This is a genomic window from Oceanobacillus sp. NCCP-135 (assembly GCF_059698015.1).
The window spans coordinates 1-57,671 of sequence record NZ_BAAKSZ010000017.1 but is presented as its reverse complement, the minus strand read 5'-3'; the positions used below and the strand labels follow the sequence as shown (position 1 = coordinate 57,671).

General features: G+C 38.3%; 60 protein-coding genes, 1 pseudogene and 1 riboswitch (1 of these 62 running past the window's edge). Of the genes and pseudogenes, 45 read left to right on the top strand and 16 right to left on the bottom strand.

Annotated elements, in window-relative coordinates; all coding sequences use genetic code 11:
• Both rfbB and rfbA read right to left on the bottom strand, forming a co-directional pair.
• Window positions 1-138 carry the 5' portion of a dTDP-glucose 4,6-dehydratase gene (rfbB, locus tag AC6HVZ_RS12825; protein WP_497558562.1) on the bottom strand. It extends 897 nt beyond the left edge of the window, so only the first 138 of its 1,035 coding nucleotides appear in the window; it begins with the start codon at window positions 136-138; the stop codon falls past the left edge of the window.
• The gene (gene rfbA, locus AC6HVZ_RS12820; protein ID WP_497558561.1) at window positions 131-1,063 is read right to left on the bottom strand and encodes a glucose-1-phosphate thymidylyltransferase RfbA; all 933 of its coding nucleotides are present in this window, start codon (window positions 1,061-1,063) and stop codon (window positions 131-133) included. The genes rfbB and rfbA overlap by 8 nt, the downstream gene beginning before the upstream one ends.
• Window positions 1,064-1,129: 66 nt before the next feature.
• Here rfbA and AC6HVZ_RS12815 point away from each other — a divergent pair, with 66 nt between their 5' ends.
• Together AC6HVZ_RS12815 and AC6HVZ_RS12810 are read left to right on the top strand one after the other, a co-directional pair.
• Window positions 1,130-1,405: a hypothetical protein gene (locus tag AC6HVZ_RS12815; protein WP_497558560.1), complete on the top strand. Its 276-nt coding sequence runs from the start codon at window positions 1,130-1,132 to the stop codon at window positions 1,403-1,405.
• A gap of 16 nt (window positions 1,406-1,421) precedes the next feature.
• The gene (locus AC6HVZ_RS12810; protein WP_497558559.1) at window positions 1,422-1,688 is read left to right on the top strand and encodes a hypothetical protein; all 267 of its coding nucleotides are present in this window, start codon (window positions 1,422-1,424) and stop codon (window positions 1,686-1,688) included.
• A gap of 200 nt (window positions 1,689-1,888) precedes the next feature.
• Here AC6HVZ_RS12810 and AC6HVZ_RS12805 read toward each other — a convergent pair whose 3' ends face one another.
• Window positions 1,889-3,043, bottom strand: a complete 1,155-nt coding sequence (locus tag AC6HVZ_RS12805) for an acyl-CoA dehydrogenase family protein (RefSeq protein ID WP_497558586.1) — start codon at window positions 3,041-3,043, stop codon at window positions 1,889-1,891.
• 918 nt (window positions 3,044-3,961) lie between these two features.
• Here AC6HVZ_RS12805 and AC6HVZ_RS12800 point away from each other — a divergent pair.
• The 13 genes from AC6HVZ_RS12800 (at window position 3,962) to AC6HVZ_RS12740 (ending at window position 18,941) form a co-directional block, all read left to right on the top strand.
• Window positions 3,962-4,996, top strand: coding sequence for an ABC transporter ATP-binding protein (locus tag AC6HVZ_RS12800; protein ID WP_497558558.1), 1,035 nt, complete (start codon window positions 3,962-3,964; stop codon window positions 4,994-4,996).
• Window positions 4,993-6,012, top strand: coding sequence for an ABC transporter ATP-binding protein (locus AC6HVZ_RS12795; RefSeq protein ID WP_497558557.1), 1,020 nt, complete (start codon window positions 4,993-4,995; stop codon window positions 6,010-6,012). Before AC6HVZ_RS12800 ends, AC6HVZ_RS12795 begins: the two co-directional genes overlap by 4 nt.
• 24 nt (window positions 6,013-6,036) lie before the next feature.
• Window positions 6,037-7,806, top strand: coding sequence for an oligopeptide ABC transporter substrate-binding protein (gene opp4A, locus AC6HVZ_RS12790; RefSeq protein ID WP_497558556.1), 1,770 nt, complete (start codon window positions 6,037-6,039; stop codon window positions 7,804-7,806).
• A gap of 35 nt (window positions 7,807-7,841) precedes the next feature.
• A complete protein-coding gene (gene opp4B / locus AC6HVZ_RS12785) occupies window positions 7,842-8,804 on the top strand; it encodes an oligopeptide ABC transporter permease (protein WP_497558555.1) in 963 nt (320 codons plus the stop codon).
• 13 nt (window positions 8,805-8,817) lie between these two features.
• Window positions 8,818-9,732: an oligopeptide ABC transporter permease gene (gene opp4C, locus AC6HVZ_RS12780; RefSeq protein WP_497558554.1), complete on the top strand. Its 915-nt coding sequence runs from the start codon at window positions 8,818-8,820 to the stop codon at window positions 9,730-9,732.
• Window positions 9,733-10,008: 276 nt separating this feature from the next.
• Window positions 10,009-11,226, top strand: a complete 1,218-nt coding sequence (locus tag AC6HVZ_RS12775) for an MFS transporter (RefSeq protein ID WP_497558553.1) — start codon at window positions 10,009-10,011, stop codon at window positions 11,224-11,226.
• Window positions 11,227-11,467: 241 nt separating this feature from the next.
• Entirely contained in the window at window positions 11,468-12,325 is an 858-nt protein-coding gene (locus AC6HVZ_RS12770; protein WP_497558552.1) for a chemotaxis protein, read from the top strand.
• A 29-nt stretch (window positions 12,326-12,354) separates the two neighbouring features.
• Window positions 12,355-13,035 (top strand): ribose-5-phosphate isomerase RpiA, encoded by a 681-nt coding sequence (gene rpiA / locus AC6HVZ_RS12765; RefSeq protein ID WP_497558551.1) that lies wholly within the window; start codon window positions 12,355-12,357, stop codon window positions 13,033-13,035.
• Between the two features lie 148 nt (window positions 13,036-13,183).
• Window positions 13,184-14,254: a CdaR family transcriptional regulator gene (locus AC6HVZ_RS12760; RefSeq protein WP_497558550.1), complete on the top strand. Its 1,071-nt coding sequence runs from the start codon at window positions 13,184-13,186 to the stop codon at window positions 14,252-14,254.
• Window positions 14,255-14,381: 127 nt separating this feature from the next.
• Complete coding sequence (locus tag AC6HVZ_RS12755; protein ID WP_497558549.1) at window positions 14,382-15,503, top strand: glycerate kinase; 1,122 nt, start codon at window positions 14,382-14,384, stop codon at window positions 15,501-15,503.
• A gap of 15 nt (window positions 15,504-15,518) precedes the next feature.
• On the top strand, window positions 15,519-16,880 hold the full coding sequence (locus tag AC6HVZ_RS12750) for a GntP family permease (protein WP_497558548.1): 1,362 nt from the start codon (window positions 15,519-15,521) through the stop codon (window positions 16,878-16,880).
• A gap of 1,000 nt (window positions 16,881-17,880) precedes the next feature.
• Window positions 17,881-18,324 (top strand): carboxymuconolactone decarboxylase family protein, encoded by a 444-nt coding sequence (locus AC6HVZ_RS12745; protein ID WP_497558547.1) that lies wholly within the window; start codon window positions 17,881-17,883, stop codon window positions 18,322-18,324.
• Window positions 18,325-18,662: 338 nt separating this feature from the next.
• Window positions 18,663-18,941 (top strand): YciI family protein, encoded by a 279-nt coding sequence (locus AC6HVZ_RS12740; protein WP_497558546.1) that lies wholly within the window; start codon window positions 18,663-18,665, stop codon window positions 18,939-18,941.
• A gap of 124 nt (window positions 18,942-19,065) precedes the next feature.
• Here the strand turns inward: AC6HVZ_RS12740 and AC6HVZ_RS12735 are convergent, their stop codons facing one another.
• On the bottom strand, window positions 19,066-19,230 hold the full coding sequence (locus AC6HVZ_RS12735) for a hypothetical protein (protein WP_497558545.1): 165 nt from the start codon (window positions 19,228-19,230) through the stop codon (window positions 19,066-19,068).
• Window positions 19,231-19,300: 70 nt separating this feature from the next.
• Between AC6HVZ_RS12735 and AC6HVZ_RS12730 the strand changes: the two genes are divergently transcribed.
• Entirely contained in the window at window positions 19,301-20,086 is a 786-nt protein-coding gene (locus tag AC6HVZ_RS12730; RefSeq protein ID WP_497558544.1) for a beta-carotene 15,15'-monooxygenase, read from the top strand.
• 174 nt (window positions 20,087-20,260) lie between these two features.
• Complete coding sequence (locus AC6HVZ_RS12725) at window positions 20,261-20,341, top strand: putative holin-like toxin (protein WP_497558585.1); 81 nt, start codon at window positions 20,261-20,263, stop codon at window positions 20,339-20,341.
• Between the two features lie 342 nt (window positions 20,342-20,683).
• Here AC6HVZ_RS12725 and AC6HVZ_RS12720 read toward each other — a convergent pair whose 3' ends face one another.
• Together AC6HVZ_RS12720 and AC6HVZ_RS12715 are read right to left on the bottom strand one after the other, a co-directional pair.
• A complete protein-coding gene (locus AC6HVZ_RS12720) occupies window positions 20,684-20,998 on the bottom strand; it encodes a hypothetical protein (RefSeq protein WP_497558543.1) in 315 nt (104 codons plus the stop codon).
• Window positions 20,999-21,031: 33 nt separating this feature from the next.
• On the bottom strand, window positions 21,032-21,829 hold the full coding sequence (locus AC6HVZ_RS12715; protein ID WP_497558542.1) for a transposase: 798 nt from the start codon (window positions 21,827-21,829) through the stop codon (window positions 21,032-21,034).
• Window positions 21,830-22,201: 372 nt separating this feature from the next.
• Between AC6HVZ_RS12715 and AC6HVZ_RS12710 the strand changes: the two genes are divergently transcribed.
• From AC6HVZ_RS12710 to AC6HVZ_RS12630, 17 genes are all read left to right on the top strand, one after another.
• Entirely contained in the window at window positions 22,202-22,381 is a 180-nt protein-coding gene (locus AC6HVZ_RS12710) for a hypothetical protein (RefSeq protein WP_497558541.1), read from the top strand.
• Window positions 22,382-22,489: 108 nt separating this feature from the next.
• Window positions 22,490-23,743, top strand: coding sequence for a formaldehyde dehydrogenase, glutathione-independent (gene fdhA, locus AC6HVZ_RS12705; RefSeq protein WP_497558540.1), 1,254 nt, complete (start codon window positions 22,490-22,492; stop codon window positions 23,741-23,743).
• Between the two features lie 265 nt (window positions 23,744-24,008).
• Window positions 24,009-24,839 (top strand): MIP/aquaporin family protein, encoded by an 831-nt coding sequence (locus AC6HVZ_RS12700; RefSeq protein WP_497558539.1) that lies wholly within the window; start codon window positions 24,009-24,011, stop codon window positions 24,837-24,839.
• Between the two features lie 11 nt (window positions 24,840-24,850).
• Window positions 24,851-26,344, top strand: coding sequence for a glycerol kinase GlpK (gene glpK / locus AC6HVZ_RS12695; protein WP_497558538.1), 1,494 nt, complete (start codon window positions 24,851-24,853; stop codon window positions 26,342-26,344).
• A 165-nt stretch (window positions 26,345-26,509) separates the two neighbouring features.
• Window positions 26,510-27,505, top strand: a complete 996-nt coding sequence (dhaK, locus tag AC6HVZ_RS12690) for a dihydroxyacetone kinase subunit DhaK (protein WP_497558584.1) — start codon at window positions 26,510-26,512, stop codon at window positions 27,503-27,505.
• 18 nt (window positions 27,506-27,523) lie between these two features.
• Window positions 27,524-28,144 carry a dihydroxyacetone kinase subunit DhaL gene (gene dhaL / locus AC6HVZ_RS12685; protein WP_497558537.1) on the top strand — a complete coding sequence of 207 codons (621 nt, stop codon included), beginning with the start codon at window positions 27,524-27,526 and terminating at the stop codon, window positions 28,142-28,144.
• Window positions 28,145-28,147: 3 nt separating this feature from the next.
• A complete protein-coding gene (gene dhaM, locus AC6HVZ_RS12680) occupies window positions 28,148-28,519 on the top strand; it encodes a dihydroxyacetone kinase phosphoryl donor subunit DhaM (RefSeq protein WP_497558536.1) in 372 nt (123 codons plus the stop codon).
• Window positions 28,520-28,594: 75 nt separating this feature from the next.
• A riboswitch (PreQ1 riboswitch) is annotated at window positions 28,595-28,641 on the top strand.
• 475 nt (window positions 28,642-29,116) lie between these two features.
• Window positions 29,117-29,605, top strand: coding sequence for a preQ(1) synthase (queF, locus tag AC6HVZ_RS12675; protein ID WP_497558535.1), 489 nt, complete (start codon window positions 29,117-29,119; stop codon window positions 29,603-29,605).
• A 59-nt stretch (window positions 29,606-29,664) separates the two neighbouring features.
• Complete coding sequence (locus tag AC6HVZ_RS12670; RefSeq protein ID WP_497558534.1) at window positions 29,665-30,303, top strand: queuosine precursor transporter; 639 nt, start codon at window positions 29,665-29,667, stop codon at window positions 30,301-30,303.
• A gap of 338 nt (window positions 30,304-30,641) precedes the next feature.
• Entirely contained in the window at window positions 30,642-31,595 is a 954-nt protein-coding gene (locus tag AC6HVZ_RS12665; RefSeq protein WP_497558533.1) for a threonine ammonia-lyase, read from the top strand.
• A 53-nt stretch (window positions 31,596-31,648) separates the two neighbouring features.
• A complete protein-coding gene (locus tag AC6HVZ_RS12660; protein ID WP_497558532.1) occupies window positions 31,649-33,256 on the top strand; it encodes an ATP-binding protein in 1,608 nt (535 codons plus the stop codon).
• Complete coding sequence (locus AC6HVZ_RS12655; protein ID WP_497558531.1) at window positions 33,249-33,923, top strand: response regulator; 675 nt, start codon at window positions 33,249-33,251, stop codon at window positions 33,921-33,923. The genes AC6HVZ_RS12660 and AC6HVZ_RS12655 overlap by 8 nt, the downstream gene beginning before the upstream one ends.
• 604 nt (window positions 33,924-34,527) lie before the next feature.
• Window positions 34,528-34,758: a hypothetical protein gene (locus AC6HVZ_RS12650; RefSeq protein WP_497558530.1), complete on the top strand. Its 231-nt coding sequence runs from the start codon at window positions 34,528-34,530 to the stop codon at window positions 34,756-34,758.
• Between the two features lie 45 nt (window positions 34,759-34,803).
• A complete protein-coding gene (locus tag AC6HVZ_RS12645; protein ID WP_497558529.1) occupies window positions 34,804-35,832 on the top strand; it encodes a tripartite tricarboxylate transporter substrate binding protein in 1,029 nt (342 codons plus the stop codon).
• 93 nt (window positions 35,833-35,925) lie between these two features.
• Window positions 35,926-36,384 (top strand): tripartite tricarboxylate transporter TctB family protein, encoded by a 459-nt coding sequence (locus AC6HVZ_RS12640; RefSeq protein ID WP_497558528.1) that lies wholly within the window; start codon window positions 35,926-35,928, stop codon window positions 36,382-36,384.
• A 14-nt stretch (window positions 36,385-36,398) separates the two neighbouring features.
• Window positions 36,399-37,883 (top strand): tripartite tricarboxylate transporter permease, encoded by a 1,485-nt coding sequence (locus AC6HVZ_RS12635; RefSeq protein WP_497558527.1) that lies wholly within the window; start codon window positions 36,399-36,401, stop codon window positions 37,881-37,883.
• 6 nt (window positions 37,884-37,889) lie between these two features.
• Entirely contained in the window at window positions 37,890-39,305 is a 1,416-nt protein-coding gene (locus AC6HVZ_RS12630; RefSeq protein ID WP_497558526.1) for an SLC13 family permease, read from the top strand.
• Between the two features lie 48 nt (window positions 39,306-39,353).
• Here the strand turns inward: AC6HVZ_RS12630 and AC6HVZ_RS12625 are convergent, their stop codons facing one another.
• Window positions 39,354-39,803, bottom strand: a complete 450-nt coding sequence (locus tag AC6HVZ_RS12625; RefSeq protein WP_497558525.1) for an Lrp/AsnC family transcriptional regulator — start codon at window positions 39,801-39,803, stop codon at window positions 39,354-39,356.
• A 182-nt stretch (window positions 39,804-39,985) separates the two neighbouring features.
• On the opposite strand from AC6HVZ_RS12625, the gene ggt reads away from it, so the two are divergent.
• The 5 genes from ggt to AC6HVZ_RS12600 all read left to right on the top strand — a co-directional run bounded on the left by ggt (window position 39,986) and on the right by AC6HVZ_RS12600 (window position 43,496).
• Window positions 39,986-41,599: a gamma-glutamyltransferase gene (gene ggt / locus AC6HVZ_RS12620; RefSeq protein ID WP_497558524.1), complete on the top strand. Its 1,614-nt coding sequence runs from the start codon at window positions 39,986-39,988 to the stop codon at window positions 41,597-41,599.
• A 33-nt stretch (window positions 41,600-41,632) separates the two neighbouring features.
• Window positions 41,633-42,208: a chromate transporter gene (locus AC6HVZ_RS12615; RefSeq protein ID WP_497558523.1), complete on the top strand. Its 576-nt coding sequence runs from the start codon at window positions 41,633-41,635 to the stop codon at window positions 42,206-42,208.
• Window positions 42,208-42,735: a chromate transporter gene (locus AC6HVZ_RS12610; protein ID WP_497558522.1), complete on the top strand. Its 528-nt coding sequence runs from the start codon at window positions 42,208-42,210 to the stop codon at window positions 42,733-42,735. The genes AC6HVZ_RS12615 and AC6HVZ_RS12610 overlap by 1 nt, the downstream gene beginning before the upstream one ends.
• On the top strand, window positions 42,716-43,246 hold the full coding sequence (locus tag AC6HVZ_RS12605; protein ID WP_497558521.1) for a hypothetical protein: 531 nt from the start codon (window positions 42,716-42,718) through the stop codon (window positions 43,244-43,246). The genes AC6HVZ_RS12610 and AC6HVZ_RS12605 overlap by 20 nt, the downstream gene beginning before the upstream one ends.
• Before the next feature lie 76 nt (window positions 43,247-43,322).
• Window positions 43,323-43,496: a hypothetical protein gene (locus tag AC6HVZ_RS12600; RefSeq protein ID WP_497558520.1), complete on the top strand. Its 174-nt coding sequence runs from the start codon at window positions 43,323-43,325 to the stop codon at window positions 43,494-43,496.
• 77 nt (window positions 43,497-43,573) lie between these two features.
• Here AC6HVZ_RS12600 and AC6HVZ_RS12595 read toward each other — a convergent pair whose 3' ends face one another.
• Together AC6HVZ_RS12595 and AC6HVZ_RS12590 are read right to left on the bottom strand one after the other, a co-directional pair.
• Window positions 43,574-44,359 (bottom strand): HAD family hydrolase, encoded by a 786-nt coding sequence (locus tag AC6HVZ_RS12595; protein ID WP_497558519.1) that lies wholly within the window; start codon window positions 44,357-44,359, stop codon window positions 43,574-43,576.
• 99 nt (window positions 44,360-44,458) lie between these two features.
• Entirely contained in the window at window positions 44,459-46,156 is a 1,698-nt protein-coding gene (locus tag AC6HVZ_RS12590; protein ID WP_497558518.1) for a M3 family oligoendopeptidase, read from the bottom strand.
• A gap of 123 nt (window positions 46,157-46,279) precedes the next feature.
• Here AC6HVZ_RS12590 and AC6HVZ_RS12585 point away from each other — a divergent pair, with 123 nt between their 5' ends.
• A complete protein-coding gene (locus AC6HVZ_RS12585) occupies window positions 46,280-46,507 on the top strand; it encodes a DUF2164 domain-containing protein (RefSeq protein ID WP_497558517.1) in 228 nt (75 codons plus the stop codon).
• Between the two features lie 12 nt (window positions 46,508-46,519).
• Window positions 46,520-46,714: a YwbE family protein gene (locus AC6HVZ_RS12580; RefSeq protein ID WP_497558516.1), complete on the top strand. Its 195-nt coding sequence runs from the start codon at window positions 46,520-46,522 to the stop codon at window positions 46,712-46,714.
• 529 nt (window positions 46,715-47,243) lie between these two features.
• Here the strand turns inward: AC6HVZ_RS12580 and AC6HVZ_RS12575 are convergent.
• Window positions 47,244-48,446, bottom strand: coding sequence for a dicarboxylate/amino acid:cation symporter (locus AC6HVZ_RS12575; protein WP_497558515.1), 1,203 nt, complete (start codon window positions 48,444-48,446; stop codon window positions 47,244-47,246).
• A 217-nt stretch (window positions 48,447-48,663) separates the two neighbouring features.
• Here AC6HVZ_RS12575 and AC6HVZ_RS12570 point away from each other — a divergent pair, with 217 nt between their 5' ends.
• Complete coding sequence (locus AC6HVZ_RS12570) at window positions 48,664-48,951, top strand: hypothetical protein (protein WP_497558514.1); 288 nt, start codon at window positions 48,664-48,666, stop codon at window positions 48,949-48,951.
• Between the two features lie 214 nt (window positions 48,952-49,165).
• On the opposite strand, the gene AC6HVZ_RS12565 is transcribed toward AC6HVZ_RS12570, so the two are convergent.
• The 5 genes from AC6HVZ_RS12565 to AC6HVZ_RS12545 form a co-directional block, all read right to left on the bottom strand.
• Entirely contained in the window at window positions 49,166-50,014 is an 849-nt protein-coding gene (locus AC6HVZ_RS12565; RefSeq protein WP_497558513.1) for a CvfB family protein, read from the bottom strand.
• 860 nt (window positions 50,015-50,874) lie between these two features.
• On the bottom strand, window positions 50,875-51,537 hold the full coding sequence (locus AC6HVZ_RS12560; RefSeq protein ID WP_497558512.1) for an ABC-2 transporter permease: 663 nt from the start codon (window positions 51,535-51,537) through the stop codon (window positions 50,875-50,877).
• Between the two features lie 13 nt (window positions 51,538-51,550).
• On the bottom strand, window positions 51,551-52,189 hold the full coding sequence (locus tag AC6HVZ_RS12555) for an ABC-2 transporter permease (protein ID WP_497558511.1): 639 nt from the start codon (window positions 52,187-52,189) through the stop codon (window positions 51,551-51,553).
• A 3-nt stretch (window positions 52,190-52,192) separates the two neighbouring features.
• Window positions 52,193-53,044 (bottom strand): ABC transporter ATP-binding protein, encoded by an 852-nt coding sequence (locus tag AC6HVZ_RS12550; protein WP_497558510.1) that lies wholly within the window; start codon window positions 53,042-53,044, stop codon window positions 52,193-52,195.
• Between the two features lies 1 nt (window position 53,045).
• Entirely contained in the window at window positions 53,046-53,423 is a 378-nt protein-coding gene (locus AC6HVZ_RS12545; RefSeq protein ID WP_497558509.1) for a GntR family transcriptional regulator, read from the bottom strand.
• Between the two features lie 203 nt (window positions 53,424-53,626).
• On the opposite strand from AC6HVZ_RS12545, the gene AC6HVZ_RS12540 reads away from it, so the two are divergent.
• Entirely contained in the window at window positions 53,627-54,523 is an 897-nt protein-coding gene (locus AC6HVZ_RS12540) for an AEC family transporter (RefSeq protein WP_497558508.1), read from the top strand.
• A gap of 227 nt (window positions 54,524-54,750) precedes the next feature.
• Window positions 54,751-55,542: an SDR family oxidoreductase gene (locus AC6HVZ_RS12535; RefSeq protein ID WP_497558507.1), complete on the top strand. Its 792-nt coding sequence runs from the start codon at window positions 54,751-54,753 to the stop codon at window positions 55,540-55,542.
• Here AC6HVZ_RS12535 and ytaF read toward each other — a convergent pair.
• Entirely contained in the window at window positions 55,537-56,145 is a 609-nt protein-coding gene (gene ytaF, locus AC6HVZ_RS12530) for a sporulation membrane protein YtaF (protein WP_497558506.1), read from the bottom strand. The two genes, AC6HVZ_RS12535 and ytaF, sit on opposite strands and share 6 nt — an antisense overlap.
• 293 nt (window positions 56,146-56,438) lie before the next feature.
• Between ytaF and topB the strand changes: the two are divergent.
• Window positions 56,439-57,605 (top strand): annotated as a pseudogene (gene topB, locus AC6HVZ_RS12525) (DNA topoisomerase III); the annotation flags it as partial.
• Window positions 57,606-57,671: the final 66 nt, after the last annotated feature.

The following is a 57,671-nucleotide window of genomic DNA, read 5'->3' as shown; positions in this document are numbered from 1 at the left end:
TTTTGAGCCTGCATAAGTGAGTTTGTCGATATTTAACAACTGTCTATTCGGATATTTTTTCAGGAAATAATGGATGAAATTCGAGCCGATAAATCCTGCTCCACCTGTTATGAGTAAAGTTGGCTTTTGTTTATTCATTTCCCGCCAGCCCCAACATCGGATTTCGGTCGATCGACTCCCAGTATTGCTCTGAATGTTCCCGTTCGGCGATATCCATTAAATACTTTCCATAATCATTTTTTTCCATGGATTTACCTTTTTTGTATAACATGTCTCTTGATATATATCCTAAATAGAAGGCAATTTCCTCTAAGCAGGCAAGCTTGAAGCCCTGTCTTTGCTGGGTGATTTTTACAAACTCCGACGCTTCGAATAATGATTCATGTGTCCCTGCATCCATCCAGGCGAATCCTCTTCCTAATAATTCGACGTTCAGCTGACCGATTTTTAAATATTCCCTGTTCAGATCAGTGATTTCCAGCTCACCTCTGGCTGAAGGCTTAAGCTTTTTAGCCATTCTGACAGCTTTATGATCGTAAATATATAGACCTGTCACGGCAAAATCAGATCTTGGCTGTTCTGGTTTTTCTTCAAGTGAAATTACTTTTTGATGATGATCAAATTCCACCACACCAAACCTGCTGGCATCTTTCACCCGATAACCGAAAATAGTTGCATGTTTATGATTTTTAATAGCATTGCGAAGTAGTGTTGTAAAACCCTGACCATAAAAAATATTATCACCAAGCATTAATGTAACATCATCCTTTCCAATAAAATCTTCTGCTAATGTTAATGCTTCCGGAATGCCATTTGGATTATTTTGTTCACAGTATTTAAGTGAGATGCCAAGCGATTGTCCGTCGCCCAGCAGGTCTTCAAAACGTGATTTATCTTCTGGTGTACTAATAATCATAATCTCTTTGATCCCACCAAGCATCAGCACCGAAAGTGGGTAATAAATCATCGGCTTATCAAAAACCGCAAGTAAATGCTTATTAATACTATCCGTGCTCGGAGAAAGTCTCGTACCACTGCCCCCAGCTAGAATAATTCCTTTCATGTTTATCCACTCCTAGGGCGGTCACTGGAACCGCTCGAATTTTGTCGAATCAGAATTTATTCGCTTATGCGCATAGTAAAGTCTATTTATCAGTACCTTTTTTATGAAATTGTTAATCTTACATTTGTATTTCAAATATGTTTCGGAGTTGCGTTATTTGGAGTGGAATTTGAAAGCCTAAAAGAAATTATCGAAGGGAAGCTATTAAAAGCTAGTGCAATGCAGGTTATGCACGTGTCACCACATGGGCAGATTTTAGTTTTTAATCGACCAGAGCGGTGGGGTATCAGTTGGAGCGGTACGGATATCTCCCGGAGAGCAAAGATATCGCCCGGAGAATGAAAATATCACCCGGAGAATGAAAATATCGCCTGGAGAACGAGGAATATCGCCCGGAGCGGAGAAATATCGCCGGGAGAACGAATATATCGCCTGGAGAACGAGGAATATCGCCCGGAGCGGAGAAATATCGCCCGGAGCGGAGAAATATCGCCGGGAGCGGAGAAATATCGCCTGGAGAACGAATATATCGCCGGGAGCGGAGAAATATCGCCCGGAGCCCGAGAATATCGCCGGGAGAGCGAGGAATATCGCCCGGAGCGAGAATATATCGCCGGGAGAATGAGGAATATCGCCCGGAGCGAGAATATATCGCCCGGAGCCCGAGAATATCGCCCGGAGCCCGAGGGGTATCGTCCGGAAAACAAATATATCACCCGGAGAACTCCGACATCCCTCCAAGTCAAACGTCAGCGGCGGGACATAAATACCCCGAACCATTATCCAGTCCGGGGTACAGTATTAATCTATTTTTTAATCAAACTATCAACCTCTATTATCTATACTCTTTTGTGCAAGTTGCATTGTTGTCATGTCATCCATCGGTGGATTATGCAAGCCAGCACGAACATCACGGTAATAGCGCTGAAGTGGATTTTTTCTTGATAAACTCCGTGCGCCTACAACACGCATTGCTAGATCTACGACATCCACTGCTTTATTAACAACAGATAATTTTACTGCACCGAGCTCTGTCTTCATTGTTTGACGTATTTTCTTATTACTTTTATCCCATTTCCTTGCAACTGAATACAAAAAGTGCTCACTTTCCATTAGGAGAAGCTCCATTTCGCCTAATTTCTGCTTTACATTAGGCAGTTCCGAAATAGTGCCGTTAATGCTATTTGGTGAATAGCTTGTTGCAAAATCTACCGCATACTCTTGAGCAGCTCTAGCTATTCCTAAATAACAAGCTGGTATATGAAGCAGCCATCCTGCAGCAGGTTTATTTCCGAAAGTAATGTATTCTACTAAGTCATCCTTATCCACATGCACATTTTTTAAAACTAGGTCATGGCTGCCTGTGGCCCGCATGGCAATTGAGTCCCATGTTTCATCAATTTCTACGCCAGCTCGTTCTCGCTTAATCAGAAAATTACCTACCTGTTCTGTTCCTTCAATCGAGGCACTTACAACAAAATAATCAAGAATGGGAGCGGGAGTGGTAAACGTTTTTCTGCCATTAATTACCCATCCATCCTTGTCCTGTGTTGCATAAGTTTCAGGTTTTCCACCGCGTGTGGGACTTCCTGTCGCTGGTTCGGATGCAGCATTATTTAATAGTGCGCCTTTTTCCACAACATCAGTAGCGAACGCTTCGTATTTTTCATCAGACCATATGCGATTTTCACCAAGATGCTTCGTGATCCCCATATGCCAACCAATAGCTAGTGCAGTGGATCCATCTGATTTTGCGATCGTTTCCTGCATTCTCAATATTTCATATAAAGAGATACCCAAACCACCATATTCTACTGGAACGGTTAAAGAAGGGTAGCCAACTGAAATTAAATCTTTAAAATTAGCAAATGGAAAAGAACCTTCCTCATCATGTTTTTTTGCTCTATCAGTAAAAGGGTTTACTGTTTTTTCTACTAATGTAATCCTTTCTTCTGTGGATTGAAGATCTATAAGATTAATTGTTATTCCTCCTCATATTAATTCTGATGATAACAGTCGGATTTATATCTTTCATTATTTCACTCCAATAGGAAAAAATTAATTGTAAACAGGATAGCTTTCATTTTTTTAAAAAAACTGTCATTATACTAAGCCTAAATACCCGCTGAAACCAATTGAATAATACATAGAAAAATCAATCATTTCCTCAAATTTGAAGCCATTTTCCTAGATTTTAGTAGGCTGAAAAAATCAGAAAACGACAATTACTAGAAAATAGTACCTATGAAATAATTGAAAAACTATTGCTTTTTTAAAATTCTTCACTTATAATCACTTATAAATATTAAGTTAATTTTACAAATAGATTTCAGAAAATACAAAATGGTAACATCCTAGAAATTCTGTATTTAATTAGGCAGTTGGAATATGATAACCCTATGAAATTGGTGAGCAAAAAGTATAACTAACTAGAAGCCATCATCAGCGTTCGCTGTGTTTTAAATTTTCGGAAGAATAGGAAGAGAGCTTATTCTGAAATTATTATAGTAGCCAGATATCTTAATAAAAGATATTCATATTTATTATTTGAACTTAATTGTCTGAATGTTTTTCTGAATAATTATTTGCGCAGACAAACGGAGGAAGCTGAGAAAACTAAAAAAGTCGGGATTTAATCTAAGAAAGTTGAGATAAGTCAGTGATTCATATATTATCTTTGAATTATTTACCATTCTATCTCAACTATAGGCCTTTATCTTTCAACTTTAGATCAACATTTATCAATTCTGACTATAATTAAAATTGTTTGATTTTATATAATTTTATTAAAATAAATAAATATTGAATAAATCTATTATATACTTCTTATTCTTTTTTTAATTGTTATTAACGAAATTTTTTCAATATTATATCTTAATAAAAGGGGGAGAAAGACTATTGATATGTAATCAGCAAGAAAACGATCTTCTCAAGATAAAAAATTTACACACTGGATTTATCATTGATGGTGAATTACATAATGCGGTTGCAGATGTTAGTTTTGAAATTAAACCAAAAGAAGTGGTTTGTGTAGTAGGGGAATCAGGTTGCGGAAAAAGTGTTATGTCCTTATCTATTATGAAATTATTACCAAAGCTTAATTCAAAGATAGCAGCAGGAGAAATAGTATTTAATGAGGAAGATTTGACGAAGAAAACGGATAAAGAAATGAATAAAATACGCGGAAAAGATATTGCTATGATATTCCAAGAACCGATGACAGCTTTAAATCCTGTATTTACAATTGGTTCTCAATTGCAAGAAGTATTATTCAACCATTTAGATATTTCAAAGAAGGAAGCTCGGAAAAAAGCTATCGAATTACTGAGACAAGTTAATATATCTCGACCAGATCAGATAATTGATGAATATCCACATCAATTATCCGGTGGTATGCGTCAACGTGTGATGATCGCAATAGCAATTGCCCTACATCCTAAACTTTTAATTGCTGATGAACCAACAACTGCACTTGATGTTACGGTGCAAGCACAAATATTAGAATTGATGAAAGACATACGGGATAAAGAGGACATGGCAATTATGCTTATAACACATGATTTAGGTGTTGTAGCTGAAATGGCTGATAGGGTTATTGTAATGTATGCAGGTCAAATTGTAGAAACTTCCAATGTAGTTGATTTATTCACTAAATCAAAACATCCATACACGGAGGCACTTTTAGGTAGTATCCCCCGTATGGAGGAAAAAGTTAAAAAATTATATACGATTAGTGGTGTTGTCCCATCGTTGGAAAATATGCCAAAAGTTGGCTGTCGTTTTGCTGATAGATGTCCAAAAGCATTTGCTGACTGCACGAAAGTAACACCGAAACTTGCAGAGGTTGCTAATGGGCATTCTGCTAGATGTCTCCTTTATGATACATGCTACCCAGAGGAAGCTGCGAAAGAAAAGGAGGAAGTTAAACTATGAGTCAGCAAACGATCATAGCAGAAAACCAACATAAAACTAGTGAAAAAGAAACGTTGTTGGAAATTAGAAATTTAAAAAAATATTATCCTGTTACAGCTGGTTTTTTTAAACGAAAAGTTGGTGATGTGAAGGCAGTTGATGACATATCCTTAACGCTAAAAAAAGGAGAAACATTTGGTTTAGTTGGGGAGTCTGGGTGTGGTAAATCCACTGCTGGAAGAACTATTTTACGCTTAATGGATCCAACTGATGGACAAATTATTTTTGATGGGGAAGATATTACGAAATTGAGTGGATCAAAGTTAAGAAAAGCACGACAGAACTTTCAAATGGTATTTCAAGATCCATACGCATCGTTAAATTCAAAAATGATGGTTGGTCATTTAGTAGATGAACCAATCCGAAACTTTAGTAATAAATCACATGAAGAACTAAAAGAAGAAGTAAAAGCATTACTAAAACGTGTTGGTCTTCGTGAGGATGATTATTATAAATATCCACATGAGTTCTCAGGTGGCCAAAGACAACGTATTGGTATTGCCAGAGCATTGGCTTTAAATCCGAAATTGATAGTTGCTGATGAACCGGTAAGTGCATTGGATGTGTCGATTCAATCACAAGTACTAAATTTATTAAAAGATTTACAGGATGAATTCGATTTAACCTATTTGTTTATTGCGCATGACTTGAGTGTTGTTAAACATATGAGTGATCGAATTGGCGTTATGTACTTAGGAAATTTGGTTGAGATAGGAAATAACGATTCTCTATATAGTGAACCATTGCATCCGTATACACAAGCACTAACATCTGCAATCCCTGATCCTAATCCACTTAATAAAAAAGAGCGGATTATTTTGAAAGGAGATGTACCGAGTCCACAGAATCCGCCATCAGGCTGCGTGTTTCATACAAGGTGTCCAGTGGCGATGGCAAAGTGTAGTGAGATTGTACCTCAATTGAAGGAGGTGAGGCCAAATCATAATGTCGCATGTCTTTTATATGAAGATAATTAATACAAAAACGAAGGGGGAAAAACATTGAATAAGAAAATTTGGTTTTTATTAGTATTGTTACTCTCGTTTTCACTCGTATTGGCTGCTTGTGCTGATAGTGGATCAGATGATGGTGGTGATAGTGATGCAGATGCTACAGAAAATGATGGCGCAGAAGATGATGACGCAGAGAATGAAGCTGATTCAGATGAAGGGGAAGCTACAGGGGAACCTGATGTAAATGGTACGCTAACATATGCTGTAGACCAGGCACCTGAAGGGCTATTCATCGATGGTTTTGCTGGAAGTGCTATTGATAGTCAAATAATTGCCTTTATTTCCGATGGTTTGGTTAAAGTAAATGATGACTTGGAATACGAGCCTCATCTTGCAAGTTGGGAAACAGAGGATAATAAAGTTTTTACTTTTAAACTAGAAGAAGGCGTAAAATGGCATAATGGAGAAGAGCTAACAATGGAAGACTGGCAATTTGCAATTGAGGTACTTGCTCATGCTGATTATGAGGGTCCACGATATAATTATGTCAGTGAAATCGAAGGAGCAGAGGAGTACCGCGCAGGTGAAGCAGATACTGTTACAGGTTTCGAGCTTGTCGATGATTATAATGCAGTCATTACATTTAAAGAAGCAAGAGTAAATAACTTAGAAAACCTATGGACAACTCCAATGCCTAAGAAAGAATTAGAAGGAATTGAAGTAGCTGATTTAATGGAATCTCCTGAAGTTCGAGAAAATGCTGTAGGTCTTGGACCATTTAAAGTAAAAGAAATCGTTCAAGGGGAATATGTTAGTCTGGAACGTTTTGATGATTATTGGCAAGGAGAACCTAAATTAGCAGAAGTATTAATTCAAGTAATCGATCCTTCACTAACGTTAGGAGCGCTTCAAAATGGCGAGATAGATATTATGGAAGTTCGTCCTGATGACATTCCTGAGTTAGAGAATTTAGATCATATTAACGTAGTAGAACAAGAAGGACTTGGATATTCTTATGTTGGTTTCCGATTTGGTAGCTATGATGATGAAGCCAGAACTGCAGTAGATGATTACGATAAATATGATAGCAAGGAATTGCGTCAAGCCATGTTTTATGCACTCGATCGTGAAGCGATTGTAAATTCATATCTTGGTGGAAAGGCAAATATTGTGAATACGCCAATTCCTTCCGTACATTGGATTGCTGCAGATGAATCAGAGCTAACTCAATATAACTATGATCCGGATAAAGCAGCAGAATTGCTTGATGAGGCAGGATATGTGGATACAAATGACGATGGATTCAGAGAAGATCCAAATGGAGATGAATTTGTCATAAAGTTTGGACACTATGCAGGTCCTGCAGCATTTGAAGGACGTTCTCAAGCAATTATGCAAAACTGGAACGATGTTGGATTGAAAACAGAACTGGCAACAGGACAATTGATAGAATTCAATACGTACAATGAAATGAAAGACAATGACGACGAGAACATTCAAGTATTCTTTGGTGCATGGAGTGTGGGTACAGATCCAGACCCATCTGGATTATGGCATAGTACTTCTGAATGGAACTATGGACGCTGGTTAAATGAAGAATCAGATGCCCTTCTGGAGGATGGATTAAGTGAAGCATCATTTGATCAGGATTACCGTGCTAATGTGTATGTTGAATGGCAAAAACTATATAACGAAGAACTTCCAGGACTACCACTTTGGGAAAATGTTGACTTATATGGTATAAATGATCGGTTAAACGATGTTGGTATTTATGCAGGTGGTTTAAAAGATTATCATGAATGGTATGTCTCAGAGTAAATTAGCACTTAAACTGTAGATAAGGAGAAATGAACATGCTAACATATGCTTTACGCAGAATACTATCAATGATTCCTATGCTCATCCTTATCTCCGTAATTGTATTTTCCCTGGCTAAACTAATGCCAGGGGACCCTTTTGGGGGAGAAATTGACCCAAATAACACAAGTCCGGAATATATTGAAGAAATGAGAGAAAAGCTCGGATACAATGATCCGATACCTGTGCAATATCAAAGATGGGTCACTAACTTTGTACAAGGAGATTTGGGAAAATCAACAACATATAAAAAGCCGGTTATAGATGTAGTTATCGAACGGTTACCAAATACGCTGTTTCTTGCTCTTTCCGCATTATTTATTACATATGTACTAGCATTTATTATGGGAATGTATTCTGGTAGAAGACCATACACGGTTGGAGATAATTTAATAGCAACATTTAATTACACTGGTATAGCTATACCACAATATATAATTGCAATCGTTGCAATATACTTTTTTGCATTTCAGTTAGGTTGGCTACCATCTCATGGATCTATAACTCCAGGACTTGAAAAGGGTACATTGGAGTTTTGGAGCGATAGGATTTATCATGTAATAATGCCTGCAATTACATTAGGCTTGTTTTCTACAGCGTCTTATACACAGTTTTTACGTAATGATATTGTTCAAAATAGCCAACAAGATTATGTACGAAGTGCAAGAGCAAGGGGAACTAAAGAATCTATTATCTATAATAAGCATATTCTAAGAAACTCGATTATACCTCTTGTAACATTTTTTGGATTCGACTTAGCAACATTAATTGGAGGCGCAATTATAACTGAAACAATTTTTACATATCCGGGTATTGGTATGTTATTTGTTGATTCAGTTACTACAAGAGATTATCCCGTGGTCATGACCTTAACCTTGCTGTTTTCCTTATTGACTTTAGTGGGTAACCTAGTTTCCGATTTATTATACGGGGTCGTTGATCCTAGAATTCGTTATTAAGGGGGAGTTGTTAATGGAACCAGCAGTAAACACGTCCACAGAGGTAGGCAGCCAACGAAAATTTGATTCCACTTGGACAATAGCCCGGAAGAAATTTAAGAAAAGAAAACTAGCAATGATAAGCTTATTCTTTCTTGTTTTTATGATAATCATATCATTTTTGGCGCCATATATTACATCTGAGGATATTACAAGAGTTAATTTAACAGGGATAAATTTGGAGCCTTCCAGTGACCATTGGCTGGGTACAGACCGTAATGGCAGGGATGTATATACAAGAACATTATATGGAGGACAAGTCTCTCTTACCATTGGTTTACTATCCATGTTTTTCGTAACATTGATTGGATCTTTCTTCGGTTCAGTTGCAGGATTTTATGGAGGTTGGATTGACAATCTTTTAATGCGTTTTACGGATTTTATACTAACACTTCCGTTTATGGTTTTTGCGATTGTGTTGAACGCAATTATGCTCCAATACGAAGTAGTAACCAGTATGTGGAGTTTAATTATTGTTTTCAGCCTATTGGGCTGGGGTGGCGTAGCACGTATCGTTCGAAGTAAAATTCTTGCAGAGAAAGAAAATGAATATGTTCTTGCAGCCACTTCAATTGGGTGTAAACCATCCAAAGTTATTATTAAGCATTTGTTTCCAAATGTTATGACAACTGTTATTGTCCAAGCTACCCTGCTACTTGCAGCATACATAGTTGCAGAAGCAGGATTGAGCTTTATTGGGCTTGGTATACCGCCTGAAGTACCAAGTTGGGGTAATATGTTAATGGAAGCAAGACAAACTGATGTCTTGCAAAATAAACTGTGGATTTGGGTCCCACCCGCAGTATGTATCACATTGACCATTTTGGCGATAAACTTTGTTGGTGAAGGTTTAAAGGATGCTTTTGATCCTAAAACGACTAAAAGATAAAGATTTTAATATTGTAAATTAAACCCGAATAATGGACAGCCATTTTTCGGGTTTTTATAGTACATAAAACAGCAAATTTAATATTATAAACTAAAAACGATCAAGTTAAAATAGAAGTCGTGTAATTTTGTTTACTATTTTAAATATTAAGAAGCCGATCTATGGAAAAGATAATTTATCAAACAATATCCGATGTAAAGAAAGGAAAGTTTGCAATGTAAAATAGAATAATGAACCAAATAAAACTTCGCAAACATTAACCGAGGTGTAAACATGTTGTTTAAGGAAAAAAACTTTCTTATTTTATGGTTGGGTCAACTTGTTTCTATTTTTGGAGGAAGGTTCAGTGAACTTGTTGTACCATGGATGGTTCTTCAAATAACTAATTCACCAATTAAGGCTGCAGTTGTAGCGATAAGTACGCAAATCGCCCCACTATTATTTTCCCTTCCAGCAGGTGTTTGGATTGAAAACAAATCCAAGAAAGAGGTTGCAAAGTATTCTGAATTACTACGCACGGTGACTATGTTCATGCTTGTCATCATTATTTGTCTGGATCAATTCAATGTATGGACGATTTCAACTATATTGTTTCTAACTGGTACAGCCAGTTTGTTTAATAGAATTTCAATTAGCTCATTGCTACCTGGTATTGCTGGTCGCAAGCGCCTTGTGGAAGCCCATAATTATATGGAAGCTGCTGATGCGGTTAGTACACTAATTGGTCCCTTATTGGCTGGCTTCGTTTTAACTGCCATCGGTGCTGCAGCCACGCTAGGAATTGGCGCTTTTTCATTTTTACTTTCCTTTATTAGTATTAGCTTTTTAATCGTTGTCCAGAAAGAACCGTTACAAAGCAAACGTGAATTAAATCCAAAAAGTTCTTTCAAACAGGGATTACATGGAGTTAAGTTATTATTCTCATCAAAGCTACAACGCTTTATCACATTGAATCATTCCATTCTTAACTTTTCAACGCATGCAATAAGTTTACTTGTCATTATCTATGCGCAACAAGAATTGGAATTATCTGCCGCACAAACAGGATTTCTTTTAGCTGGAGCTGGTGCAGGAAATATTGTTGGGATATTTTTAATGAATCGGCTAAAAGATGTGCATTGGAATAAACTCTATGGATCTATCTTGTTGGTTTCTGGATCTGGGGTTGTCCTTGTTGTGCTTTCTTCAAACCTGTGGTGGGCGTTCCTTGGAATGTTTCTGTTTGATGGTGCTCTATCAATGGCTTTTGTTGTTAATGGTGCAGCAAGGCAAACAGTGACATCTGATCCATTTCTGGCGCGTGTAAGCAGTGGAGGAATCTTACTTACAGGAATTGTGGTTATAGTAGCTAATGGGTATGCAGGATTTGGAGCTGAATTAATTAATCCTGTATCAGCTCTATTATTTTGCGCTCTTGTTTTGTTGCTCAATAGTGTTATTTCATTTATGTATAAAAATATAAAAAAATCAATCTCCTCTTTTGGCGTAGAGTGAATAGAAAAATGGGGGATGTCATTGCAATAAAGAGGCTGTCAATTTAGTGAACCCTATCAATATCTAAAGAGAATAATAGTTGAAAACCTTCGAAGACTATCATAAAAACAATCATAGTAATTTTAGATGAGAGATTTTTTTATTTTTATATCACATTTAGGTACTTTATATCTTATAAACAATGCGATCTTTATGTAATATATAGATAACAACGTTACTAAAATTCCTTAGGAGGTTGGTTATGTCACAAAAAATTGCAGTTGCAGTTGTTCATGGCGCAGGTACTCCAGATGAAAACTTTGCTGATGAAATAATAAAACGTATTGCTACAAGATTTGCTAGAAAACTGTCCATAAAAAATGCAACAGAGGAATTAGTATTCGAATCGGTATTTTGGTCATCGATATTCGAACCTGCACAAAAGGAATTATGGAATAATTTACAAGCAACATCTAATCTTCGTTTTTCTAGGTTGAGGAGGTTTGTTATTGAGTTTTTGGCTGATGCTATAGCATATCAACCTACAGTTTTAGGGAATCAAAATTATGATAAAGTCCATTCCTTTATTGCAAACTCCATAAATAAATTAAGATGTAAAGCTGGGCCACATGCTCCGCTTTGCGTTATCAGTCATAGCTTAGGATCGATTGTTGCCAGTAACTATTTCTATGATTTGCAATATAGGCGTGAAAATAGGGGTGTGGAAACAGTAAAGTGTACAAGCGATTCCCCTATTGAACAATGTGAAACACTAACATTATTCTATTCAATGGGTAGTCCGATGGCATTATGGTCATTACGCTATATTGATTTTGGCTCCCCGATCACAGTCCCATCACCAATGCTAAATAAATTTTACCCGACTATTCAAGGAGAATGGCTTAATTTTTATGATAAAGATGATGTACTTGCATACCCATTAAAAGGAGTTAATGCTGCATACCACAAGGCAGTCACGAGGGATGTAGCAGTAAATGTCGGCGGAATAGTAACGAGTTGGAATCCGCTATCACATAATCAATATGATAAAGACGATGAGGTGATGAGGCTGATTGTAGATGGTTTAGTGCGGACATGGAAAACCATTAATGGCCAATAAGCAAACCAATTCTAGGAAAGGAAGAGCATATGCTGAACGAAAAGGATAGACTAAAGAAATTAGTCGGTGAAGAATCGGTAAATTACATTAAAGATGGTATGAAGATAGGGCTGGGGTCGGGATCAACTGTATACTGGATGATTAATCAGCTTGGAGAACTAGTGAAAGAAGGCTTGACTATTGAAGGGATCCCTTCTTCCGTTCAAACAAAGAAATGGGCAGAACAATTCGGGGTACCGCTTACTGATTTTTCCCAAGTTAAACGGCTTGATCTGACCATTGATGGTGCTGATGAAGTAGATGAAAATTATCAGCTTATGAAAGGTGGTGGGGGCGCACTTTTTCGGGAAAAAGTAATAGCTGCAGCTGCAAAAGAATTGATTATTATCGTGGATCAAACGAAAATGGTTACACAGTTAGGGGAATATCCGTTACCAGTAGAAGTCTTGCCATTTGGTTGGCAAATCACAGCGGATCTTATTTCCAAGTTAGGCTGTGTTCCTCAATTGCGAAAAATAGAGGACAAGCCCTTTGTATCTGATAATGGGAATTATATACTGGATTGTCCTTTTCAACAGATATCCAATCCGGATACACTAAATGGAGCATTAAAAAGAATTGTCGGTGTTGTAGAAACCGGTTTGTTTATCGGAATGACGGATAAAGTTATCGTTGGGGATAACGGGCAAGTAAGAACGATAGATGTCTAAGGGATATTTTTGAAAATCCCTCCTCCGATAATCGAGCAAGTAAAAACGATAAATGTCTATGGAGTAACAATTTATATCGGTTTCTCCCAAGCGCACCTGAAAGACCTGTAATAATGGGGTGAAAGATGGAGTTAAAAGGGGGAATACAATGCAGATTACTAGTGAATTGGGACAGGAAATCATTAAACGGCTTGCCGAGTATATCGATGTTGATATGAATATAATGAATCTTGACGGTAGAATTGTTGCAAGCACAAATCCTCTCAGAGTTAACGAGATTCATAGTGGAGCCATTGAAGTAATTAAAACTAATACAAAGTTATTTTTGAAGGAAACTAATATACAGCATTATCCTGGTACAATGCCTGGTGCAAATCTTCCAATCATGCACCAGGAGAAAATATCCGGAGTAGTAGGAGTGAGTGGGAAACCTGAAGAGATTATCAGAATTACGGGATTAATTCGTGTTTCCGTTGAAATTATTTTGGAACAACTATATATTCAAAGACAAGCATATTTTAAAGAAATACAGTGGAATAACTTCCTGCAACAGCTGCTTCATCCAAGTGGGTATAATGAGAAAAAACTAGAAGAGGAAGCCATATACAACTTAAAAATAAACACAGCTGCACCTTGGCGTGTGATTGTGATTAGTGGAGTGAATGTTCTGGAAAAAATAGAAACTGTACAAGGCCGAATAACTGCGCTCCATAAAAATGTTCTGTTTGTATTGCCATTTCAAGAACAGATAGTCATTACAGTCTCCATAACCAATGAGGAAGTCGAGAAACTTATCGAGCGAATCAAGCTAAAGGAGCTGATAATTGGGGTAGGAGAGTCAGGATTTGGGCTGAAAGGGATTAGACAATCGTATAATCAGGCAAAACAAGCATTATCTTTTAATAAAGGAGCATCAGCCGTTACTTATAGTGACAATTGGAAAATTAAACGATTAACTACCTCCATTTCTGATGAGGAATATCAACATATTTGCCTGCATTTTGAAAATCTGCTTCATAACATGGAAAAAACCTATATTGAAACAGTTGACACCTATTTAGATAATAATTTCTCCATAAAAGAAACAGCGAATTCCCTGCATATACATCGCAATACACTTCATTATCGTTTAGATCAAATGAAAGAAAAGACAGGGTTGGATCCACGTGTTTTTCAAGATGCCTTTATTTTGAAAATAATTAGAAGCAGGCAATTATGACTGTGCAAATGCACAAATTATTTTGATTACCTTCAGAGAAATTTCATTTATTTCTCCAATTGTAAACGCTATCAAAATGCTGTTAAATGATAATAAGACCTACGAGAAGCGTACAAAGGAGTACATTATGAGAATTGTCGTCACACCAGATTCATTTAAAGGAAGCCTGACTTCTATCCAGGCAGCTGAAACAATTAAAAAAGCAATTAAAGAAGTGCTTCCCACATCACAGATTGTTTTAAAGCCAATGGCTGATGGCGGTGAGGGGACGCTCGAGGCTATGCTTAAAGCAACGAAGGGCGAGCGGATCCCGATAGCATGTACAGGGTCACTTGGAGAAAAACTTGACACAAGCTATGCCATTGTTGATAAGCAGACAGCCATCATTGAATGTGCAAGCATTGCGGGATTAGTTCAAGTTCCACAAAAGAAGCGGAATCCGGATTTTACTACTTCTTATGGGATCGGTGAAGTCATCATCGATGCATTAGATAGGGGGTGCACTGATTTTGTGCTTGGTCTAGGCGGAAGCTCCACCAATGATGGTGGGCTTGGAATGCTGCAGGCACTAGGCATGAAAGCAATTGATACAGATGGTAAACAGGTTGGGATTTTTGGGAAGGACCTGAAACAGGTGCAGAAGGTAAGTTTTTCAAAAATGGATGCAAGAATAGCAAAAGCATCCATAAAGATTGCATGTGATGTGGATAATCCACTTTGTGGTGCAAGGGGGGCAACAGCTGTTTACGGACCACAAAAAGGGGCTACAGATGAGCAAATCGAGCAATATGATCAGTATTTGGACGATTATGGTGATTTAATAGAAGCAGAAATTAACGAGTCATTAAAAGATATTCCAGGATCTGGTGCTGCAGGTGGACTTGGTTTTGCCATGCTGGCACTTGGTGCAAATCTTGTTTCAGGGGCAGAGCTTTTAGCTAAGGCGATCAAGGTTGAGGAAGCAATTCGGCAAGCCGACCTTGTTATTACAGGGGAAGGCCAAAGTGATGAACAGACACTATACGGGAAAGCACCAGGTTATATTGCTTTACTAGCGAAAAAGTATCATGTGCCAGTTGTTCTAATTTCAGGAAGTCTTGATGGAGATTTAGATGTTTTAAGGGAGAGATTTTCAGGCTGTTTTTCTATTGTGAATAAGCCACTATCGCTTCATGTATGTATGGAAAATGCAGAGAAGTTGCTTTATGAACAGACAAAGCAGGTTATTCATTTGATTAGTTCAATTTAAAAAGGGGTTGAGAAAGTGGAAGGTTTCGGTCTTATATTATTAATTATTGTTGGTGTATTGTTTGTTATTTTTGCAACTGCCAAGTTAAAATTACATCCGTTTTTATCCTTAATTATCGCAGCATTTGGTATTGGAATTCTTGCTGGACTGCCACTGTCAGAAGTAGTCGAGGCTGTTAATGGTGGGTTCGGCGGGCTAATGACAAGCATTGGTCTTGTCATTGTTTTCGGGACAATTATCGGTGTAATTTTAGAAAAGTCAGGGGCAGCACTAAGAATGGCAGAAGTTGTACTGAGAATTGTTGGGGAAAAGCGTCCACAAATGGCTATGAGTCTAATTGGAGCAATTGTTAGTATCCCTGTATTCTGTGATTCTGGATATATTATCTTATCTTCCTTAAAGAAAGCATTAGCTAAAAAGGCTAAGGTAGCTGTAGCATCAATGGCTGTTGCGTTATCTACCGGGTTATTTGCTACACATACACTGGTGCCACCAACACCTGGGCCGATAGCAGCTGCGGGTAATATAGGGGCAGAAGATTACCTTGGAACAATTATTCTGATCGGTATAATCGTAGCAATCCCTGCGATCATTGCAGGTTATATTTGGGCAGTTAAAGTTGGGACAACTATTAAAGTAGAAGGTGAAGATCAGGATGACGCAGCATATGACTATGATGAGATTGTAAGAGAATTTGGGGAAATGCCTTCTGCAGTAAAATCTTTCGCACCAATTGTTGTGCCAATATTATTAATTGGTTTTAGTTCGGTAATTACATTCGCAGGCTGGTCGGGGACGTTTTTTGATATCTTATTATTTTTGGGATCACCAGTTGTTGCGTTATTAATTGGCGTACTACTGGCTTTCCTATTACTACCGAAATATGATGAAGAAACATTGTCTGATTGGATAGGGGTTGGCTTAAAAGAAGCTGCACCTATTCTACTAATCACTGGGGCTGGTGGAGCATTTGGCAGAGTAATCAGTACTACTCCTGTAGCTGACTTCATTCAAGGTTTCGGGGATAATGCATTTTTCACCGGAGCAATGTTCTTGTTGATTCCATTCCTAATTGCTGCAGCTCTGAAATCAGCACAGGGGTCTTCAACGGCAGCACTTGTCATAACATCAACATTAGTGGCACCACTTCTTGTTGAGCTGGGTATTAATGGTGCAGTACCATTGGCATTAGTAGTAATGTCAATAGGTGCCGGTGCAATGGTAGTATCCCATGTAAATGACAGTTATTTCTGGGTTGTAAAAGAATTTAGTGGCATGTCGGTAACACAAGCATATAAAGCGCAAACAGCCGCTACTCTCTTGCAAGGTGTTACTGCCATTGCAGTTACATTTGTATTGTGGGTTATATTGGTTTAATAGAAAGAAAGATTCAGTCAAATCGACACTGAGAAAAAGAGCAATATCTAATTATTCTAAGACGTTCCCTTTTAAGGTACAAAAACTAAAATAGCAGTCTAAACAATACTCAAAATCACAGAGCAATTCGCATATGAATTTGTTCTGTGATTTTTCCTTTATATTGGGATTTAAAGGTTTAAAACTTCAACCTATGAGAATATTATGGAGGAAATATATATTCAATATAAAAGAGACGTCGGATTAAAGCAACTTGATGAAGGGAAGTATCATACGCATGATCAAGTAAAGAAGCGTATAAGTAAGTGGTTTTAAATGAGCTGTTGTCTGCAGATGCTAATGTAAAAGATCTCATTCTCCATTTAATAAACGCTCATAATGTTTTTAGCCTGTAAAATATCTAGATTGTTCCAATGTTGAAGTCCCATAAGATATGGCAGCTGGTTTAGTTTCGACGACAAAATAAGGTAACTTTTTGGAAGTGGTGGAATATGTAAAATACCAATCAGCAATATGTTTATCATAAAATATTTCGCAACCCCATATATAAACCGTGTACTTTGTCAGATTGAAGGGGAAAGTAAGCTGGCCATGCTTGAACACCTGAGGCATGTTCAAAAAAAGTAGGGAGTTAGTGACGAATGGCATTGGTTGAGAGAAAGAAAAGGGAAATTAAGAAAAGTTGTATATAGTTGAGAGAAAAAAGCGGTAAGTTGAGAGATAATTGTATAAAGTTGAGAGAAAAAACGATAAGGCGAGAGATAACCTCCTATGATTCGATGATCTCTCAATTTCCACTCAGTTTCGCTCAACTTTCTACCTGTAGCTTTGAAAAAAAGTCTGATCATTTTAAATAAAGTCCGATAATTTTAAAATATGTTTGATACAATTAATGTGATGAATTGTTCCAGAATCGGGCCAGATTGTAGAGCAAATCATTATGTATAGATTTCTTGTAAGGATATAATAATCTTATACTAAATCAAAGGAGTTTTGCTTTATGAGTCAAAGAGTTTCTTACTATGAAATTGCACCTGATGGTATGAAAATTATGATGGATATGGAAAAATACACGAAAACGACAGCAATTGAACGAAAACTTCGTGAGCTTATTAAAATTCGTATTTCTCAAATTAATGGCTGTGCATTTTGTTTGAATATGCACACAGCAGATGCACGAAAAATGGGTGAAACAGAACAAAGAATATACTGTGTTAGTGCATGGGGAGAGTGTGATTTTTATACAGAAGCAGAAAAAGCAGCCTTAGAGTTGGCGGAGCATATAACATTAATCCCGACAAAACGTGTTCCAGATGAACTTTATCAACGAGTGCGTGAACATTACGATGAGAAACAGTATGTTGACCTTGCTCTGATAATCAATCAAATTAATAGTTGGAACAGACTTTCTATTTCAATGGGAAACATAGCAACTGAAAAGTAATTACTCTAAATCGCACTTTCAATATTCAACAAAAGGGCGCTTTTGCGGAGGAACATAGGTAGAAAATGATCAAACATTTTTATAAAAATGTATATTAATTCATAGGAAAAGAATCGATTTTGATCAATATCTCTTCAAAAAGGATTCTTTTTATTTTACCTAAAATGGGGTTATAACGGGATATTTTTGATCAAACTTTATTTTTGAGCTACACTACCTATATCTCTCAAGCTGAACGGTATATCTCTCAACTTCTGGCAAAATACACACCACATCCCTAATCACCCAACAACAAATTCATATATAATAGAAATAGATGACAAGAAAGGAAGGATATAATGAAATATTTTTCAGTATTTTTACCGATGTTGGATGAAGAAAAAAGTAAGCAGTACCGACCAGATCACCTAAAGTATGTAGAGCAAAGAGGCAATGAAGGGAAAATATTTGCTAAAGGTCCTTTTGTTGATGATGCTGGTGGCCTTGTTATTTATAAAGGAGAAAATTTAATAGAAGTAGAGGAAATCGTAATGAAGGATCCTTATATCATCCATGGTGCCAGAGGATTTGAAATCCATGAATGGAATATGGCGGTTATCGAAACAGAATTGTTTTAAGTTTAAAAGCTAGATACAAAACATGCCGAAAGATTATGAGATTACCGATATAAGATAATTAATTAGCACTTTTATTAAAATGTAGGGGGTGAGACTTTATTGTATTAAAAAAGAACTTTCTTCGTCATGGCTGGCTTGTTCTCTTACTGCTTGTATTAGGTTCAAATGCTGCATTGTACCATACAACGTTTGGGATCAACGCAATAACTGAGAGTACAAATGGTGTCGTCATCGGGTCAATGGTTGATTTAGGATTGGTCTCGCCGATTTTACTTATTGCATGGCTCAAAAAATGGAACTGGAAATTTTTCATCATGACAATGGCTGCAGGACTTATACTCGTGCGCTTCCTTATCCCTATGGAATACTTAGCACCATTTGAAGCGGTAACATGGATCGGTTTTGGGATTGAAGGTTTTCTTGTTTTACTGGAAATTTTGCTACTTGTAACCCTATTTAAATATCTGCCGGGAATTATCCGTTCGGTAAAGCGAAGTTCACTGCCGGTAATTTTCTCTTTTTCCGATGCAGTTCATGAAAAAGTGAATGATGTTCCAATCATTCGGGTCATTTGTTCCGAAATGTTGGTGTTTTACTATGCGTTTGCCAGCTATAGGAAAAAGCCAATAATAAATAATCATACTTTTACCTTGCATCACAAGTCGAGTCTAGTCGCCCTTCAATTGATGCTGATCCATGCAATAATTTTTGAAACAATTGGGATTCATTGGTGGTTACATGACAAATCGCTTATCCTGTCGGTGATTTTATTAATTTTGAACATCTATTCGGTAATTCTATTCGTTGCAGACATCCAGGCAGTACGGTTAAATCCGATAAGGGTAACAGGTGACCGGATGTATCTATCGCTCGGTCTCATGAAACGAATGAAAATCAGCTGGACTGAAATCGATGAAGTGATTGAAGAACCAGAGATTTTACAGCAAAAACCTTCCAAAGATACGATTGAATTTATTGCACGAGATTTTGAACAAGTACAGCCGGAAGTGATATTAAAGTTAAAGCATCCAGTTGAGGCAACGCTATTCATGGGAATGAAAAAGAAATTTAATCAAGTAGCCATTCGGGTGGATGATCCGGAGCGATTTAAACGTGTGTTGAAGGAGAGGGTGTGTAGAGATTAGTTTGGGAATGGTATAATCAAAATGAAAACTGAAATATCTTTAGAGGCAGCAAGTTGTTTTTGTTTTTAAAAAAGTAGGAAAACTCAATATTATTTGCTATAATATAGTTGTACAATATGGCTTTCGTGGGTGCGGTCTCACTCCCTGACTTTACAGGATGGGAGGTGATGCCATATGACAGTATTTGAATCTCTTGTTCTGATGATTTCATTTGGAACATTGATTATTGTATTACTGTCAGAACGCAAGAAATAACCACCCATGCGCCTGACCAGCATAGTGGGTGGTTATTATTACCATAAAAACTGTGTGAGTCGCCCCCTTGAAGGGCTATTGTAGACGACCGTTGGTGTTACAGCACAAGCGGTTATTATTTAGTATATTTCTTTTTTCTAATTTTATTATACCCTATTTTAATAAAAATGAAAACTGAAATATACTTTGAGTTTACCTTTTTTCTCCGCATAAAACAGGATTAGTTCACTTAACAGACCTATAGAAGGTTTTACTTTTGGTTTTATTGAAGGAAGCAATTTTTCCTCAACACAAATAGACATACATAGTGGTATGTTTTTTCAGACTATTCAATTAGTTATTTCAGAGTTGGAATGTTAGCTGTCGTGAACCCACTTGCTTCTCTATATATTTAAAATGCCAAACGCCATGCTTATCTTTTTTCAATATAGCTTCCATTCCCGCCGAAAACCGATATAGAAACATCTTAATTTTATTCTTTGCTTTAATACCTTTTGCCCGTTCAATTACATCATGAAAAAATCCATTCTGCTTTTCTACTTGCAGCGTCATAAATGTTATCATAATAGACACGAGTAAAAACATTCTTTTCAGTCTTGGCAAGGTACGAACCCGAACATCTTCTAAGTCAAATTCCAGCTTTTGCACGCGAAACATTTCTTCAATCCGCCATCTGGTAATATAGGCTTTTTAAATGGATAGCACCTCCGTTTTTTCCCGAACTTGCTTATTCGTAAGCAGCATCATCGGATTTTTTCCATATCCATATACGATCACCAACGTGAATTTTTGCCCCTTTAGAGCAGGGATTTCCACAGTAAGGTGGGAGACTTTCAGGTCATAAACGGTTCCCTTTATTTCGGAACGAAAATTAATTTTCCCTTTTCTTCGGAGTGCCAAATCGTATATATTGTATTTTTTATTCTGATACAACACATCTCTCGTTTTCTTCATCCGAATGATAAAGTTATTCTCCTGCTTGAGTACCTTTTTCATGACTTCTACATTGTCATATCCACGATCCATGACAAAAGTTACCTGCTTTTCCTCCACTAGCCGATTGACATGATCCAAGCCCTTGTACGTTTCTTCGTTTGCGCTGAGAAACCCCTTTTCAGCCGCTGAGTATAAATGGGAATAAACCGAAATGGGATGCTTTGTCTTTGGCGCCACGGCAATCATGTTGGTTGTCCAATATCCATTACCATACTCTCCAGTTGAACCATCCCTCACTCGCCCAAGTCCCTCCATTTTAATGGCAGTTGGTTTCCCGATTTCGGAATCATCCATCAAAATCAGATTGTCTTCCTCTTGTAGAAAAGGTTTTATCATTTTCTCATGGTTTTCTAACAGTTCGCTTGTTTCGTGAAATTCGTCCATTCGATTGGACAATCGCTTGACCGTCTGTAACGTATCAATAGGTTCTTCCAGAGCACGTGCAATTTTGGAAAGCAAAACAGATCTGCCTTTTGCTAGTCCAAATAACATATCCAGTATAAAATCTTTGTGTTTGGTTTTTGTAGTCCTTGGGTTAATTTGGACGCAAAATGAAAAATGGAACGTTTTGCGGTATAAATGGATTGGTTAAATGTGTTATAATTAGACATAAAGAGTCTCCTTTTTGTGTTGATAAATTTTGTTTTGGTACAATAAAATTTTAACACACTTGAGGAGGCTCTTTACTTCTATTTATCAATAAATTACATCCTTTTTGAACAAAAAATACAAAAATAAGCATCAAAGATCCCGTTTTTCATTGGAACTTTTTGATGCCTGTTTTTTGTTGAAAGTCAATCATTATTTTTAGGTAAACTCAAAGAAATATACAAATACATATCTTAACCTTAAGAGGTGATTAGCATGCAAGAACGAAAATCAGCAAAGCATATAAGATTCGGGACGGTTGGGGAGTCTCCTTACACACAAAAAGTTAAAAATAATAACCAACAAATCATTGAAGGATTACTTTGGTTGTTTAGCGCTATTTTAGCAAAGAATAATAGTGTATATAATTCCCGCTATTTTAACTATTATTTATAGACTAATTAGTTGTAATATTTAATAATAAAGATTAGAATAATATATAGAATGATAGCGCTTGCATCTATTTGACACCTTTAAAACTATTATATTTTAAGGAGTGGTAGTATGGCAGGTAATAGAGCAGTAGTTTACGTGAAACCGGGTGAAGTAGAGGTAAGGGATATTGATTATCCGGATTTGGTTTTGCGGGATGGCCCCGGAGTTAATCCACTGAATGTGGGTAGGAAATGTAACCATGGGGTGATTGTTAAAGTTATTTCAACAAACATTTGTGGCAGTGATCAGCATATGGTAAGAGGACGGACAACTGCGCCGAGTGGATTGGTTTTAGGCCATGAAATTACAGGAGAAGTTATCGAGGCAGGCAGTGATGTTGAATTTATTAAAACGGGAGATATCGTATCGGTTCCGTTTAATATTGCCTGTGGTCGCTGTCCAAGCTGTAGAAGACAGGATACACACATTTGTGAAAATGTGAATCCGGATCGTCCTGGTTCAGCATATGGGTATGTAGACATGGGCGGCTGGGTTGGTGGACAGTCCGAATATGTAATGGTTCCTTATGCGGACTTCCAATTATTAAAATTCCCTGATAAAGACCAAGCGATGGAGAAAATTCTTGATCTAACAATGCTTTCAGATATTTTTCCAACTGGATATCATGGTGCAGTAAGTGCTGGGGTAAAAACCGGATCGACTGTTTATGTTGCTGGTGCAGGTCCAGTAGGTCTTGCTGCAGCTCACTCGGCTCAGTTACTTGGTGCATCTGTAGTTATCGTTGGTGACTTAATCGAAGAACGTTTAGCGCAAGCAAGAAGTTTTGGTTGTGAGACGATAAATCTGCGTGAGCATGAAGATATTGGTGAACAAATTGAACAAATTTTAGGGACACCAGAAGTGGATTGTGCTGTTGACGCGGTAGGTTTTGAGGCAAGTGGTCACGGGGAAGGTGCCAAAGAAGCGCCTGCGATTGTGCTGAACTCCATTATGGGAATAACAAAAGCGGGGGGACGCTTAGGAATACCCGGTCTGTATGTGACTGGAGATCCTGGTGCAACAGATGCTGATGCAAAGGAAGGAACCTTAAAAATTCGCTTCGGCTTAGGTTTTGCAAAAGCACATACATTTGTAACTGGACAAACACCAGTAATGAAATACAACCGTGATTTAATGAAAGCGATTCTAAGTGGCAAGGCTCAAATTGCTAAAGCGGTTAATGCCACAGTAGTTTCTCTTGAACAAGCTCCAGATAGCTATAAAGCGTATGATGGTGGAGCATCCAGAAAGTTTGTTATTGACCCACATGGCATGATTAGTAATACTCAACACCTTGAAACATCCCAGCAAATAACAAGATAAAAATTTAACTTTTTTGAATGAAATATCACCGAGTTGCACACAGTGGAACCAGGATATTTGCTATCCAACTAAATAAACTGTTGACAACGCTTTCAGGATAAGGTAAAGTTGTTAGTATAAGTTAATTATGTGGCGGAGAGAAGAGACCCACACTTTAATAGTACTTTCCTAGAGAAAGTATGTCTATTAGAGTGTGGGTTTTTTGTTTCGAAATTAATTAGCTTGAAAGATGGATAGATTAAAAATGGACAAAGGGGTGTTTTAAATGCCAGAATTTTTAGCTGAATTGATTGGTACGATGATTCTCATTATTTTTGGTGGTGGAGTAGTTGCGGGAGTAGTTTTAAAGAAAACAAAATCAGAAGGTGCTGGATGGGTAGTTATTACAATTGGTTGGGGACTAGGTGTTACAATGGGGGTATATGCAGTAGGTCAATTTACAGGTGCACATATTAATCCTGCGGTAACTTTGGGATTCGCAGCTGCAGGAGAGTTTCCATGGGCAAAAGTACCAGTGTATATACTTGCGCAAATCCTTGGGGGCATGATCGGTGCAGCTATCGTCTTTCTGAATTATTTGCCACATTGGAGAGCGACAAAGGATCAAGGTGCTAAATTAGCTGTATTTTCAACAGATCCAGCTATTCACAGTCCATTATCAAATTTAGTTAGTGAAATGGTAGGTACATTTGTACTGTTAATGGGACTCATGTTTATTGGTGCGAATGAATTCACAGAAGGGCTTAATCCTTTAATTGTAGGTGCTTTGATTATTGCAATTGGAATGTCTCTAGGCGGAACTACCGGATATGCGATCAACCCTGCTCGAGACCTTGGTCCAAGAATTGCTCATGCGCTTCTTCCAATCCCAGGTAAGGGCGGATCGAATTGGAGATACTCCTGGATTCCTGTTGTTGGGCCGATACTTGGAGGTGTTTACGGAGCAGTATTTTATAATGCAATATTTCTAGGTAATTTTTCTGCTATTTTTTGGATATTAAGTGTAGTTGTAGTTGTGATTTTAATTGGTGCTACAAGCGTAGAACTAAAAAAAAATGAGAATACTCCAGAAGAAATGGAAGAAAAAGCTATATAGGAGGAGTTTTTATGACAAATCAATTTATTTTATCGATCGACCAAGGAACAACAAGCTCACGTGCGATTCTTTTTAATCATCAAGGGGAAATTGTGGAGACAGCGCAACGGGAGTTTGAACAGTTTTTTCCGAAGCCTGGCTGGGTGGAACATGATGCGAATGAAATTTGGACTTCTGTACTTGGTTGTATGGCAGAGGTTTTAAGAAAATCAGATGTGGCGCCAAAACAGATTGCAGGAATTGGCATTACTAACCAGCGTGAAACAACGGTAGTTTGGGATAAACAAACAGGCAAGCCAGTCTATAAAGCTATTGTCTGGCAATCTAGACAAACGGATGGAATTTGCAAGGAACTAAGAGAAGCGGGGCATAACGATTTATTCAGGGAAAAAACAGGTCTATTACTCGATCCTTATTTCTCCGGTACAAAGGTCAAATGGATTCTTGATCATGTTGAAGGCGCAAGAGAAAAAGCGGAAAATGGTAATTTGTTATTCGGTACGATGGATACATGGCTTGTTTATAAGCTCTCTGGTGGTAAGACACATATTACCGATTATTCTAACGCATCCCGGACATTAATGTTCAATATCTATGATCTTAAATGGGATGAGGAATTATTAGATATTTTAACTGTTCCGAAAACAATGCTTCCAGAAGTTCGTGAGTCTTCAGAATTGTATGCAAATACAGTGGATTATCATTTCTTTGGTCATGAAGTTCCAATTGCAGGTATTGCAGGAGATCAACAGGCAGCACTATTCGGTCAGGCATGCTTTGAAAAAGGGATGGCAAAAAACACGTATGGAACGGGCTGCTTCATGCTGATGAATACTGGTGATCAAGGTGTTGCTTCAGAGCATGGTTTACTGACAACGCTAGCTTGGGGAGTTGATGGAAAAGTAGAATATGCTTTGGAAGGAAGTATTTTTGTTGCTGGATCAGCAATTCAGTGGCTTCGAGATGGGCTGAAAATTATCGAAAATGCACCACAAAGTGAACATTTTGCAACCAATGTTGATTCCACGGATGGTGTCTATATGGTTCCTGCATTTGTTGGGCTTGGCACACCATACTGGGATAGTGATGCAAGAGGCGCTATGTTTGGAATTACCCGTGGAACAACAAAGGACCACATTATTCGTGCAACACTGGAATCATTGGCATATCAAACGAAAGATGTGCTGGATGCGATGATTGCCGATTCCGGAATTGATTTGAAAACACTCCGCGTGGATGGTGGGGCGGTTAAAAATAATTTTCTCATGCAATTCCAAAGTGATATGCTTGGGGTCCCTGTTGAAAGGCCAGTTGTCCAGGAAACAACTGCATTAGGGTCTGCATACTTAGCAGGACTGGCTGTTGGTTATTGGAAAGATAAAGAAGAAATTGCTAAACAATGGCAAAATGAAAAGACATTCGAGGATAATCTTGATACCGAAAAACGAGCTGAACTTTATGCTGGCTGGAAAAAGGCAGTTGAGGCAACAAGAGCGTTTAAATAAGAGTAGTATATAAAACACTTTGATAGGAGAGGTCGTCATTATCTTAAATAAAAGGTAAGCTGATCTCTCTTATTCTAATAGATGTGGAAAGAGTCGAATGATTTAACAGGCTTCAATCAGAATAATCGAATTATAGCTAAGGATGATGGGGAGGGAGAGATCAAGATGAAGAAGATTATTAATGATCCAAATCAGGTGGTACAGGATATGATTAAAGGCATGGTTGCAGGCGATCCAGACAGGGTGAAACAGGTATCAGATACGTTGGTCATTGTCAGAAACGGGGCACCTATTGCAAATAAGGTTGGACTTGTAAGTGGTGGTGGTAGTGGTCACGAGCCTGCTCATGCTGGCTATGTTGGTAAAGGAATGTTAGATGCTGCAGTGGCTGGAGAAGTGTTTACATCGCCAACACCGGATCAAGTGTTGGAGGCAATTAAAGCTGTTGATTCAGGAAAAGGTGTATTTTTAGTGATTAAAAACTATACCGGTGATGTACTTAATTTTGAAATGGCAGCAGAACTAGCTGAAGCAGAAGGCATCCAAGTAGAACAAGTTATAGTGAATGATGATGTAGCTGTGGAAGATAGTTCCTTTACAACTGGAAGAAGAGGAATTGCTGGAACGATTTTTGTTCATAAAATTGCTGGAGCAAAAGCGGAAGAAGGCGCTTCCTTGGAAGAGGTTAAAGCAGTTGCTGAAAAAGTGGTAAATAATGTTCGGTCAATGGGGATGGCCCTAACGCCATGTATTGTTCCTGCAGCTGGTAAACCAAGCTTTGAATTGAATGAAAATGAAATGGAAATTGGGATTGGAATTCATGGGGAACCTGGAATAGAGAGAAAAAAACTTGCAGACGCTGACGAAATAGCTGTTGAACTAACAAATAAAGTAATAGCTGATCTTGCATTATCAAGTGGGGATGAAGTTACAGTTATGGTCAATGGATTGGGTTCCACACCAGAAATGGAACTCTATATTGTTAATCAAAAAGTGCATGAAATAGTAAAGGAAAAAGGAATTCACGTATACAAAACTTTTGTAGGAGAATACATGACATCCTTAGAGATGGCAGGCTGCTCCGTTACATTATTAAAATTAGATGAGGAACTTAAATCATTACTAGAAGCTGAATCCCTTGCACCAGCTTTTCGCTCATGAGGAAGGATAGGATATTTTATGGAACTTCAAGTAAAAGACATGATTCAATGGTTTGAACGAACCAATCAAAAAATACAAACAAATAAAGAATATCTGACAGCACTCGATCAACCGATAGGCGACGGAGATCATGGGATTAATATGGCTCGTGGGTTTCAGGAGGTAGTAAATAAACTAAATGGACAGGATTATAATAATGCTTCAGATGTTCTAAAAGACGCTGCGATGACATTAATGTCCAAGGTTGGAGGTGCATCGGGGCCAATATTTGGTACAGCTTTTTTAAAGTTTTCAATTGCTGTAAAAGGCAGTGATTCTATAAATTTTGAAGCCTTTGGAAAAGGACTTGAAGAAGCAGTCAATGGAGTGAAACAACGAGGGAAAGCAACGGAAGGTGAAAAAACAATGATCGATGTGTGGTCCCCAGTGGCCGATTATTTCAAGCGTGATCAGGATTTTCAGGCAGACGAAATTCTGGAAGTTGCAAAGCAGGCAATGGAAAGTACAAAAGAAATGATGGGTACAAAGGGGCGAGCATCTTATTTTAAAGAGAAGTCTATTGGTCATATTGATCCTGGAGCTGCATCCTCATTCTATATTTTCGAAGCACTTGCAGAAGTGATTGAAGGAGGTAATTAGATTATGTCCCGTGTTGGTATTGTATTAATCTCTCATAGTTCTAAAATTGTAGATGGGCTTAAAGACCTTATCCAACAAGTTATTCAGGATGTTCCGATTGAATTGGCCGGTGGTACAGAAGAGAATGATATTGGAACAAGTATTGATAAAATAGGCGCAGCTATAAAAAACGCCAATCAGGGAGAAGGTGTCCTGCTTTTCTTTGATATTGGCAGTGCAAAAATGAATGCAGAAATTGCAATAGAAATGGCTGAAACAGAAGCTATCCAACTGGTGGAGGCACCATTGGTTGAAGGAGCTTATGTTGCAGCTGTCGAATCCGGGATGGAAAAAAGTCTTCAAGAGGTTTATGATGCAGTCATGAAAGCATTTTAATAGACCGCATATCACTAGACTGTTTCACCGAGATTGACACTTTTCCATTTCCTATATATAATAATTTGCGTAAATACAATAGAGGTTCTTAGCTTCAACCCTCTATAAAAAACTAAGGATAAATGATGCGATTATAAGCCATTGCCTTAGTGCATGGCTTTTTTTAGTGGAAAGGAAACGATAAAATTTTGGGGTTATATATAACTTGATTGCAGAATCAGCAACGTCCAGCTCCCAGCAACTAGCAGGCTCTTTTGGGGAGAACGAGCGTAGTGTAGTCTGGAACTGGGCTCTTACGCATTTATCGATATTTCGGTATCCTCTGAAAATTTATTAATTATCAGTATCCCATTAGACATAATGACTCTACTACTTTTTCACACCGTTTTATGCGTAAGAGCCTGGAACTGTCCTAGTTTGTGCAGTCCCAGACTACTCCGGTTTGATCGACGCTAAATGAAGACCCGCACTTTTATTCTTTTTAGGGCTTTTTCGATGAGAGGCGTAACCGTAGTTCCAAATGGCTTCGTTGGAACGAGCAATACGCATTCCCAATCTTAAAAAAATCAGCCATCATTAATAAGGGAGGTTTTACAAATGAAGGAACAGGATCTATCTGAATTAACGCTATTAGGAAACCAGGGAATAAAGTATGAATTTGATTATAAGCCGCAAGTTTTAGAGACATTTGAAAACAATCATCCAAACAGAGATTATTTTGTGAAATTCAATTGTCCGGAATTTACAACACTATGCCCAATGACAGGGCAACCGGATTTTGCGACAATATATATAAGCTACATTCCTCATGTGAAAATGGTGGAAAGTAAAGCATTGAAACTGTATTTATTCAGTTTTCGTAACCATGGTGGATTTCATGAAGCCAGCATAAACACTATTATGAATGATTTAATCGAATTAATGGATCCGCGCTATATTGAAGTATGGGGGAAATTTACGCCACGTGGTGGTATTTCCATTGATCCCTACTGTAATTATGGGAAGCCGGGAACGAAATTCGAACAAATGGCAGAACATCGTTTGATGAATCATGATATGTATCCGGAAAAAATTGATAATCGCTAACATTAGTTTTTTAAGTAATTAGGGTATGCTTTGATCTTCTTAATTGAAAGGGGATCTTTATGTTTGTCTATTTACATGCATTATTTGTCGGACTTTTCATTGTATCAAATATGTTAGGTGTGAAATTATTTAGTGTCGGTGAATTTATATTACCGGCTGCAGTAATTGTTTATGTTGTGACTTTTATGATAACCGATGTGATTGGTGAAGTTTACGGGAAAGAGGCTGCGTGGAAGACTGTTCAGACTGGTTTTTTTACACAAATAATTGCAATGATTTTTGTGTTTATTGTAATTGAACTTCCCGCTGCACCAGTTTTTGAATCTCAATTAGAGTTTGAGACTATTCTGGGTGGAAGCTTCCGAGTTATGTTGGCGAGTCTGTTGTCTTACATAGCCAGCCAACATTTAGATGTCAGTTTGTTTCATCGTTTAAAAGCAAAACATGGTAAGAAAAAGCTCTGGTTGCGTAATAATATATCAACGATGACAAGCCAGCTTGTGGATACTATGATTTTCATTACCGTTGCTTTTTGGGGAACCGTTCCATTTGGTGTTCTTTTTGGAATGATTGCGACTCAATATGTGTTTAAATTAATGGTAGCAATTGTTGATACACCAATTGTTTATTTTCTTGTAAAAATGGCAAGAAAAGCAAAGAGTGGACAAACAGAAACTGAAGTAATACATTCCTCTTAATGGGGGATGTATTTTTTAATTTTTAAAAGTTAATATGTTAAAATAAAATTATCAGAATTTACAATTATATTATTACTTTTATTAGGCTTCTTTAACTTTGGTGAAAACTATCAAATTATGAAAGAAACGGAGAATCTTTATTTCCCGGGTAATAATATAGGGGTTCTTGTCATACGTGGCTTTATGGGTTCGACATAAAGCATGTGTTTTTCTGGGGAATAATTAGCAAAAGATGGGTTTACTGTATTCTGTTGAGGCTGGGAGGGTATGAAACAGACCTGATCCGATAGATATGAAAGGCGAACTATCACAAATATTTTAAGCAAAGGAGTGACTTCATGATCACAATAAAAAATATTTATCATGCACGTGAACAAATCCACCATTTTATAAACGAAACACCAATCCTAAGTTCCACCCAGTTTTCATCCATATGTGGGAATAATATGTTTTTCAAAGCGGAACATTTACAAAAAACAGGCGCATTTAAAATTAGAGGTGCGACAAATAAAGTAAAGCAGGCAGTAAAAGATGGAGCAACTTTTGTGACAGCTGCTTCATCCGGGAATCATGGACAGGCGGTTGCTTATATCGCAAATGAGCTCGGTATTCCTGCGACAATTGTTGTGCCTGAGGATGTCAATCCAAGTAAGGCAAATGCTATCCGAGCATATAATGGCAAGATTGAAAAATGTGGCATGACTTCTGCCGATCGATTACCGCGTGCCGAGGAATTGGCAAAAGCAAATAATGGTGTCGTCATCCCGCCATATGATGATCCATTAATTATCGCCGGGCAGGGAACTGTTGGCTTAGAAATACTGGAACAACTGGATAATGTTGATGTTGTTGTGGTTCCAATTGGTGGTGGTGGCTTGATTTCGGGGATTTTAACTGCAATCAAAGAAATGAAGCCTTCTGTTAAAGTTATTGGTGTTGAACCGGTGAGTGCGAATGATACATATCTATCACTGAAAAATGGTAACATGACGTCAATCCTTGAAACTGCAACACTTGCCGATGGATTAAGAACAAGTCAGCCTGGTGATATGACGTTCCCCGTTGTACAGAAATATGTGGATGAAATTGTTCTTGTCAGTGAAAATGAAATCCGCCAAGCAATGTTTTTTGTACTGGAACGAATGAAACAGCTGATCGAGCCATCGAGTGCGGTGACAGTGGCTGCAGCAATGTATGATAAACTAAATATACGAAATAAAAATGTAGTATGTGTGTTGTCTGGTGGGAATGTGGATTTGGAGAGGATTCACGAGATGAAACCCAAAAAGTAAGCCACTTCATTTACGTAGATAAAGCACAGCATGATTGAGGAAGGAATCCATAAATGACCAGAGTCTCTTTGCAAACAAAAATTTTAGTATTGCTTATCAGTTTAATCCTATTGGTAACTTTTCTTTTGACTGGTATCAATGGCTATTTGGAGTCACAGGATATTGAGGAACAGATTGGCGAGCGTGCCTTGCATATTGCAACAACCATTTCTTTCATGCCATCAGTCAAAGAGGCCTTTGAAAAGGAAAATCCGGAAGATATAATCCAGCCAATTGCTGAAGAAGTAAGAGAATTTGTTGGTGCTGAGTTCATCGTAATTGGAAATAAAGACAGTATTCGGGTTGCCCATCCTGATGAAGCAAAACTAGGAAAGCAAATGGTTGGCGGTGATAATGATAGGGCACTGCTTGATAAAGAATACTACACCTCAAAGGCGGTCGGTAGTCTTGGCCCATCACTAAGAGGAAAAGCACCCATTTTTAATCATAACGGGGACGTTGTTGGCATTGTCTCTGTAGGTTTTATGGTTGAGGATATTCAATCTACTATATTTAAGAAACTGTTAAAAATAAGTGGAGCTTCCCTTCCAGTACTGGTTATCGGAATACTTGGTGGTGTATTGCTGGCAAGAAATATCCGCAAAGATACGTTTGGTCTTGAGCCACATGAAATTGCGTCATTATACAGGGATCGCAATGCCATTCTTGCGTCTGTTAAGGAAGGTTTGATCGCAGTGGATCAGGATGGGAAAATTAATCTAATGAATGAATCTGCCCGGAAAATACTTGGAATTAATGAAAATATGATTGGTCAGAAAGTGGAAGATGTGTTTCCTAATACGAAAATGTACCATGTACTTCGCTCTGGTTTAGTCAGTAAAGATGATGAAATGATTTTGAATAAAAGACAAGTGATCGTCAATCGTACACCAATCATTGATAATAAACAGGTAGTGGGTGTTGTAGCCAGCTTCCGAGATAAAACGGAACTGAATGAAATGATTAATACATTATCAGAAGTTAGGCAGTATTCTGAGGATCTTCGGGCACAAACACATGAATATACGAATAAACTATATGTTTTATCTGGCTTGCTGCAGCTCGGTCATTATAAAGAGGCGATCGAATTGATTCAAATCGAATCACATGTTAATAGTTCGCAAAATAAAGTTCTTCTTGGACAAATAAAAGATAGAACCATTCAAGCTATTTTGCTAGGGAAAATTGGCAAAGCTTCTGAGAAAAAAATAAATTTTGCAATTGAACCTAATAGTTATCTTGATCCACTTCCAAAACGAATGGATATAGCAAAATTAATAACTGTCTTAGGTAATCTGCTGGATAACGCAATTGAGGCAGTGGAACAGATGGAAGACAGAAAAATCACTTTTTTTGCAACAGACTTAGGCGTAGATGTTGTGTTTGAAATTGCTGATAATGGAACCGGTATTCCTGAAAACTTGATGAATAAAATATTTGAACAAGGTTTTTCGACGAAAGGAAAAGGAGACCGTGGTTTTGGGCTAGCGATTGTTAAAGAAACAATCGAGGAACTAAATGGACATATAGAAGTACATCATCAGCCGGGAGGAGGAACGGTATTCGCCGTATTTATTCCAAAAGAAGTAGATGGGGTTAAGAGGGGGGAAGCAAGTGATTAAAACAGTGATTGTAGAAGATGATTATCGAATTGCAGGCATTCATGAGGAGTTTTTGGATAAGATCAGCAATGTTACAGTTGTAGGCAAAGCTTTAAACGGGATGGAAGCAATCCAATTAATAAAAACGAAAGCGGTGGATCTGGTTTTACTTGATATTTACATGCCGGATATTCTAGGTTCAGATATTATACAGGAATTGAGAACAATTAATCCTGAGCTTGATTTCATTATGATTTCTGCTGCTACAGAGAAAGATATTGTTAGTGATGTGATTCGTAATGGCATTTTTGATTATATTATTAAACCAGTGAAAATGGAAAGATTTATTGAAACAATTGAACGCTATAAACAAATGAAGGAAAAACTTGAGGTAAAGAAAGAAGTCGACCAGGCATTTTTAGATAATTATTTTGGTTACCAATCTGATTCAAAGCCTCCAGTGAAGCAAACACCAAAAGGTATTGATCCTTTAACACTGGAAAAAGTAAAAGAAATAATCCAGACAATAGATGCCGGAATTACGGCTGAAGAAATGGGAGCAAGGATTGGAGCCTCCCGGACAACAGCCAGAAGATATTTGGAATATTTAATTACTGTCGGAAGTATTGCGGCAGAGCTGGAATATGGTGTTGTTGGAAGACCTGAACGCAGATATTACGTGAAGTAGGATATTAAAATAAAAGGATGTCAGCTATTAATGCAGCTGGCATCCTTTTAAAAATGATAAGAGTATAGAAATTACCCGTGTTTTTGCCGAAATCAGACCAAGTTGAGCGTGATGCTTATGAAGTTGAGAGAAGTATCCAATAAGTTGAGAGAGAAACCTATAAAGTTGAGAGAAGTATCCAATAAGTTGAGAGAGAAACCTATAAAGTTGAGAGAAGAATGCATGAAGTTGAGAGATAATTGTAAAATCCCTTGTTTTCTCTCAACTTTCACCCAGTTACTCTCAACTTAGCTGTTTTATCTCTCAACTTTCATCAATAATTAGGACGACCATTTCTCCAGCATATCATCATTTATAGCTATCTCCCCAATCCCGATCTTAACGTATATTTAAGTGTATTAATTTATCACGCATTAACGGCTGTAATACCCTCACTAGGGAAACTCCCACTGAAAGAAATTTCACTTTATTTTTTCAGTAATATGTGATTTCTTTAGTATATTGGGTACGAAGCTTTTAAGACAGCGACTTCTGCTAATAAATGAGGCTGAAGCTATGCCCGCTTAAAAGCAGGGTTCGCAGCGGAAAACAACCAAACAGATATGTGGATTTTTTTAACAATTACGAAGACGAAAAGCAACAAATGATTTTGATGGGGCGAGCATTGCGTAGTTCCAGTATTTTGATGGGGCGAACGGAGTGCATTCTGAAAAACTTAAAAAGCAGCAAAGAAAACGTTCATGAACTTAAAGAACAAAATGCACGTAATAAACGATTTGCAACTTATTTTGAAAACGGTTACATCAGGTTGATTATTCTTTATAGTAGTGAATGAGTTTCATAATTAGAATATTTCATATATAAATGAGGGGGAAAAAACATGAAGAAATATTTACTATTATTAGCAATTATGTTTCTTGTGTTAGTTGCTGCAGCCTGTGCCGCTGACGATGAAGAGACTAGTGGGTCAGGTGATTCGGGAGACGCAGCAGAATCATCAGACTGGGCACCTGAAAAGCCAATTGAAATTGTTGCACCAGCTGGAGCAGGTGGAGGCTGGGATACTACTGCTAGAATGGCAGCGAAGGTTTTCACGGAAGAAGGAATTATTGATGAAAGTATTGGTGTAGTGAATAAAGCTGGAGGTGGGGGTGCAGTCGGTTGGGCTTATATTGCTGGTCAGGATGGAAGTCCACACAATATGTTTGTTGCTTCACCACCACTTCTGTTCATCCCATTAAATGGACAATCCGAATATGGACATGAAGATTTTACCCCATTAGCAAATGTGATTGCTGACTATGCAGCTTTTGCGGTTGCGGCAGATGCGAAATGGGATAACTTAAATGAGCTTTTTGATGATATGAAAGAGGATCCATCAAGTATTACTGTTGTTGGAACATCCTCTCCGGGAAGTATGGATCATATCCAATTTGTACAAATTGCAAAAGCTGCCGGGGTTGATGTAACGAAAATCAAATATGTATCTGATCAGGATGGCGTTGGTCTAACTCAGCTTCTAAATGGAAGTGTGGATGTATTCTCTACTGGTGTTTCCGAAACGGTGGAGCAAGTAAAAGCTGGAACAATCAAAGTATTGGGTGTCACTTCTGAAGAAAGATTAGAAGGAGAAGTCTTAGAAGATTTCCCAACCGCTGTTGAACAAGGGATTGATGAGACATTTGTTAACTGGCGTGGGTTCTTCGGTCCACCAAACATGGATGAAGCAGCGATTGCTTACTATGAAGAGAAATTTAAAGAATTAAGTGATTCCGAAGCATTTGCTGAAATTCGCTCACAGTTCGGCTGGGATGAAATGTACATGGGAAGTGAAGAATACAGTCAGTTCTTAGATGAAGAAAAGGAAAACATCCAATCCTTGTTGGATGAACTAGGACTTGGCGAATAAGAACCGATCATATGGAAGTCAATGATCAGATACAATGATCATTGACTTCCCTTATTTAAAGCTTAAACTTTAAAATTTTTAGGTGGTGATTCGATGTTAAAAACACTAAATCAGCGGGTAAGTGCGATTTTAGTTTTGATAGGTGCAGGATACTTAATATTAACTTTTCAGCTTCCTTCCTATCCATATGCGCCGGTTGATGCGGATGTAATACCAATGGTGTTGGGATTTCTATTAATTTTCTTAGCTGTTTGTCTATACTTTTCAAAAGACTCGGAAACAGAGGAACAAAAAGCAAGAAGAGTTATACCGAAGAAAGATATAGGGGCTTTATTAGTAGTTTTTGCATTTATCCTGCTATATATCATGCTCCTTGAAATACTTGGGTTTGTGATTATTACTTGTATTTTTATCTTTTTCTGTTCATGGTTTCTTGGATATAAGAAACATTTGTCGAATCTGATTGTATCGATTATATTTCCTTTATTTATGTATATTATGTTTACAACGTTTTTAAGGATTAGTTTACCACAGGGAATTTTGCCGTTTTAAAAGGGGGGGAGCATATGGGCTCGATCGAAGGAATATTGACAGGTTTTCAAGTTGCATTTAGTTTAGAGGGAATTCTATTTGTAATGATAGGTGTTTTCGTCGGTACATTTATTGGTATGCTTCCGGGACTTGGACCAATTAGTGCCATTGCGGTTATGATTCCAATTACCTTTGGAATGGATCCCACACCTGCATTAGTAATGATGGCTGGCGTTTATTATGGAGCAATATTTGGTGGATCAACTTCCTCCATCTTATTAAATGCCCCAGGAGTCTCTGGTGCAGTTGCGACTGCATTCGATGGCTATCCGATGGCCCAGCAAGGAAAGGCAGGAAAGGCATTAGCAATTGCAGCAATTAGTTCGTTTATTGGTGGAACAGTCAGTGTTGTCCTGCTAATGCTTCTGGCGCCAATGCTTTCCAGTGTAGCAATATCCTTTGGGCCACCTGCTTATTTCGCACTAATGCTGATGGGATTAACAGCCATCTCCAGCTTGTCTGAAGGAAGTACCATCAAAGCTTTAATTTCAGCTGTTGTTGGATTCATGATTGTAACAATTGGAATTGATGCACAAACGGGAACACAACGGTTTACTTTTGGAAATGTAAATTTGCTCGAAGGATTGGACTTCCTCGTTATCGCCCTAGGCTTATTTGCACTGGCTGAGGTTTGTACACTGATTATTAAAAGAAAGGATCTTTCCCAGGATACACATAAGTTAGGGAGTATGCGTCTAAATAAAAAAGATTTTAATGAAATGAAAGGCCCTGTTACCAGGCAGTCGTTTTTAGGTTTTGTCCTTGGTGTCTTACCTGGGGCTGGTGCCACGATCGCTTCATTTATTGCTTATATTACAGAAAAGAAAATGTCAAAAAATCCAGAAGAATTTGGGAAGGGTTCTGTAAAGGGGCTTGCTGCGCCGGAAACAGCTAATAATGCTGCAACGAGTGGGGCATTTGTTCCGTTATTAAGTCTGGGAATTCCTGGATCTGGAACGACAGCTGTTATGTTAGGAGCATTCCTGGTTTTAGGTGTACAGCCTGGACCATTGTTAATGACAGATCGTCCGGAGATTTTTTGGGGAATCATTGCAAGTATGTATATCGGAAATGTGTTCCTGCTAATTTTAAATTTACCATTAATCCCTTACTTTGCCAAAATATTAAAGATACCTAGACCACTTCTTATATCACTAGTGATTATGTTTAGTATTATTGGGGTATATGCCATCAGCTTTAACACATTTGATTTATATATGTTATTGCTATTTGGGGTCGTAGGATTTCTTATGCGGTTATTTGCTTTTCCTGCACCACCATTTATCCTGGCATTTATTCTTGGTGGAATGATGGAGCAGGCATTTAGACAATCATTGACCATATCAAATGGCAGTTTAATGGTTTTTGTACATGATCCGATTGCTATCTCTTTATTAATTGTTGCCTTGCTTTCATTTGTTTTCCCACTCATCAAGCTATTACGTAAGCGTAAAGGATAGTTCCTGATGAAAAGCTTTTTAAGGGATATCTATTGGAATAAAAAATTACTGCAATTCTTATTTTTGGGGATTGTGATTATTCTTATAGTATGGACGGGATACACTGATGTTGTGATAAGCTTCACCAAGGAGCAACAGCTTACCTTACTGTTGTTGGGAATAGCTATATTTTTGTGGATTACGACACCAATTCCAACAGGTGCAAGTAGTATATTCATTATAGCTTTGATATTGTTATTTGGATTGGTGGATAGCATGGATGAGGCTGTTGTCGGCTTTTTGTCCCCTGCCCTTTATTTTATTTTAATGCTATCCATTATAAGCCAAGCACTTGTGAAGGTTGGAATGGATAGTGTCATTGCTCGTTTCTTATTAAAAATCAGTAAAGGTGGGCCACTAATTATTATACTTGGTCTGCCATTATTTATTTTAATCCTGCCCATTTTGCTGCCATCTGCAGTAGCAAGATTTAAAATGTTACTCCCATTAATCACTCGTTTAAATAGCTATTATGGGTTAAATGACAAAAGCACCTTTAAAAAATATTGCCTTTATGTAATAGGCATGATGAATCAAAATGCTACCATGATCATTTATACTGGTGGTGGATTTCCCATTCTTGCCTCCCAGCTTTTACGTGATTATCATATTGCGAATTTAGGCTGGTTGGATTGGTTTTTGATAATTGCCCCACCATTATGGTTAGGCTCGTTTATTATCGTATTTTTTGTGTGGCGGTATTTGAAGCATCAAGCATTGGAACTTGATGAAGTGAAAATAGACCGAACGCATGAAGAGATACAGGAAAAGGAAGAAATCCCAGCGAAATTTTGGGTTGTTATGCTTAGCTTTCTGGCCATGATTGTTACATGGATTGTTACAGATCAACAGCAGATCCCGCTACTTATCCCACCGATGTTACTTGTCGTGTTTTATTCCTTGCCAAAAATAGGACTTGTTACAAATAAGGCGATTAGGAGTTTTGATTGGGAGAACTTTTTGCTGCTTGGCGCATCTTTTTCACTAGGTATTATCATGGAAGCGAACGGAACTGCAGCAGCTTTAGCGAGTAAATTGATTGAAATCATCCCAGAAGACATAGGTGTAATTAGTAAAGTAATTATCATTGCCCTGATTATTTTTACCTTACGCTTCTTTTTTATCGTTCCGTCATCTGCGGTGATTGTTATTTTTCCAATTGTAATGTCCTATTCGGAACTGATCGGGCTGCCGCCAATTCAATTAGCTTTTCTGGTGATTATGATTATTGGAAGTATGATGGTTCTGCCGATTCATGCTACTACTACGTATCTGGCTTATGATACAGGTGTTCTCAGAAAAAAAGAACAATACGTTATAGGGTTTTTCTCCAGTATCTTCTTCATGGTTATTGCCATTTTTGCAACACTTCTTTATTGGTGAAGAAAAGGTACCCGAAACTTGTCGTACAGCTCGGGTACTTTTTTAATTTTACAGCTTATACCCTGTCCTACTTTTAAATCGCTTCAAAATCACTGAGCTCTCAACACGGGTAATTCCCTCGACTGCATACAATTCATTATTAATAAACACCTCAAGCATCTGAAAATCCTCAACGAGTACATGCATATGCAGCGTGCTTGGTCCTGTCATTTGATAAATACTTGCCACGTTCGGATTATCTGCAAGGTTTTGTGCTACTTCCTGTAATTGCTTAGGCTCCACATCTACTTCAAAAAATGCAGAAACTTTCTTGCCGAATTTTTCCGAATTAATAACAACTGTGAATTTCTCGATAACACCCTTATCTCTGAGGTTTTTAATTCTGTCTTTTACAGCAACCCGAGATAAGCCTACTTTTTCAGCAAGCTCAACGTAAGATAATCTGCCATCTTCGGCTAATTCTTCTAATATTCTTTTATCGATTTCATCATATTTCATGACAGTGGCTCCTTTGCTTTATCTAGTATATAACATAATGAAAGGTTTTATAATAAATACAATATAAAATGAAGGTCTTGTTTATGAAAGACTTTATTATTGTATTGACAAATGGTAAATTATTTCGTAGTATATTATATAATTCAGAAAACAAAATTCATAGGAATAAGGGGCGTTTGTTTATGATTTCTTTTAATAATAACAGTTTACCATATCCGGTAACTCGTAATGCTACCTATGCAAAAAATGGGATGGTGGCAACCTCTCAGCCCCTTGCTTCACAGGCAGGGCTTGATATTTTGAAAAAAGGCGGGAATGCGATTGATGCGGCGATTGCTACTGCAGCATGCTTAACAGTCGTAGAGCCTACCTCCAATGGGATTGGCGGAGATGCGTTTGCATTAGTCTGGACAAAGGATAAGCTGCATGGATTAAACGCAAGTGGCAGATCCCCGAAAACTATTTCGATCGACGCAGTGAAAGAAGCAGGGCATGAGGAAATCCCAACATATGGCTGGATTCCTGTAACAGTTCCCGGGGCGCCAGGGGCATGGGCTGAACTTTCAAAGAAATTCGGAAAGCTTCCATTAATAGAGGTTTTGCAGCCGGCAATCACCTACGCTTCTGAAGGGTTTCCTGTATCACCAACATTGAGTAAGTATTGGAAGAATGCATATAAGAATTATAAGGAAAAACTAACGGATGAAGTATTTGAAAACTGGTTCGAAACATTTGCACCAAAAGGCCGAGCACCAGAGGCTGGTGAAATATGGTCTTCCGCAGATCATGCCGAGACACTGCAATCAATTGCCGAGACAAATGCAAAATCCTTTTACCATGGGAAATTGGCTGAGAAAATTGCAGCTTTCTCAAAGGAGAGTGGAGGCTTTTTAACAGCGGAGGATCTGGCAGACTATAAGGCAGACTGGGTTGAACCGATTAATGTAAATTACCGGGGCTATGACGTGTGGGAAATCCCTCCAAATGGCCAAGGAATTATTGCACTGCAAGCATTGAATATTTTAAAAGGATTTAATTTTACTCAAAAAGAATCTATAGATACGTATCATAAACAAATTGAAGCGATTAAACTTGCATTTGCTGATGGACAAAAGCATGTTACGGAAGAAAATTGTATGCTGTGCGGAACAAGCGATATATTGAGTGAAAGCTATGGAGAAGAACGAAGAAAATTAATTACAGACACTGCACTGGTCCCGCAAGCTGGAGAACCAGCAATGAGTGGCACTGTCTATTTGGCTACAGCAGATAACGAAGGAAATATGGTTTCATTTATCCAAAGTAATTATATGGGCTTTGGCTCCGGATTAGTTGTCCCAGGCACTGGAATTGCACTGCAAAATCGCGGGCATAATTTTTCTATGGATCCGGATCATGTCAATGCACTAGCAGGGGCTAAGCGAACCTATCATACGATTATTCCAGGATTTTTGACAAAAAATAATCTGCCTATTGGTCCCTTTGGTGTAATGGGTGGATTCATGCAGCCACAGGGGCATGTTCAAGTTATCATGAATTCGATTGATTTTGGATTGAATCCGCAAGCGGCACTGGATGCGCCGAGATGGCAATGGATGAAGGAAAAGACGGTAGAAGTGGAAAATAGATTTAGCCATCATCTGGCACAAGGTTTAGTGGAACGCGGACATGATATTCGAATACAGCTAGAGCCGAATAGTTTTGGCAGAGGTCAGATCATTTGGAGAGACCCTAATACAGGTGTACTTGTTGGTGGTACCGAGTCACGAACAGATGGTACGGTTTCTGCGTGGTAAGCCAATGAATTTACTGCGGAAGGTATGTGACTTATGAAAACACATTGGAATTTATTTATTGCATTTTTTCGTGTTGGGATGCTCGGCTATGGTGGTGGTCCAGGATCGATTCCTTTAGTCCATAAGGAAGTAGTGGGTAACTATAAATGGATGAGTGATGAAGAATTTGGCGACTTATTGGCCCTGGGAAATACATTGCCTGGCCCAATTGCTACAAAATTAGCAGGATATATTGGCCACCGTGTTTCTGGTTTTTGGGGAATGATGAATGCTGTATTCGCCTCTATTTTTCCAACAATTGTTTTAATGATTGTTTTACTCGCATCCCTTTCATCGATTAAGGAATTTGATTGGGTACAGGGAATGACTGCTGCAGTCATCCCGGTTGTTGGTGTGATGCTTGCCGTTTTAACCTGGCAATTCCTTGACAAAGCAGGAAAAGGGATGGGCTGGGTGCAGACAGGAATCATGGGTGTTATCATTTTTGTCCTGCTGCAATTTTTATCGGTACATCCCGGAATTATTATCGGTGCATTGATACTCATTGCATTGGTAAAAAGAGATGTGCCTAAAAACGATACACCCGTAAAAGAAGGTGATCCATCATGATGAAATATTGGGAAATCTTTTTAGCATTTTTCATTCCCGGTATACTCGGTTATGGTGGGGGTCCTGCATCTATTCCCCTTGTTGAAAATGAAGTTGTCAAGCGGTATGAATGGATGACTGTTCAGGAATTTAGTGAAGTGCTGGCACTTGGGAATTCTTTGCCAGGACCAATTGCCACAAAAATGGCAGGGTATATTGGTTATGATGTTGGGGGGATATTAGGAGCGGTGATAGGTGTTTTTGCGGCTGTAGCTCCGTCACTGATTATCATGATACTATTGCTAGGACTGCTTACTAAATACAAGGATTCCCCTAAGGTTAAACGGTTAACCCTATACGTTAGACCGGTTATTGCAATCTTACTTGGTGTCATGGCCTGGCGCTTTTTCTTTGAATCTTATGAGGGAGTAGGATTATGGCAAACAGCAATTATCACCGTTGTAAGCTATTTGCTGATGGAGCGATTCAAAGTGCATCCGGCATTTGTGATCGCAGGGGCGCTAGTGTATGGTGGGTTTTTATTATAGATTAATGGCGGGTAGGTGGCTATTAGTCGGAAAGCGCGCGGGATATCGCCCGGAGAATGGAAATATCGCCTGGAGCGTGCAGGAAATCGCCCGGAGCACGCGGGAAATCGCCTGGAGCGTGCGGGATATCGCCCGGAGAGCGGGAAATATCGGCCGGAGCACGGAGATATCGCCCGGAGAGCGAGAATATCGCCTGGAGCACGCGGGAAATCGCCCGGAGCGTGCGGAAATCGCCTGGAGCACGGAGATATCGCCCGGAGAGCGTAGATATCGCCCGGAGCGTGCGGAAATCGCCTGGAGAGCGCGAGATATCGCCCGGAGCACGCGGGAAATCGCCCGGAGAGCGAGAATATCGCCCGGAGCATGCAGGAAATCGCCTGGAGCGTGCGGAAATCGCCCGGAGAGCGTAGATATCGCCCGGAGCACGGAGATATCGCCGGGAGAGCGGGAAATATCGCCCGGAGCGTGCGGAAATCGCCTGGAGCACGGAGATATCGCCCGGAGCACGTAGATATCGCCCGGAGCATGCAGGAAATCGCCTGGAGAGCGCGAGATATCGCCCGAAGAGCGTAGATATCGCCCGGAGCATGCAGGAAATCGCCCGGAGAGCGGGAAATATCGCCCGGAGCATGCAGGAAATCGCCCGGAGCACGCGGGAAATCGCCTGGAGCGTGCGGGAAATCGCCTGGAGCGTGCGGGAAATCGCCTGGAGCATGCGGGAAATCGCCTGGAGAGCGGGAGATATCGGCCGGAGCACGTAGATATCGCCCGGAGCGTGCGGATATCGCCAACACATTAAAAAAAGCCTTTCATGACAAATCATGAAAGGCGCTTTTAATTATTCTACTAACCCCAACTTTTTCAAACCATTAAAAATTCCTGAATACGTTACAGAGGTTGTTTTGTGTTTTGCATAAGGGAATAGTGCTGGATCACCGTTTTCCATTGCAAAACTTTCACCAACAGATTGGAGCATTTCTTTATCGTTCATCCCGTCCCCGAAAGCAATTGCCTGTTCCGTAGAGATGTTTAACAGTTTAAGAATTTTTTTCACTGCTTCCCCTTTATTGACATTTTTCCTTATGATATCAAAGCAGTCCTGTGCACCTTCAATATTTACATGTGATAAATGAATATTTGCATTTAGTTCGTACATGGCTGCTTGCGTTGTTGTTGAGTTCATTATGGTGGCACCTAGGATCTGGCTTGCCAAATCATCCTTGAATGCTTCATTTTCCTTCAGTTGAAAAATATCAATAAAATTTATAACTGCGGGGCTAACTAGTGATGTAAAATAATTCTTCTCTGATGTGTACATCACTAGATCATTGCCATTTGCTTTGGCGATTTCAAGAAATTTTCCAATTGTTTCTTTCTTCATCGGTTCATCAATTATCGTTTCATGCTGATACCTGGCATAGGCGCCGTTATACCCAATAATCGACTCAATATTAAGCTCGGCAGCAAGCTCTTTTATTTCATGTGATGGTCTGCCAGTGCATAAGAAAACTTCGATTCCTCGATCCTGAAGCTGGGAAATAGCATCTTTCGTAGACTCCGTATAAGTATGATCAGGTTTTAAGATTGTTCCATCAATGTCCAGAAAAAGTATTTTGTAATTCATGAAGTTCTCCTTTATACATGTAATTGAATATAAGAGTATTCTATCATAGTTCAGGATTCAGAACATCACCGAGTACTTATTACTGCAGTTATTTCTCTTTTATAATGCTTTATCATCCACCAAATCAAGCCACTCCTCAATGGTACTGACGATAGATTCAACCGTTCCTTCTTCAAATGGGGAGCTTAGATTTGCTGCTTCCACTAGCTCTAGGAAGGATTTGGAGCCACCTAATTTACATAAATTTACATAGTCATCCCAAGCTTTTTCCTGATTTTTTCGGGATCGTTTCCAAAACTGGAATGCACAAATTTGCGCCAACGCATAATCAATATAATAGAATGGAACCTCATAAATATGCCCTTGGCGCTGCCAGAATCCCCCTGCCTCTAAATAAGCATTTCCATCATAATCACGATGGGGAAGATAGATTTCCTCTAATTTTTTCCAAGCCTCTTTTCGCTGATCCGGCGTCCAGTCCGGATTTTCATACACTAGATGCTGAAATTCATCGACTGCAACGCCATATGGAAGGAATTGCAGCCCTTCTGCTAAGTGGGAATACTTGTATTTATCTGTATCCTCTTTGAAGAAAAGATCCATCCATGGCCACGTGAAAAACTCCATGCTCATGGAATGGATTTCAGCTGCTTCACTCGTAGGAAACAGGTATTCAGGTATTCCGATATTGCGGCTGGAATATACTTGAAAAGCATGCCCGGCTTCATGTGTAAGAACGTCTATATCACCAGATGTACCATTGAAATTCGAAAAGATAAATGGTGACTGGTAATCTTCAATAAATGTACAATATCCCCCAGCTTCTTTTCCTTTTTTGGCTTCCAGATCCAGTAAATTACGCTCAAGCATATAATGGAAAAACTCATTGGTTTCATCGGATAATTCTTCGTACATCTTTTTCCCATTTTCAATAATCCATTCTGGTGTGCCTTTAGGTTTGGCGTTTCCACTTTGGAATTTATAGTTTTCATCATAGAACTTTAATTGATCAACACCAATAAGCTTTGCCTGTTTATCATAAAGTTTTGATGCCAATGGGACAATAAAATCACGTACTTGTTTTCGGAAGATCTTCACCATACTTTCGTCATAATCAATTCGTTGCATACGAAGATAACCAAGCTCTACGAAATTTTTAAATCCAAGTGCTGTCGCAATTTCATGACGTACTCCTACAAGCTGATCATAAATAGCATCAAATGTAGCTGCATGACTTGCAAAGAATCCAGCACTTGCATTTACTGCTTCCCTACGAATAGAACGATCTTTGTCCTGTGTAAATGGAGCAAGTTGGGCCAATGTATAGATTTCTCCCTGGAAATTAACTTCGGCTGATGCTACAAGCTTTGAATATTCCGATGACAGTTTATTTTCCTTTTGAAGCAAATGAATAATTTCAGGAGAAAATGCCTTGATCTCAAAATCTGCAATCTTAAATAATTGAGATCCCCATTTTTTCTTTAGGTTTTCGCAATATGGAGACCGAATTAATTCCTTGTAAAAGGATGTGCTGAATGCCCTCATTTCAGGCTCCAATTCATCAAAAAAATCACGCTCTTTTTGATAAAATTCGTCATTTGTATCAATGGATGCACGAATGTAAACGAGATTAGATAGTGTGGACAATCTATTGCGAAACGCATTTATTCCTTCGATCGCTTTGTTTGCCTCTTCCAATGAATCAGCATTCTTAAATGCATTCAAAAGTCCGGAAAATTTATCCTTTTCCTCTTGTAGATCGGGTCGTTGATACTTATAGTCTGCAAATTTTAACATATGTAGTCCTCCTTCTGTATAGGTATAGTATTCGACACACGGGGTGTGAATTCCTTGTTTGTTTTAAAAGGTTATATGTTAGTGATAAACTAAAGAGACAGTTGATACAAAAAGGAGATTCCCATGAAACCAAAATTCGAATTAACGAAAGAACAAAAAGACGAAATGGTCGGATCAATCAAAGGCTATTTTGAAAAGGAACGGGATGAGGAAATTGGTGATTTAGCGGCAATGCTACTGCTCGAGTTTTTTATGGAAGAGTTTGCACCAATGTTTTATAATATTGGGGTGGCGGATAGCCATGCATATTTACATGAAAAACTAGAAGATATATTTGAGATCCAAAAATAGGGTGGGAAGCAAATGACAATTGATGGCAGACATCGGAAAAATATTTATCCTGGATTAGAAGTGGCTATTGTTTTGAAAAAGGATCAAAGAACAGGAAAAACGACAAGTGGGATTGTTAAAGATCTACTGACAAATTCCCAGTTTCATCCACATGGAATTAAAGTTAGACTAGAAGATGGTCGGGTAGGGAGAGTTCATATAAAATAATTTAAAATGTCTGTTGATTGTCTAAATAAAATGATTGACAGATTTTTTAAAGCAAAGGCTATTTCCGTGGTGTTAGTACTGTTTGCTAAAGGTTTTAGGCCGTGTTCTAAGGTCCGCATCCGCCCTAAGTGCTTACGATTGGTGATTATACAAGTACTTATTACAAATAATAATATTACGTCGCATTTTAGGCTTTTACGCATAAAACGATGTGAGTGAGTAAATTATGTACAAAAGATATTAATCCTTGGATAACTCTGCAAAAGGCACATATCGCTAAATGCGCAAGGGCCGCATTTTATATAAACTCCTTCAGTTAGATTCAATTTACTCGTAAATGCTGCGGAGGTTAAAGAGGAAAAAATTACGAAAAAAGACATTGTTTTAAAAAGTACATCAGAAAGTATAAAATCACTCATTATATTAGGAAGAATGTTTATGAAGGAAATCGGTTTTTCGCCGATTTCCTCCAATCTGACCTCAGGCTTCTGGCATTTGGAAAGATGAGGAGTGAGCTGGGTTTTTCTTACTACGATGCCTGTGCCTCTCGTTTTCTTTCCGATGCCTCCACAACTACACTTGCAGTTGCATCACCCATCACATTTACAGATGTTCGCATCATATCAAGCACACGATCGACACCGGCAATCAATGCAATACCTTCAAGTGGAAGGTTAATTGCCGCAAGAACCATCGTTAACATGACAAGACCAGCACCGGGTACACCGGCTGTGCCAATGGAGGCAAGCGTTCCAATTAGGACTACCATCATAATTTGCGCAAAGGTTAGTTCTAAACCAAAATATTGTGCGATAAAAACAACGGCAACCCCCTGATATAACGCTGTTCCGTCCATGTTTATTGTCGCACCTAATGGAAGAATGAAACTGCTTGTTTCCTTTGATACACCAAGACTTTCCTGTGTGTTTTTCATCGTTACAGGCAAGGTTCCAGAGCTGCTGCTTGTGCTGAATGCTACAGTGGCAGCCGGGAAAATACCTTTAAAAAATGTGAGCGGATTCATTTTTCCGAGTGATTTTACTGCCAAAGAATAAATAATTCCTGCATGAATGACACATCCTATTAGCACAGCAATTATTAACTTGATTAGCGGAAGAAGTACGGATAATCCATACTCTCCAACAATTGGAGCAAGCAAGCCAAAAATACCAAAAGGTACAAGTATCATGATCAGTGCAGTTATTTTGTACATGATTTCTGCCAGTCCATCAAAGAACCGCTGTACCGGAGCAGCTTTTTCGCCAACTAATGTGATGCCAATTCCTAAGAAAATGGCAAAAAAGATAATTTGCAGTACATTTCCTGTTGTAAGGGATTCGATAGGATTTGTAGGGATAATATTTAATAATGTTTGGACTACACCTTCTGTTTCTGTCGGCTCTACTGCAGCTTCATTAACGGTAATATCAGTACCAGTTCCCGGGGAAATGACAAAACCTGCCGTTAGACCGATTGTGATTGCGGCAAAACTCGTTACTAAATAAAAGGAAATTGTTTTACCACCTAATCTGCTCAGTTTTTTAATGTCACCTGCACTGGTAACACCAATAACAATGGTTGCCAGGATTAATGGAACAATGATAAATTTAATAAGACGTAAAAATAAATCACCAATTGGTTGAACAAAACTTGCTCTTTCTCCAAAAATTAAACCAACAAAAATAGCGAGGATAAATGCGACAATAATTTGCCATACCAAACTTTTCTTCATAAGAACCTCCTTTAAATGGTGATAAAATACGAGTAGACACCTCCTTTTCAGGTTTGTACTATTATCCTATTCAATTTCATCTGGAAAAATTCAATTATTTCAGTGACTTCTTTTAAGGGAGATAAGGGAAAGAAAAAATTATCCGGTTCAATTGACTTTATTCTGGTTCAATTGTAGACTATATAAAGATACATATTTATTTTATGAGGTGAAAATCATGGTTCAATCAGTCTTTTTAATAGGAGCTATTTTAACAGTAGCTATTATTGTAATTAATCTTGTTCTGCTTAAGGCTTCATCAAAGGAAAAGTATACTGGTTATTATGCAAGCTTCGTTTTCATTATTGCAGGCTTACTATTCCTCGGTCTGGCATCCCTTATCGACAAAATTGAAGTTATGGGAGCAGGCTTAGGCGGATGGGGAATTGCATCTTTATTCGCAGCAGCAGTCGGACTAATTGTTACATCCATTCTAGATTCCAATGCAAATAATGCAAATGTATAAAGAAGAATTTTAAAAAAAGAGTGACGGATCGCTCTTTTTTTTGTGGGTAAAATATATGTGAACCATGTATTGTAAACCAGCCTGCGGGCAGATGTACTCGCTCACGAGCAGAAGTTCACGCTCACGAGCAGAAGTTTCCGTACTCGGGCAGAAGTTTCCGTACTCGGGCAGAAGTTCTCGCCCTCGGGAAGATGTACTCGCCCACGAGTTGATACTATTTTAAATACGTATTCCCATCACGTTGCTCAATCTTTCCTTCTTTCATTAATTTTCCAAGTGCTCGTTTGAAAGCTGCTTTGCTTATATGAAAAGTTCCGCGAATATCCTCGGGATCACTTTTGTCACTGAAAGGGATGACACCATCATTATTTTCCAAATGTGCTAAAATGGTCTCTGCATCCTCTCCCATACTGTGCCGCTTGAGTGGTCTTAGTGAAATATTCAATGTTCCATCTTCTTTTACGTTGATTACACGACCTTCAACCAATTCGCCAAGGCGAGGCTCTGTTTTTCGCTCGGTATGGTGGATGAATCCACGATAATCATCATTAGTTATAATTGCGGATCCTTCCTTACTCGTATGATAAACAGTACCACTGATCGGTTTATTCAACAAATCATCGGGGGCTAATTCTATCTCTCTTGCAATGATTCCTTCCGTAGCTGGGATTGCGAGCAGACGCCCTTTTTGATCTTTTCCTAATGTAACAAAAAGCTTGTCACCCACGCGTGGCCACACCGTTTCGAATAATGGCAAATCATCTTTTGAGACAAGCATTTCCTTCGTTGTACCAATGTTGACGAATGCCCCAAGATTTGGAATAACCTCAACAACCTCAGCCCAGCCGAATTCATCCATTTGTACTGTGGGTAATTTTGTTGTTGCTGTAATGTTTCCTTTTTTATCGGAATATAGAAAAACGTTTACCTGTTGATCCGTCTCCAGCTCATTTTCCGTTTCATTATGATGCAGCAAGGCTTCATCCATATCTTTTTGCAAAACATATCCCGAGTCGATTTTTCGTAATACAGTCATTGTTTGAATGGTTCCGAGTGGTAACATCGTTTAGCCTTCTTTCTTTTATGTATATATTGGAAAAGGGATACCCTTCTATAAGAGTATCCCTTTAATTTCAAAAGTAACACATAAGTTTCATTTTTATTTTTAATCCCGATGAATTCGGGTGGGAAATTCTCAATTCGTGTGCTCATTTAAGTTTAAGCATTTCTTTAATGTATCATGGAATAACATTAACTTCTCTTTTCATTTTTAAACTCAGCCGATATAGCTTAAGAGTCTCTTAAAGAATTTCACTTTACCGCGGTACATGTTCCACTGGGTGTCTAGCTTCAGCTCCCAGCGACTTGCGAGACTTCCCTCACCTCCGTACGATAAAGAAGACTTGCCGATTGGTGAAACCAGAGGCTTAGTCGTACTTATACCCTTGTGGTGAAAGTCAACATCAACTCACTATGTTCGTTGTGTTTCCTTTATCTCCAAGAATAAGAGGAAGTTCAGTTAAAATCGCTTCGTCCTGTCGCAATACTGAACTGACCAATATCCTGTTGGCCTCAGTCCGACCGTCGCTAACCGGTCGCTTACGCCTTTCCTTGTTCTCTCAACTTAAGCAACGTAAGCCCTACCTGCTCTTACGTCCTTGCGACCCCTTAGTCGCGCCAGTGTGAATAAGCATCTTCAAAAACATTGTAGAATGCCAGATGACTTATTTGTTACTTCATTTTGTTAACTTGAATATAATATCATGTGCTTAAATATTTGTCAAATTTTAACGATCTTTTTTTAGAAAACTTGGTTGTCACCAAGCCCTTAAGTGACAACCTTAGTTCAACGAAAAATACTTTTCGTCTGCGATGTAAATGCTTCGAAGTATTACTTATGCACTTATGCAGTAAGGAAGTATTTTATCCTTTCTTAACTGCCAAATAGAGCAGTTGTGATAGTTTCATGGATAGATAAAAGATTACGATGGAAGCCAGCACTAAAATGATAAATGGCTGATATGGAATATATTTTTCTACTAGCAATACAAAGCCAGCATCAAGTTCATTAAAAATAATCACTTCCTCCATTTCCAATACCGTCACAAGTGGTGTTAATGAATAATAAGTTCCAAGTAGCAAGAGAACCATTAGACAGCCAACAGACAGTGTAAATGATCGAAACAAGTAGAAAAAAGGAACAGTAATTGCTGTTATGATTGCCCCAATGCTAAAATTTACCATAATATCCTTCCAGCCGTAGATATATCGATTGAGATCAGTGAAGGATATTATTGCATAACCGATTATCCATTGATACAGGATGATGCAAATGGATAACAGCATAATGGATTGGTACCTACGCCTGACAACTCGAGAGGCTTGAATGGGTAAGCTGATCAGGAACTTATTTACATTTGCACGATCATCATAATAAAACAATGCGATCATTAAGCTTAAAGCAATTGCGATAAACGTGAAAACTGGCGGTAAAAATATGAGATATGCTATTGGCAAAAGTAATAGTATAGATAAATAGGTGATCCAGGTGTTTACAAGTAAATCCTGTTTGATAAGCTGCGGCACCTTTGTACCTCCTTTACAAAATATCTTTTTTGACATAAATCCATGCAGCCAGCCTATAGGAAAGATATAGACTACCAAGCGAAAACCCAATAAGAATAAGCACAGGTTGCAGGTCGATGATATCAAGGATGAAGAGTATAATCCTATCACTTACCTGAATATACGGGTTTCCAATGATAATCACGATGCCAAATCCAATGGAAAATAACATAACCATTTGTATGAAAAAGGCTCTCATATAGGATTGGAAAATATAATAAATCGGAATCGAAATGGACAGCATCAATGAAATGGAAACGAATATTAATAAAGGTAAAAACCAATGCATCGGTTCCGACTCCAGGTATGGCAATCCAAAATGGGCAATCCTATTAATCAGCCAAAGGTATAGCAGGAATCCTATCGTAACAATTAGAAAAAATACATATTTACCCAGGACGATATATTTCTTTCTGAATGGAAGACTTGCTGTGAATCGATTAACATGATTTTTGCTGTCATAGTAAAATGCATTAAAAATAAAACCAAGCATGGTAGCAAAATACAAATAAGTACTGGGCATATCTAAAACGAAAAAGACCGGAATAATTAGAATAAGAAAAACGATATATATTACATTTATTTGAAATTCCTTTTTAATAAGCTGTGCCACAAATTAATTCTCCTTCCGTGTCATGAAATACATAATATCTTCCAGTGTTGCTTTCTCAATTATAATTTCTTCACCATATGGATCGAAAATGGATGGATCCCCTTCAAATAATCCGCTAAATCCTATTTCGGTTTTCTGAAGACCAGAAAATAATTCTTTTGTATCAGCATCAATGATGTCTGATTTTCCTTTAATGATATGAAACTGGCTCTGTAATTCCTCCATGCTCTTTTGAAAAATAACTTTACCCTGAAAAATGAATACAACATAATCTGCCACACGATCCAAGTCTGTCGTTATATGGCTTGAGAAAAATATCGTTTGATTTTCATTCACCATCAATTCCTGAAGGTGATCGAGCAATTCCCTTCTGAAAATAGGGTCAAGTCCAGAGGTAGGCTCATCCATGACGATAAATTCCGGCTCATGTGATAGTGCAAATAATAATGAGCATTTCATTTTCATCCCTTTAGAAAAATGCTTTATTTTCTTACGAAGTGGCAATTCAAATTTTACAAGATAGTCCTGAAATAATTCTTCGTTCCAGGTTTCATAAAATGGCGCAATGAAGGATTTCATTTTTTTAATGGTGAATTCTTCATACATGTAAAGGTCATCATATACGAATCCAATTTTTTGTTTAACATGATGATCCTTGTGACTCCTGCCGAAAAGCTGAATATCTCCTTCGTCCATTTGCAGAATGTTCATCATCAGTTGAATGGTCGTTGTTTTTCCACTCCCATTTGGTCCGATAAACCCTGTTATATAACCCTTTGGAATGGTTATATTTAAATTTTCAACAGAAAACCCCTTACGTTTTTTTGTGACATGATGAAACTCAACCGTATTCATATTACAACTCCTCTTCAAAATAAATAGATATCAGTTCGAATAATTCTGCTTTCGTTAAGCCAAGTTTTTTTCCTTCAAGGACAACTTTTTCCAGTTCATTTTCCAGCTTGCGAACCTGCCATTCCCTGAGCACATGTGGTTGCTGCCCGGCGACAAATGTTCCTTTACCAACAGCAGAAATTAAATAGCCTTCCTGTTCAAGATCTTCATAAGCCCGCTTTGTTGTAATCACACTGACTTTTAGATCCTTTGCCAAAACCCTCATAGAAGGAAGCGCATCGCCTTCCTTTAGTTCACCGGAGAAAATATGCTGTTTAATTTGTTCCTTGATTTGTTGGAAAAGAGGCTCTTTACTGTTGCTCTTTATAAGAATATCCATAGAACAATCCCTCGTTTTCTATTGTATATATACATTATATACAATATGTACATTGTGTCAAGAAACTTTTTAATAGGAATATATGAAAAGTGGAAGATCCCAAATTTAAAACAGGAAAATAGACCAGTTTTCAAAAGCTTGTCCACCTCTTAAGCCAATTATGATAAACTAATAGAATTGAATGATTAAATGGAGATGTCAGCATGAGTTTATTTTTAAATGTTATTATACCAATCATGGCTGTTTTCGCTTCGGGATTTATTTTGCAGCGAATTAGGGTGCTTGATGTTCGATCAGTTTCAGCGATTACATTGTATATATTGAGTCCGGCACTCGTTTTTATTACATTGTACGATGCTGAATTTGACAGTGGTTTTATGATTGTACTTATCTATTCATTTGTATTGTTTTTCATTATGGTATGTTTGAATAAGCTCTTAGCGAAAATTTTTAAATGGGAGCCTAATTTGGAAAGCGCTTCGATCCTGGCGACTGGATTTATGAATTCCGGAAATTATGGGTTGCCGGTTGTCCTGTTCAGTATTGGAAATGCGGCATTGCCGTATGCCATCTTTATTATGGTAGTACAAGCCCTGCAAAAAAATTTCTTTGGGGTGTATTATGCATCACGTAGCTCAAGTGGTATAAAGCGGGCGTTTGCAAATGTAATGAAAATGCCAACAACCTATGCAGCTATTCTGGCATTTATTTTTCAGTATTATTCTGTTGGTGTTGCTGAATCGATCCATTCTACCTTATCCATGGTAGGAAATGCAGCCATCCCGGTTATGATGATTTTGCTTGGTATGCAGCTTGGTTCGATGACAAAATTAAAATTGAACTGGCAGGTGGTCATTTCAGCAGTGACCCTGAAAATGGTGATTGCACCACTGATTGCGTTTGGATTTGTAGCCATTATTGATATGGATCCGATTATCGCAGCAGTACTTATTATTATCTCCGCCATGCCGACTGCAGCCACAACAACAATGTATGCGATTGAATTTGATACCGAACCGGATTTAGTCTCAAGTATTACCTTTATCGCAACAGTTACAAGTATTATTACCTTAACGATCCTGTTGAATATTGTATCTTAATGTTTCCGTTGTTCAAGTTACGGGTAAATGAAACATAAATACTGCGCCTTAGGACAGGAAGGATGAAGAATATGCTAAGAACAATATTAATGATAATTGGTGCAATTGTTGTGATTGGATGGATTATTTCACTACTTTAACTAAGCGATAATTTTGCAGTACCCAAGGGTTTTACCTATATAATAGGAGGAGGGCCCTTGGGTATTTTAATTAGGAGGCGGCTTTAAATGGATCTAAAATTAACGGGGAAATCAGTCATTGTAACAGCTGCTAGTAAGGGACTTGGCAAAGCAGCGGCAATGGAATTTGCCAGAGAAGGAGCACATGTCTTCATTAGCAGCAGAAGGGAGGAGGCACTGGAAAAGGCTGTTGCTGAAATAAAAGCTGAAACGAGAAATACAAACATCGATTATACTGTTTGCAATATGAAAGATGCACAAGAGATTAAACAGCTTGTGGAAAAAGCTGTTTCCGTAAATGGTACTGTTGATGTTCTGATTAATAATGCAGGAGGTCCTCCAGCAGGAAGCTTCTTAAACATGACTGATGAAGACTGGTATCATGCATTTGAGATGAATTTACTCAGTTTTATCCGCACAATTCGTGAAGTTGTGCCAATGATGAAGAAAAATAGGGCTGGGCATATCGTCAATCTAGCTTCATCCTCCATTAAACAAAGCCTTGATAATCTTGTGCTTTCCAATACAATGAGACCTGGGATTGTCGGGTTATCAAAAACACTGGCACAAGAGCTGGGTGAAGCTAATATTTTAATCAATACAATCGGACCTGGCACGATTGAAACAGATCGCATTGTGGAATTGAATCAAGTTCGTGCTGAAAAAATAAATAAACCAGTTGAAGAAGTAAGAAAAGAAGCGGAAGAAAAAATCCCAATGAAACGATACGGACAGCCGGATGAATTTGCAAAAGCAATTGTTTTTCTTGCGTCGGGTGCAAACACGTATATTACCGGACAGTCCCTGATTGTGGATGGAGGACTGGTGAAGGCATTATAAAATATTCAAAATCCCAAGGGCTATCAACAATAATGGTGGCATAAATGTCACTTTTTGCAGCATTCTGGTTTTTGACAAAAGAATTCCTATGCGAATACCCCAAAAGACAAATAAACCACTCATAAAGGCGATGAGAAATGCTGTTAAAATTGGTGCATAACCTAACATGGAAGCACCTATCCCAGCACCAAATGCATCAAGTGCTAGTGCCGCACCTAACAGCAATGCTTCATGGGCGGAAATCGTACCAGATTGATCTAGATCTGCTTTATCTGGCGTGGAGAGTACAGTTGTTAAAAAGTTTTGCTCTGATTCGTCCGTCGCATCCTCCCGCTTCGGACGAATATTATTATAAAGGGAAAACACCCCCAGAAATATTAAAATGCTCCCACCAATTGTTGTGGCTACATCTGGTGAGATATATGAACTGAAAACAGAGCCAATTGTCATTGCTGCTAACACGATAATCCCGGAGCAGCACATAATAATGAACAATGCATTGAATGGCACAAGAATTTTTCGCATCCCATACGTAATTCCCACACCAAATCCATCGAGACTAACAGCAATGACTAAGAGAAATAAACCTGTATAAAAAAGCATTCTACCATTTCCTTTATTAGCTTTCCTTGATTATTTATTGTATTGTATGGAAATTGTGTATGGTATGTGAGCAGCTTTCATTCTTACCTGCACATCATCCATTAATTATGGTAAAGTTAACAGTAGCTATTTCTTAACACTGATAGGAAGAAAAACGTTTTTTTTAGAAACCAGAATAAGTGCAGATTGTAGGCTTGCTCGCCAAGTATAGGGATTTCTAAGAAAGCAAAAAACGCTTTCAAAGCATCCTTTTAACGGGAAGCCAAGTTTTCGAGGAAGAGGGGATTTTTTTAATGAGTAAAACAGTTGTACTAGCAGAAAAGCCTTCCGTTGGCCGTGACATTGCCCGTGTCTTAAATTGCAATAAAAAAGGCAATGGCTATCTGGAAGGATCAAAATATATTGTGACATGGGCACTCGGTCACTTGATTACATTGGCTGATCCAGAAGTGTATGATGATAAATATAAAACATGGAAGCTGGTTGATCTGCCCATGCTGCCATCGCAATTGAAACTGGTTGTGATCAAGAAGACTGGTAAACAGTTTAGTTCAGTGAAGACACAGCTGAACCGCAAAGATGTAAGTGAGGTCGTTATCGCAACAGATGCCGGGCGTGAAGGGGAGTTAGTCGCACGCTGGATTTTGGAAAAAGCGCATGTATCAAAGCCTGTGAAGCGGTTATGGATTTCATCTGTTACGGATAAGGCGATTCGTGATGGCTTTAACCAGCTAAAGCCTGGAGCGAAATATGAAAATTTATATGCATCAGCAGTGGCTCGTTCTGAAGCGGACTGGTATGTAGGACTCAACGCGACACGTGCTCTGACAACCAAATTTAATGCACAGCTTTCCAGTGGGCGGGTGCAAACACCTACAGTAGCCATAATTGCGACAAGGGAAGATGAAATTAAAAATTTCAAGCCACAAACATATTATGGTATCGAGGCACAAACAGATACGATTAAATTAACATGGCAAGATTCGAACGGTAATAGTCGTAGCTTTAACAAGGAAAAAATTGATGCAATTGTTAAAGCACTTGGTTGTCAAGATGCTAAAGTTGTGACGATTGACCGTAAACCCAAAAGATCATTTGCTCCGGGGCTTTATGATTTAACAGAACTACAACGTGATGCAAATAAGTTCTTTGGCTATTCAGCAAAGGAAACATTAAATATAATGCAAAAACTGTATGAGCAACATAAAGTGTTAACATACCCTCGTACAGATTCTCGATATATTTCAAGTGATATTGTTTCAACGATTCCTGATCGCTTAAAAGCCTGTGGTGTTGGTGAGTATCGATCAGCGGCAAATAAAATTTTAGCTAAGCCAATTAAAGCAAATAAATCGTTCGTCAATGACTCGAAATTAAGCGATCATCATGCAATTATCCCTACTGAAGGATATGTGAATTTCTCTGCTTTCACTGGTAAAGAAAGAAAAATCTATGATTTAGCCCAAGTTTGGTGACATAAATTTCCAATTCCTTTATTATCAACAGTTTGAAGGCTTTAATTAATT

What these genes read in the sequence shown, in the direction of transcription:
- rfbA (WP_497558561.1), bottom strand. Translation starts at nt 1,063, where the DNA reads ATGAAAGGAATTATTCTAGCTGGGGGCAGTGGTACGAGACTTTCTCCG.
- AC6HVZ_RS12815 (WP_497558560.1), top strand. Translation starts at nt 1,130, where the DNA reads ATGCGCATAGTAAAGTCTATTTATCAGTACCTTTTTTATGAAATTGTT.
- AC6HVZ_RS12810 (WP_497558559.1), top strand. Translation starts at nt 1,422, where the DNA reads ATGAAAATATCGCCTGGAGAACGAGGAATATCGCCCGGAGCGGAGAAA.
- AC6HVZ_RS12795 (WP_497558557.1), top strand. Translation starts at nt 4,993, where the DNA reads ATGAGTCAGCAAACGATCATAGCAGAAAACCAACATAAAACTAGTGAA.
- opp4B (WP_497558555.1), top strand. Translation starts at nt 7,842, where the DNA reads ATGCTAACATATGCTTTACGCAGAATACTATCAATGATTCCTATGCTC.
- opp4C (WP_497558554.1), top strand. Translation starts at nt 8,818, where the DNA reads ATGGAACCAGCAGTAAACACGTCCACAGAGGTAGGCAGCCAACGAAAA.
- AC6HVZ_RS12770 (WP_497558552.1), top strand. Translation starts at nt 11,468, where the DNA reads ATGTCACAAAAAATTGCAGTTGCAGTTGTTCATGGCGCAGGTACTCCA.
- rpiA (WP_497558551.1), top strand. Translation starts at nt 12,355, where the DNA reads ATGCTGAACGAAAAGGATAGACTAAAGAAATTAGTCGGTGAAGAATCG.
- AC6HVZ_RS12760 (WP_497558550.1), top strand. Translation starts at nt 13,184, where the DNA reads ATGCAGATTACTAGTGAATTGGGACAGGAAATCATTAAACGGCTTGCC.
- AC6HVZ_RS12755 (WP_497558549.1), top strand. Translation starts at nt 14,382, where the DNA reads ATGAGAATTGTCGTCACACCAGATTCATTTAAAGGAAGCCTGACTTCT.
- AC6HVZ_RS12745 (WP_497558547.1), top strand. Translation starts at nt 17,881, where the DNA reads ATGAGTCAAAGAGTTTCTTACTATGAAATTGCACCTGATGGTATGAAA.
- AC6HVZ_RS12740 (WP_497558546.1), top strand. Translation starts at nt 18,663, where the DNA reads ATGAAATATTTTTCAGTATTTTTACCGATGTTGGATGAAGAAAAAAGT.
- AC6HVZ_RS12730 (WP_497558544.1), top strand. Translation starts at nt 19,301, where the DNA reads ATGGAATACTTAGCACCATTTGAAGCGGTAACATGGATCGGTTTTGGG.
- AC6HVZ_RS12725 (WP_497558585.1), top strand. Translation starts at nt 20,261, where the DNA reads ATGACAGTATTTGAATCTCTTGTTCTGATGATTTCATTTGGAACATTG.
- AC6HVZ_RS12720 (WP_497558543.1), bottom strand. Translation starts at nt 20,998, where the DNA reads ATGTTTCGCGTGCAAAAGCTGGAATTTGACTTAGAAGATGTTCGGGTT.
- AC6HVZ_RS12715 (WP_497558542.1), bottom strand. Translation starts at nt 21,829, where the DNA reads ATGTTATTTGGACTAGCAAAAGGCAGATCTGTTTTGCTTTCCAAAATT.
- AC6HVZ_RS12710 (WP_497558541.1), top strand. Translation starts at nt 22,202, where the DNA reads ATGCAAGAACGAAAATCAGCAAAGCATATAAGATTCGGGACGGTTGGG.
- fdhA (WP_497558540.1), top strand. Translation starts at nt 22,490, where the DNA reads ATGGCAGGTAATAGAGCAGTAGTTTACGTGAAACCGGGTGAAGTAGAG.
- AC6HVZ_RS12700 (WP_497558539.1), top strand. Translation starts at nt 24,009, where the DNA reads ATGCCAGAATTTTTAGCTGAATTGATTGGTACGATGATTCTCATTATT.
- glpK (WP_497558538.1), top strand. Translation starts at nt 24,851, where the DNA reads ATGACAAATCAATTTATTTTATCGATCGACCAAGGAACAACAAGCTCA.
- dhaK (WP_497558584.1), top strand. Translation starts at nt 26,510, where the DNA reads ATGAAGAAGATTATTAATGATCCAAATCAGGTGGTACAGGATATGATT.
- dhaL (WP_497558537.1), top strand. Translation starts at nt 27,524, where the DNA reads ATGGAACTTCAAGTAAAAGACATGATTCAATGGTTTGAACGAACCAAT.
- dhaM (WP_497558536.1), top strand. Translation starts at nt 28,148, where the DNA reads ATGTCCCGTGTTGGTATTGTATTAATCTCTCATAGTTCTAAAATTGTA.
- queF (WP_497558535.1), top strand. Translation starts at nt 29,117, where the DNA reads ATGAAGGAACAGGATCTATCTGAATTAACGCTATTAGGAAACCAGGGA.
- AC6HVZ_RS12670 (WP_497558534.1), top strand. Translation starts at nt 29,665, where the DNA reads ATGTTTGTCTATTTACATGCATTATTTGTCGGACTTTTCATTGTATCA.
- AC6HVZ_RS12665 (WP_497558533.1), top strand. Translation starts at nt 30,642, where the DNA reads ATGATCACAATAAAAAATATTTATCATGCACGTGAACAAATCCACCAT.
- AC6HVZ_RS12660 (WP_497558532.1), top strand. Translation starts at nt 31,649, where the DNA reads ATGACCAGAGTCTCTTTGCAAACAAAAATTTTAGTATTGCTTATCAGT.
- AC6HVZ_RS12645 (WP_497558529.1), top strand. Translation starts at nt 34,804, where the DNA reads ATGAAGAAATATTTACTATTATTAGCAATTATGTTTCTTGTGTTAGTT.
- AC6HVZ_RS12640 (WP_497558528.1), top strand. Translation starts at nt 35,926, where the DNA reads ATGTTAAAAACACTAAATCAGCGGGTAAGTGCGATTTTAGTTTTGATA.
- AC6HVZ_RS12635 (WP_497558527.1), top strand. Translation starts at nt 36,399, where the DNA reads ATGGGCTCGATCGAAGGAATATTGACAGGTTTTCAAGTTGCATTTAGT.
- AC6HVZ_RS12630 (WP_497558526.1), top strand. Translation starts at nt 37,890, where the DNA reads ATGAAAAGCTTTTTAAGGGATATCTATTGGAATAAAAAATTACTGCAA.
- AC6HVZ_RS12625 (WP_497558525.1), bottom strand. Translation starts at nt 39,803, where the DNA reads ATGAAATATGATGAAATCGATAAAAGAATATTAGAAGAATTAGCCGAA.
- ggt (WP_497558524.1), top strand. Translation starts at nt 39,986, where the DNA reads ATGATTTCTTTTAATAATAACAGTTTACCATATCCGGTAACTCGTAAT.
- AC6HVZ_RS12615 (WP_497558523.1), top strand. Translation starts at nt 41,633, where the DNA reads ATGAAAACACATTGGAATTTATTTATTGCATTTTTTCGTGTTGGGATG.
- AC6HVZ_RS12610 (WP_497558522.1), top strand. Translation starts at nt 42,208, where the DNA reads ATGAAATATTGGGAAATCTTTTTAGCATTTTTCATTCCCGGTATACTC.
- AC6HVZ_RS12605 (WP_497558521.1), top strand. Translation starts at nt 42,716, where the DNA reads ATGGTGGGTTTTTATTATAGATTAATGGCGGGTAGGTGGCTATTAGTC.
- AC6HVZ_RS12600 (WP_497558520.1), top strand. Translation starts at nt 43,323, where the DNA reads ATGCAGGAAATCGCCCGGAGAGCGGGAAATATCGCCCGGAGCATGCAG.
- AC6HVZ_RS12595 (WP_497558519.1), bottom strand. Translation starts at nt 44,359, where the DNA reads ATGAATTACAAAATACTTTTTCTGGACATTGATGGAACAATCTTAAAA.
- AC6HVZ_RS12590 (WP_497558518.1), bottom strand. Translation starts at nt 46,156, where the DNA reads ATGTTAAAATTTGCAGACTATAAGTATCAACGACCCGATCTACAAGAG.
- AC6HVZ_RS12585 (WP_497558517.1), top strand. Translation starts at nt 46,280, where the DNA reads ATGAAACCAAAATTCGAATTAACGAAAGAACAAAAAGACGAAATGGTC.
- AC6HVZ_RS12580 (WP_497558516.1), top strand. Translation starts at nt 46,520, where the DNA reads ATGACAATTGATGGCAGACATCGGAAAAATATTTATCCTGGATTAGAA.
- AC6HVZ_RS12575 (WP_497558515.1), bottom strand. Translation starts at nt 48,446, where the DNA reads ATGAAGAAAAGTTTGGTATGGCAAATTATTGTCGCATTTATCCTCGCT.
- AC6HVZ_RS12570 (WP_497558514.1), top strand. Translation starts at nt 48,664, where the DNA reads ATGGTTCAATCAGTCTTTTTAATAGGAGCTATTTTAACAGTAGCTATT.
- AC6HVZ_RS12565 (WP_497558513.1), bottom strand. Translation starts at nt 50,014, where the DNA reads ATGTTACCACTCGGAACCATTCAAACAATGACTGTATTACGAAAAATC.
- AC6HVZ_RS12550 (WP_497558510.1), bottom strand. Translation starts at nt 53,044, where the DNA reads ATGAATACGGTTGAGTTTCATCATGTCACAAAAAAACGTAAGGGGTTT.
- AC6HVZ_RS12545 (WP_497558509.1), bottom strand. Translation starts at nt 53,423, where the DNA reads ATGGATATTCTTATAAAGAGCAACAGTAAAGAGCCTCTTTTCCAACAA.
- AC6HVZ_RS12540 (WP_497558508.1), top strand. Translation starts at nt 53,627, where the DNA reads ATGAGTTTATTTTTAAATGTTATTATACCAATCATGGCTGTTTTCGCT.
- AC6HVZ_RS12535 (WP_497558507.1), top strand. Translation starts at nt 54,751, where the DNA reads ATGGATCTAAAATTAACGGGGAAATCAGTCATTGTAACAGCTGCTAGT.
- ytaF (WP_497558506.1), bottom strand. Translation starts at nt 56,145, where the DNA reads ATGCTTTTTTATACAGGTTTATTTCTCTTAGTCATTGCTGTTAGTCTC.